This is a genomic window from Polynucleobacter hirudinilacicola (genome assembly GCF_002192535.1).
In the GTDB taxonomy this organism is placed as follows: domain Bacteria; phylum Pseudomonadota; class Gammaproteobacteria; order Burkholderiales; family Burkholderiaceae; genus Polynucleobacter; species Polynucleobacter hirudinilacicola.
In genome coordinates this window covers 398,244-455,914 of the sequence record NZ_NAIA01000001.1, presented here as the reverse complement: position 1 = coordinate 455,914, position 57,671 = coordinate 398,244, and the positions used below count along the sequence as shown (strand labels likewise).

57 protein-coding genes, 6 tRNA genes, 3 rRNA genes and 1 pseudogene (1 of these 67 only partly in view) are annotated in these 57,671 nt (G+C 46.6%); 8 read left to right on the top strand and 59 right to left on the bottom strand.

Going from position 1 to position 57,671, the window contains the following annotated elements:
• From B6A14_RS02360 to B6A14_RS02345, 4 genes are all read right to left on the bottom strand, one after another.
• A protein-coding gene (locus tag B6A14_RS02360) for a glutamate synthase subunit beta (RefSeq protein ID WP_087908826.1) crosses the window boundary here: on the bottom strand, nucleotides 1-1,444 show its 5' portion. The gene continues 20 nt to the left of window position 1, outside the view; the window shows 1,444 of its 1,464 coding nt (coding positions 1-1,444); it begins with the start codon at nucleotides 1,442-1,444; its stop codon lies beyond the left edge, outside the window.
• 38 nt (nucleotides 1,445-1,482) lie between these two features.
• On the bottom strand, nucleotides 1,483-6,228 hold the full coding sequence (locus B6A14_RS02355; RefSeq protein WP_087908825.1) for a glutamate synthase-related protein: 4,746 nt from the start codon (nucleotides 6,226-6,228) through the stop codon (nucleotides 1,483-1,485).
• A 184-nt stretch (nucleotides 6,229-6,412) separates the two neighbouring features.
• Nucleotides 6,413-7,117, bottom strand: coding sequence for a transposase (locus B6A14_RS02350; RefSeq protein ID WP_087908824.1), 705 nt, complete (start codon nucleotides 7,115-7,117; stop codon nucleotides 6,413-6,415).
• A gap of 12 nt (nucleotides 7,118-7,129) precedes the next feature.
• A complete protein-coding gene (locus B6A14_RS02345) occupies nucleotides 7,130-9,466 on the bottom strand; it encodes a penicillin-binding protein 1A (RefSeq protein WP_087908823.1) in 2,337 nt (778 codons plus the stop codon).
• 141 nt (nucleotides 9,467-9,607) lie between these two features.
• On the opposite strand from B6A14_RS02345, the gene B6A14_RS02340 reads away from it, so the two are divergent.
• Genes B6A14_RS02340 through aroB form a run of 4 tightly spaced genes read left to right on the top strand, consistent with a single transcriptional unit; the run spans nucleotide 9,608 to nucleotide 13,057 of the window.
• Nucleotides 9,608-10,300, top strand: a complete 693-nt coding sequence (locus B6A14_RS02340; protein ID WP_129560401.1) for a hypothetical protein — start codon at nucleotides 9,608-9,610, stop codon at nucleotides 10,298-10,300.
• 59 nt (nucleotides 10,301-10,359) lie between these two features.
• Entirely contained in the window at nucleotides 10,360-11,421 is a 1,062-nt protein-coding gene (locus B6A14_RS02335) for a secretin and TonB N-terminal domain-containing protein (RefSeq protein WP_236635621.1), read from the top strand.
• Between the two features lie 51 nt (nucleotides 11,422-11,472).
• Entirely contained in the window at nucleotides 11,473-11,958 is a 486-nt protein-coding gene (locus B6A14_RS02330; protein ID WP_236635634.1) for a shikimate kinase, read from the top strand.
• A 16-nt stretch (nucleotides 11,959-11,974) separates the two neighbouring features.
• Complete coding sequence (aroB, locus tag B6A14_RS02325) at nucleotides 11,975-13,057, top strand: 3-dehydroquinate synthase (protein WP_236635633.1); 1,083 nt, start codon at nucleotides 11,975-11,977, stop codon at nucleotides 13,055-13,057.
• Between the two features lie 4 nt (nucleotides 13,058-13,061).
• Here the strand turns inward: aroB and cyaY are convergent, their stop codons facing one another.
• Complete coding sequence (gene cyaY / locus B6A14_RS02320; RefSeq protein WP_087908819.1) at nucleotides 13,062-13,445, bottom strand: iron donor protein CyaY; 384 nt, start codon at nucleotides 13,443-13,445, stop codon at nucleotides 13,062-13,064.
• 47 nt (nucleotides 13,446-13,492) lie between these two features.
• On the opposite strand from cyaY, the gene lptM reads away from it, so the two are divergent.
• Both lptM and lysA read left to right on the top strand, forming a co-directional pair.
• Entirely contained in the window at nucleotides 13,493-13,684 is a 192-nt protein-coding gene (gene lptM, locus B6A14_RS02315) for an LPS translocon maturation chaperone LptM (RefSeq protein ID WP_087908818.1), read from the top strand.
• The gene (lysA, locus tag B6A14_RS02310) at nucleotides 13,684-14,982 is read left to right on the top strand and encodes a diaminopimelate decarboxylase (protein ID WP_087908817.1); all 1,299 of its coding nucleotides are present in this window, start codon (nucleotides 13,684-13,686) and stop codon (nucleotides 14,980-14,982) included. Before lptM ends, lysA begins: the two co-directional genes overlap by 1 nt.
• A gap of 70 nt (nucleotides 14,983-15,052) precedes the next feature.
• Here lysA and B6A14_RS02305 read toward each other — a convergent pair whose 3' ends face one another.
• Nucleotides 15,053-15,778, bottom strand: coding sequence for a c-type cytochrome (locus B6A14_RS02305; protein WP_087908816.1), 726 nt, complete (start codon nucleotides 15,776-15,778; stop codon nucleotides 15,053-15,055).
• A 115-nt stretch (nucleotides 15,779-15,893) separates the two neighbouring features.
• On the opposite strand from B6A14_RS02305, the gene yihA reads away from it, so the two are divergent.
• Both yihA and hemB read left to right on the top strand, forming a co-directional pair.
• Entirely contained in the window at nucleotides 15,894-16,559 is a 666-nt protein-coding gene (yihA, locus tag B6A14_RS02300) for a ribosome biogenesis GTP-binding protein YihA/YsxC (RefSeq protein ID WP_087908815.1), read from the top strand.
• A complete protein-coding gene (gene hemB / locus B6A14_RS02295) occupies nucleotides 16,537-17,571 on the top strand; it encodes a porphobilinogen synthase (protein ID WP_087908814.1) in 1,035 nt (344 codons plus the stop codon). The genes yihA and hemB overlap by 23 nt, the downstream gene beginning before the upstream one ends.
• Nucleotides 17,572-17,588: 17 nt before the next feature.
• Here hemB and dsbD read toward each other — a convergent pair whose 3' ends face one another.
• The 53 genes and pseudogenes from dsbD to B6A14_RS02030 form a co-directional block, all read right to left on the bottom strand.
• Nucleotides 17,589-19,262 carry a protein-disulfide reductase DsbD gene (gene dsbD / locus B6A14_RS02290; RefSeq protein ID WP_236635620.1) on the bottom strand — a complete coding sequence of 558 codons (1,674 nt, stop codon included), beginning with the start codon at nucleotides 19,260-19,262 and terminating at the stop codon, nucleotides 17,589-17,591.
• A 2-nt stretch (nucleotides 19,263-19,264) separates the two neighbouring features.
• A complete protein-coding gene (gene cutA / locus B6A14_RS02285; protein ID WP_087908812.1) occupies nucleotides 19,265-19,615 on the bottom strand; it encodes a divalent-cation tolerance protein CutA in 351 nt (116 codons plus the stop codon).
• A 67-nt stretch (nucleotides 19,616-19,682) separates the two neighbouring features.
• Entirely contained in the window at nucleotides 19,683-20,078 is a 396-nt protein-coding gene (rplQ, locus tag B6A14_RS02280) for a 50S ribosomal protein L17 (RefSeq protein WP_087908811.1), read from the bottom strand.
• 16 nt (nucleotides 20,079-20,094) lie between these two features.
• A complete protein-coding gene (locus B6A14_RS02275) occupies nucleotides 20,095-21,075 on the bottom strand; it encodes a DNA-directed RNA polymerase subunit alpha (RefSeq protein ID WP_071464451.1) in 981 nt (326 codons plus the stop codon).
• Nucleotides 21,076-21,098: 23 nt separating this feature from the next.
• Nucleotides 21,099-21,722, bottom strand: coding sequence for a 30S ribosomal protein S4 (gene rpsD, locus B6A14_RS02270; RefSeq protein ID WP_087908810.1), 624 nt, complete (start codon nucleotides 21,720-21,722; stop codon nucleotides 21,099-21,101).
• A 117-nt stretch (nucleotides 21,723-21,839) separates the two neighbouring features.
• Nucleotides 21,840-22,247: a 30S ribosomal protein S11 gene (rpsK, locus tag B6A14_RS02265; RefSeq protein ID WP_011901923.1), complete on the bottom strand. Its 408-nt coding sequence runs from the start codon at nucleotides 22,245-22,247 to the stop codon at nucleotides 21,840-21,842.
• 18 nt (nucleotides 22,248-22,265) lie between these two features.
• Nucleotides 22,266-22,631: a 30S ribosomal protein S13 gene (gene rpsM, locus B6A14_RS02260; RefSeq protein WP_068947707.1), complete on the bottom strand. Its 366-nt coding sequence runs from the start codon at nucleotides 22,629-22,631 to the stop codon at nucleotides 22,266-22,268.
• Nucleotides 22,632-22,655: 24 nt separating this feature from the next.
• Nucleotides 22,656-22,772 carry a 50S ribosomal protein L36 gene (rpmJ, locus tag B6A14_RS02255; protein ID WP_012357167.1) on the bottom strand — a complete coding sequence of 39 codons (117 nt, stop codon included), beginning with the start codon at nucleotides 22,770-22,772 and terminating at the stop codon, nucleotides 22,656-22,658.
• Between the two features lie 34 nt (nucleotides 22,773-22,806).
• Complete coding sequence (infA, locus tag B6A14_RS02250) at nucleotides 22,807-23,025, bottom strand: translation initiation factor IF-1 (RefSeq protein ID WP_068320132.1); 219 nt, start codon at nucleotides 23,023-23,025, stop codon at nucleotides 22,807-22,809.
• A gap of 4 nt (nucleotides 23,026-23,029) precedes the next feature.
• Nucleotides 23,030-24,367, bottom strand: a complete 1,338-nt coding sequence (secY, locus tag B6A14_RS02245; RefSeq protein WP_087908809.1) for a preprotein translocase subunit SecY — start codon at nucleotides 24,365-24,367, stop codon at nucleotides 23,030-23,032.
• A 17-nt stretch (nucleotides 24,368-24,384) separates the two neighbouring features.
• A complete protein-coding gene (rplO, locus tag B6A14_RS02240) occupies nucleotides 24,385-24,825 on the bottom strand; it encodes a 50S ribosomal protein L15 (protein ID WP_087908808.1) in 441 nt (146 codons plus the stop codon).
• A 24-nt stretch (nucleotides 24,826-24,849) separates the two neighbouring features.
• Nucleotides 24,850-25,038 (bottom strand): 50S ribosomal protein L30, encoded by a 189-nt coding sequence (gene rpmD, locus B6A14_RS02235; RefSeq protein WP_087908807.1) that lies wholly within the window; start codon nucleotides 25,036-25,038, stop codon nucleotides 24,850-24,852.
• A 24-nt stretch (nucleotides 25,039-25,062) separates the two neighbouring features.
• Nucleotides 25,063-25,581: a 30S ribosomal protein S5 gene (gene rpsE, locus B6A14_RS02230; protein ID WP_068947703.1), complete on the bottom strand. Its 519-nt coding sequence runs from the start codon at nucleotides 25,579-25,581 to the stop codon at nucleotides 25,063-25,065.
• 18 nt (nucleotides 25,582-25,599) lie between these two features.
• The gene (gene rplR / locus B6A14_RS02225; RefSeq protein WP_087908806.1) at nucleotides 25,600-25,953 is read right to left on the bottom strand and encodes a 50S ribosomal protein L18; all 354 of its coding nucleotides are present in this window, start codon (nucleotides 25,951-25,953) and stop codon (nucleotides 25,600-25,602) included.
• Nucleotides 25,954-25,966: 13 nt separating this feature from the next.
• Complete coding sequence (rplF, locus tag B6A14_RS02220) at nucleotides 25,967-26,500, bottom strand: 50S ribosomal protein L6 (protein ID WP_087908805.1); 534 nt, start codon at nucleotides 26,498-26,500, stop codon at nucleotides 25,967-25,969.
• A gap of 10 nt (nucleotides 26,501-26,510) precedes the next feature.
• Nucleotides 26,511-26,906 carry a 30S ribosomal protein S8 gene (gene rpsH / locus B6A14_RS02215; protein ID WP_068947700.1) on the bottom strand — a complete coding sequence of 132 codons (396 nt, stop codon included), beginning with the start codon at nucleotides 26,904-26,906 and terminating at the stop codon, nucleotides 26,511-26,513.
• Nucleotides 26,907-26,930: 24 nt separating this feature from the next.
• On the bottom strand, nucleotides 26,931-27,236 hold the full coding sequence (gene rpsN, locus B6A14_RS02210; RefSeq protein WP_071464445.1) for a 30S ribosomal protein S14: 306 nt from the start codon (nucleotides 27,234-27,236) through the stop codon (nucleotides 26,931-26,933).
• Nucleotides 27,237-27,245: 9 nt separating this feature from the next.
• Nucleotides 27,246-27,788 (bottom strand): 50S ribosomal protein L5, encoded by a 543-nt coding sequence (gene rplE, locus B6A14_RS02205; RefSeq protein WP_015420243.1) that lies wholly within the window; start codon nucleotides 27,786-27,788, stop codon nucleotides 27,246-27,248.
• Between the two features lie 16 nt (nucleotides 27,789-27,804).
• Entirely contained in the window at nucleotides 27,805-28,113 is a 309-nt protein-coding gene (rplX, locus tag B6A14_RS02200; RefSeq protein ID WP_068947698.1) for a 50S ribosomal protein L24, read from the bottom strand.
• A 9-nt stretch (nucleotides 28,114-28,122) separates the two neighbouring features.
• A complete protein-coding gene (gene rplN, locus B6A14_RS02195; RefSeq protein WP_087908804.1) occupies nucleotides 28,123-28,491 on the bottom strand; it encodes a 50S ribosomal protein L14 in 369 nt (122 codons plus the stop codon).
• 184 nt (nucleotides 28,492-28,675) lie between these two features.
• A complete protein-coding gene (gene rpsQ, locus B6A14_RS02190) occupies nucleotides 28,676-28,945 on the bottom strand; it encodes a 30S ribosomal protein S17 (protein ID WP_011901909.1) in 270 nt (89 codons plus the stop codon).
• Nucleotides 28,946-28,957: 12 nt separating this feature from the next.
• A complete protein-coding gene (rpmC, locus tag B6A14_RS02185) occupies nucleotides 28,958-29,152 on the bottom strand; it encodes a 50S ribosomal protein L29 (protein WP_087908803.1) in 195 nt (64 codons plus the stop codon).
• Between the two features lie 14 nt (nucleotides 29,153-29,166).
• Nucleotides 29,167-29,580 (bottom strand): 50S ribosomal protein L16, encoded by a 414-nt coding sequence (rplP, locus tag B6A14_RS02180; protein WP_071464443.1) that lies wholly within the window; start codon nucleotides 29,578-29,580, stop codon nucleotides 29,167-29,169.
• Between the two features lie 2 nt (nucleotides 29,581-29,582).
• Complete coding sequence (gene rpsC, locus B6A14_RS02175) at nucleotides 29,583-30,410, bottom strand: 30S ribosomal protein S3 (protein WP_087908802.1); 828 nt, start codon at nucleotides 30,408-30,410, stop codon at nucleotides 29,583-29,585.
• 8 nt (nucleotides 30,411-30,418) lie between these two features.
• Nucleotides 30,419-30,751 (bottom strand): 50S ribosomal protein L22, encoded by a 333-nt coding sequence (gene rplV / locus B6A14_RS02170; RefSeq protein WP_201721455.1) that lies wholly within the window; start codon nucleotides 30,749-30,751, stop codon nucleotides 30,419-30,421.
• Nucleotides 30,752-30,758: 7 nt separating this feature from the next.
• Complete coding sequence (gene rpsS, locus B6A14_RS02165) at nucleotides 30,759-31,037, bottom strand: 30S ribosomal protein S19 (protein WP_087908800.1); 279 nt, start codon at nucleotides 31,035-31,037, stop codon at nucleotides 30,759-30,761.
• Nucleotides 31,038-31,056: 19 nt separating this feature from the next.
• Complete coding sequence (gene rplB, locus B6A14_RS02160; protein ID WP_087908799.1) at nucleotides 31,057-31,887, bottom strand: 50S ribosomal protein L2; 831 nt, start codon at nucleotides 31,885-31,887, stop codon at nucleotides 31,057-31,059.
• A gap of 2 nt (nucleotides 31,888-31,889) precedes the next feature.
• Nucleotides 31,890-32,204, bottom strand: a complete 315-nt coding sequence (gene rplW / locus B6A14_RS02155) for a 50S ribosomal protein L23 (RefSeq protein ID WP_068947693.1) — start codon at nucleotides 32,202-32,204, stop codon at nucleotides 31,890-31,892.
• A complete protein-coding gene (gene rplD / locus B6A14_RS02150; RefSeq protein WP_087908798.1) occupies nucleotides 32,201-32,821 on the bottom strand; it encodes a 50S ribosomal protein L4 in 621 nt (206 codons plus the stop codon). The genes rplW and rplD overlap by 4 nt, the downstream gene beginning before the upstream one ends.
• A gap of 11 nt (nucleotides 32,822-32,832) precedes the next feature.
• Nucleotides 32,833-33,489 (bottom strand): 50S ribosomal protein L3, encoded by a 657-nt coding sequence (gene rplC / locus B6A14_RS02145; protein WP_087908909.1) that lies wholly within the window; start codon nucleotides 33,487-33,489, stop codon nucleotides 32,833-32,835.
• Between the two features lie 197 nt (nucleotides 33,490-33,686).
• The gene (gene rpsJ, locus B6A14_RS02140; RefSeq protein ID WP_011901899.1) at nucleotides 33,687-33,998 is read right to left on the bottom strand and encodes a 30S ribosomal protein S10; all 312 of its coding nucleotides are present in this window, start codon (nucleotides 33,996-33,998) and stop codon (nucleotides 33,687-33,689) included.
• 117 nt (nucleotides 33,999-34,115) lie between these two features.
• Nucleotides 34,116-35,306, bottom strand: coding sequence for an elongation factor Tu (tuf, locus tag B6A14_RS02135; RefSeq protein ID WP_087908789.1), 1,191 nt, complete (start codon nucleotides 35,304-35,306; stop codon nucleotides 34,116-34,118).
• A gap of 49 nt (nucleotides 35,307-35,355) precedes the next feature.
• Nucleotides 35,356-37,458, bottom strand: coding sequence for an elongation factor G (fusA, locus tag B6A14_RS02130; protein WP_087908797.1), 2,103 nt, complete (start codon nucleotides 37,456-37,458; stop codon nucleotides 35,356-35,358).
• 27 nt (nucleotides 37,459-37,485) lie between these two features.
• Nucleotides 37,486-37,956 (bottom strand): 30S ribosomal protein S7, encoded by a 471-nt coding sequence (rpsG, locus tag B6A14_RS02125; protein WP_068320103.1) that lies wholly within the window; start codon nucleotides 37,954-37,956, stop codon nucleotides 37,486-37,488.
• 160 nt (nucleotides 37,957-38,116) lie between these two features.
• Nucleotides 38,117-38,497: a 30S ribosomal protein S12 gene (rpsL, locus tag B6A14_RS02120; protein WP_068947691.1), complete on the bottom strand. Its 381-nt coding sequence runs from the start codon at nucleotides 38,495-38,497 to the stop codon at nucleotides 38,117-38,119.
• Between the two features lie 176 nt (nucleotides 38,498-38,673).
• Complete coding sequence (gene rpoC, locus B6A14_RS02115) at nucleotides 38,674-42,936, bottom strand: DNA-directed RNA polymerase subunit beta' (RefSeq protein WP_087908796.1); 4,263 nt, start codon at nucleotides 42,934-42,936, stop codon at nucleotides 38,674-38,676.
• Between the two features lies 1 nt (nucleotide 42,937).
• A complete protein-coding gene (gene rpoB / locus B6A14_RS02110; protein ID WP_087908795.1) occupies nucleotides 42,938-47,038 on the bottom strand; it encodes a DNA-directed RNA polymerase subunit beta in 4,101 nt (1,366 codons plus the stop codon).
• Between the two features lie 227 nt (nucleotides 47,039-47,265).
• On the bottom strand, nucleotides 47,266-47,643 hold the full coding sequence (gene rplL / locus B6A14_RS02105) for a 50S ribosomal protein L7/L12 (protein ID WP_087908794.1): 378 nt from the start codon (nucleotides 47,641-47,643) through the stop codon (nucleotides 47,266-47,268).
• A 135-nt stretch (nucleotides 47,644-47,778) separates the two neighbouring features.
• A pseudogene (rplJ, locus tag B6A14_RS02100) lies at nucleotides 47,779-48,327 on the bottom strand (50S ribosomal protein L10); the annotation flags it as partial.
• Nucleotides 48,328-48,563: 236 nt separating this feature from the next.
• Complete coding sequence (gene rplA, locus B6A14_RS02095) at nucleotides 48,564-49,265, bottom strand: 50S ribosomal protein L1 (RefSeq protein WP_087908792.1); 702 nt, start codon at nucleotides 49,263-49,265, stop codon at nucleotides 48,564-48,566.
• Nucleotides 49,266-49,267: 2 nt separating this feature from the next.
• Nucleotides 49,268-49,699, bottom strand: coding sequence for a 50S ribosomal protein L11 (gene rplK, locus B6A14_RS02090; RefSeq protein ID WP_011901890.1), 432 nt, complete (start codon nucleotides 49,697-49,699; stop codon nucleotides 49,268-49,270).
• 147 nt (nucleotides 49,700-49,846) lie between these two features.
• Nucleotides 49,847-50,419 (bottom strand): transcription termination/antitermination protein NusG, encoded by a 573-nt coding sequence (nusG, locus tag B6A14_RS02085; RefSeq protein ID WP_087908791.1) that lies wholly within the window; start codon nucleotides 50,417-50,419, stop codon nucleotides 49,847-49,849.
• 7 nt (nucleotides 50,420-50,426) lie between these two features.
• A complete protein-coding gene (gene secE / locus B6A14_RS02080) occupies nucleotides 50,427-50,804 on the bottom strand; it encodes a preprotein translocase subunit SecE (RefSeq protein ID WP_087908790.1) in 378 nt (125 codons plus the stop codon).
• A gap of 20 nt (nucleotides 50,805-50,824) precedes the next feature.
• Nucleotides 50,825-50,900 (bottom strand) — tRNA-Trp (locus tag B6A14_RS02075).
• Between the two features lie 15 nt (nucleotides 50,901-50,915).
• Nucleotides 50,916-52,106, bottom strand: coding sequence for an elongation factor Tu (gene tuf / locus B6A14_RS02070; protein ID WP_087908789.1), 1,191 nt, complete (start codon nucleotides 52,104-52,106; stop codon nucleotides 50,916-50,918).
• A gap of 64 nt (nucleotides 52,107-52,170) precedes the next feature.
• A tRNA-Thr gene (locus B6A14_RS02065) sits at nucleotides 52,171-52,245 on the bottom strand.
• Between the two features lie 20 nt (nucleotides 52,246-52,265).
• Nucleotides 52,266-52,339, bottom strand: a tRNA-Gly gene (locus tag B6A14_RS02060).
• Between the two features lie 5 nt (nucleotides 52,340-52,344).
• Nucleotides 52,345-52,429: transfer RNA gene (locus B6A14_RS02055), tRNA-Tyr, on the bottom strand.
• A gap of 105 nt (nucleotides 52,430-52,534) precedes the next feature.
• Nucleotides 52,535-52,648 (bottom strand): 5S ribosomal RNA (gene rrf, locus B6A14_RS02050).
• A 105-nt stretch (nucleotides 52,649-52,753) separates the two neighbouring features.
• A 23S ribosomal RNA gene (locus B6A14_RS02045) occupies nucleotides 52,754-55,627 on the bottom strand.
• A gap of 268 nt (nucleotides 55,628-55,895) precedes the next feature.
• A tRNA-Ala gene (locus B6A14_RS02040) sits at nucleotides 55,896-55,971 on the bottom strand.
• 30 nt (nucleotides 55,972-56,001) lie between these two features.
• Nucleotides 56,002-56,078 (bottom strand) — tRNA-Ile (locus tag B6A14_RS02035).
• A gap of 59 nt (nucleotides 56,079-56,137) precedes the next feature.
• Nucleotides 56,138-57,670: ribosomal RNA gene (locus B6A14_RS02030) — 16S ribosomal RNA — on the bottom strand.
• The 16S, 23S and 5S rRNA genes sit together here with 5 tRNA genes alongside, the layout of an rRNA operon.
• Between the last annotated feature and the right edge of the window lies 1 nt (nucleotide 57,671).

The window sequence follows — 57,671 nt, the reverse complement described above, 5'->3', positions numbered from 1 at the left end:
ACCCCATCAAATACTCGTCTACTGCCTGAGCGCATTGGCGCCCTTCACGAATTGCCCAAACCACCAAAGATTGTCCACGGCGCATATCACCAGCTGCAAAAACCTTTGAAACGTTAGTTTGATAAGCATTTTGGCCATCCACAGTTGCTTTGGCATTGCCACGCGCGTCTTTCTCAACGCCAAAAGCATTGAGCACTTGCTGAACTGGGGAAACAAATCCCATAGCCAAAAGTACTAAATCTGCCTTGATCTCAAATTCAGAATTTGGAACTTCAGCCATCTTGCCGTCTTTCCATTCCAAACGAACGCCAATTAACTTTTCTACTTTGCCATTTTTACCTTCAAAACGCTTCGTTCCAACCGACCAATCGCGATCGCAACCCTCTTCATGTGAAGAGGATGTGCGCAACTTGGTTGGCCAATAAGGCCATACCAAGGGCTTATTCTCTTCTTCAGGAGGTTGCGGCAGCAATTCAAACTGAGTAATTTTTGTGGCGCCATGGCGATTGGACGTTCCAACACAATCAGAACCGGTATCACCACCACCAATGACGACAACATGCTTATCAGTGGCGCGGATTTCATTTTTGAAATCGCCAGCATTCTCTTTGTTTTGTGGAATCAAAAACTCCAAGGCATAGTGCACACCAGCCAATTCGCGGCCAGGCACTGGTAGATCACGTGGCTGCTCTGCGCCGCCGGTAATGACTACTGCATCAAAGTCTTTCATCAACTGATCAGGGGAAACTGTTTTAGTGGAGTAATTTTTTACTTCCGCACCAATCGCTTCTTTACCAACGAAAACACCGGTTTCAAATTTCACGCCTTCAGCTTCCATCTGCTCTACGCGACGATCAATCAACCACTTTTCCATTTTGAAATCAGGAATGCCATAGCGTAGTAAGCCGCCAATGCGATCATTCTTTTCGAACACGGTGACGTCATGGCCAACGCGTGCTAGTTGCTGAGCAGCTGCCATACCTGCAGGGCCGCCGCCAACAACGGCTACTTTTTTACCAGTCTTAGTTTTAGATGGCTGAGGCTTCACCCAACCACTCTCCCAGCCTTTATCAATAATGGCATGCTCAATAGACTTAATGCCGACAGGAGCGCGGTTAATCCCTAGCGTGCAGGCTGCCTCGCAAGGAGCTGGACAAATACGGCCAGTAAATTCTGGGAAATTATTGGTAGATTGCAAAACGTCTAAAGCATTTTTCCAATCGTTATGAAACACCAAATCATTAAAGTCGGGAATGATGTTGTTCACTGGGCATCCGCTATTGCAGAATGGAATGCCACAATCCATGCAACGCGCGCCTTGAACTTTAGCTTCTTCGTCGGTTAAAGCAGCGACAAACTCTTTGTAATGATGGAGGCGTTTAACTGGCGCTTCGTAGGTTTCATCGACGCGCTCAAACTCCATAAATCCAGTGACCTTACCCATATCGAATCCTTAGTATCTTTTCTTAATATCCGTATTAATTAAGCAGCAACAGTTTTGTTTTGTGCCTTATCCCATAACTCACCTAGAGCACGTTTGTACTCAGTTGGGAGAACCTTGACAAAACGCGCACGAGAATTTTCCCAATCGGCTAAGAGAGCTTTAGCGCGCTCTGAACCGGTGTAACGGAAATGACGCTCAATTAAGCCCTTCAAGATTTGCTCGTCTGTTAAGCGTTCACCGCCATCTTTAACATCAACCGGGGCATGCCACTCAGACTTAGGCATCTTGGCAATTTGCTCTGCAGATGGCAATACTTTTTCTAGGCTTGCCATACTGGTATTACAACGTTTATCAAACATGCCATCTTCGTCGTAAACATAGGCAATACCACCACTCATACCAGCAGCAAAGTTGCGTCCAGTAGTACCAAGCACCACTACCGTTCCACCAGTCATATATTCACAACCGTGGTCGCCAGTGCCTTCAACAACGGTAGTAGCACCAGAATTACGTACTGCAAAACGTTCGCCAGCAACACCATTAAAGAATGCTTCACCAGCAATCGCACCATACAAAACAGTATTACCAACAATAATGTTCTTAGCAGTATCGCCACGGAACTCATGCGAAGCGCGGACAATTACACGTCCACCAGATAAGCCTTTACCGACGTAGTCATTGCCATCACCTACTAAGTCCAAGGTAATACCGCGGGACAAGAAAGCTGCAAAGCTTTGGCCCGCAGTGCCATTCAACTGAATATGGATAGTGTCGTCAGGTAAACCAGCATGACCATAACGTTGTGCTACCTCTCCAGAGAGCATTGCGCCAACAGTGCGGTTCACGTTTTTCACTGGAACAATGAACGAAACTTTCTCACCACTCTCTAAAGCGGGCGCACTCTTCTCGATCAAGATGTTGTCAAGCGCGCTTGTTAAACCGTGATCTTGTGTCAGCACTTGATAGCGTGGAACATCTGCAGCCACTTGAGGCTCAGCAAAGATCTTGCTGAAATCCAAACCATGCACCTTCCAGTTATCAATGCCTTTGCGGGTATCTAGCAAGTCAACACGGCCGATCAAGTCATCAAACTTCCGAATACCCAATTGCGCCATGATCTCGCGCGCTTCTTCAGCAATAAAGAAGAAGAAGTTCACAACATGCTCTGGCTTGCCAGAAAACTTCTTACGCAACTCCGGATCTTGAGTAGCAACACCAACTGGGCAAGTATTTAAATGACACTTACGCATCATGATGCAACCCTCGACCACCAATGGGGCTGTAGCAAAACCAAATTCGTCTGCGCCTAATAAAGCACCGATTACCACGTCGCGACCAGTTTTCATTTGACCGTCAGCCTGAACGCGAATACGGCTACGTAGGCCATTGAGAACTAAAGTTTGCTGAGTTTCAGCTAAACCCAATTCCCATGGTGAACCAGCATGTTTAATAGAAGATAGTGGTGAAGCGCCGGTACCGCCATCATGTCCGGCAATCACCACATGATCTGCTTTGGCCTTAGCAACACCAGCTGCAACCGTACCTACACCAACTTCAGACACCAGCTTGACAGAAACATCTGCTTTTGGATTGACATTCTTCAAATCGTGAATCAGCTGAGCAATATCTTCGATAGAGTAAATGTCATGGTGTGGAGGCGGAGAAATTAAACCAACGCCTGGTACAGAGAAGCGCAACTTACCAATGTAATCAGATACTTTGCCGCCTGGTAATTGACCGCCTTCACCTGGCTTAGCACCCTGCGCCATCTTGATCTGAATTTGATCTGCAGAACGTAAATACTCAGTTGTTACGCCGAAACGACCTGAAGCAACTTGTTTAATCTTCGAGCGTAATGAATCGCCGTCCAGCAATGGGATATTGGCTTCTACAACGTCGCTACCTAAAACGCTGGCGAGCGTTTCACCCTTCTTAATTGGAATACCTTTGAGTTCATTCACATAACGATTTGGATCCTCGCCACCCTCGCCAGTATTGGATTTGCCGCCGATACGGTTCATCGCAATTGCCAAGGTCGCATGTGCTTCAGTAGAAATCGAACCCAAAGACATCGCACCCGTTGCAAAACGTTTCACGATTTCTTTTGCAGACTCAACTTCATCCAATGGAATGGCTTTTGCAGGGTCAATCTTGAATTCAAATAAGCCGCGCAAAGTCATCTGACGCTTAGTTTGGTCATTGATGATGTTGGCGTACTCTTTATAAGTTTGATAGCCCTTCTCTGCACCAATACGAGTACTGTGCTGTAACTTCGCAATCGTATCTGGAGTCCACATGTGGTTCTCGCCTCGGATACGGAAGGCATATTCGCCACCAGCATCAAGCATATTGCTGAGAACTGGGTCATTACTGAACGCAGCAGCGTGCATACGCAAAGCTTCTTCAGCTACCTCAAAGACGCCAATACCACCTACGTTAGATGGGGTGCCCTTGAAATACTGATTGATGATTTCATGATTCAAACCAATCGCTTCAAAAATCTGTGAGCCGGTATAAGACATATAAGTAGAGATACCCATCTTGGACATCACTTTTTGTAAGCCCTTACCAACCGCTTTAACAAAGTTCTTAACTGCTTTTTCGCCAGATAAATCGCCCGACAAGCCTTTAGCCATATCGGTCAATGTTTCCATCGCGAGATATGGATGAATAGCTTCAGCACCGTAACCCGCCAAGAGTGCGAAGTGATGTGTTTCACGAGCGCTACCAGTCTCAACCACCAGGCCTACGCTAGTACGCAAACCTTTTTCAACTAAGTGCTGATGAATTGCTGAGGTGGCTAACAATGCAGGAATAGCAACATGCTTCTCATCCACCTGACGATCGCTCACGATCAAAATGTTGTAACCCGAACGTACTGCATCAGCAGCTTCTGCACATAATGATGCTAAGCGCGCTTCGATGCCAGCCTTGCCCCATGCTGCTGGATAGCAAATATCTAACTCATAAGAGCGGAACTTACCATTGGTGTAGTGGCCAATATGACGAATCTTAGTGATGTCATCAAAATCCAAAATGGGTTGGCTAACCTCCAAACGCATTGGAGGGTTGATATTGTTGGTGTCCAATAAATTGGGTTTTGGTCCAATGAATGACACCAACGACATCACCATGTTTTCGCGAATTGGATCAATCGGAGGATTGGTTACCTGCGCAAATAATTGCTTGAAGTAGTTATATAAAGGCTTATTCTTGTTCGATAGCACAGCCAATGGGCTGTCATTGCCCATGGAGCCAATAGCCTCTTCACCATTCATGGCCATTGGGGCCATAAGGTACTTAATGTCCTCTTGGGTGTAACCAAATGCTTGTTGGCGATCTAATAATTTAGCTGCTGGACGAATCGTTGTTTTTTCATCGACTAAGTCAGCTTTGCTAGCATCCACTTCATCTAGCTTCACGCGAACTGCATCAATCCAACTCTTGTATGGCTTGGCTTTTGACACGGCATTCTTGAGCTCAACATCATCAATGATGCGGCCTTGCTCCATATCAATCATGAACATCTTGCCTGGCTGTAGACGCCATTTTTGAACGATCTTGTTTTCCGGAATTGGCAATACACCAGCTTCAGAAGCCATGATGACCAAGTCATCATCGGTTACGTAATAGCGCGCTGGACGCAAACCATTGCGATCCAAAGTTGCGCCAATTTGACGACCATCAGTAAATGCCATTGCGGCTGGGCCATCCCATGGTTCCATCATGGCTGCGTGATATTCATAGAAAGCGCGACGATTGTCATCCATCAATGCATGCTGTTCCCATGCCTCAGGAATCATCATCATCATCGCCTGCGCTAATGGATAACCTGACATCACCAACAACTCTAAGCAGTTATCAAAGCAAGCGGTGTCAGATTGACCTGGATAAATCAATGGCCACAATTTTTGCAAGTCATCGCCTAATACTGGTGAGCTAATCGCGCCCTCACGTGCATTGACCCAATTGACGTTACCCTTAACGGTATTGATTTCACCGTTATGCGCAATCATGCGATATGGGTGAGCCAATTCCCATGCAGGGAAAGTATTAGTGGAAAAACGCTGATGAACTAGCGCAAGAGCGGATACGGTACGCTTATCTTGTAAATCTTGGTAATAGGCACCCACTTGGTTCGCCAACAGCAAACCCTTATAAACAATAGTGCGAGCAGACATTGATGCAACAAAATATTCTTTGCCGTGCTTTAAATGTAAATCTTGAATTGCATGACTCGCTGTTTTACGAATCACATACAACTTGCGCTCAAGCGCATCGGTTGTCATGATATCGCGGCCACGGCCAATGAAAATTTGACGAATGAATGGCTCTGTCATTTGCACGGTTGGAGACATTGGCAACTTCACGTCTACCGGCACATCTCTCCAGCCCAAAACAACTTGACCCTCTAAACGCACAGTACGCTCTAATTCTTGTTCGCAAGCTAAACGTGATGCATGTTCTTTTGGCAAGAAAATCATACCCACACCGTACTCACCAAATGGTGGCAATGTCACGCCTTGCTTGGCCATCTCTTCGCGATACAAGGTATCAGGAATCTGAATCAAAATTCCTGCGCCGTCACCCATTAAAGGATCGGCTCCTACCGCACCCCGGTGATCTAAGTTCTCAAGAATCTTTAAGCCTTGAGCAACGATCTCATGTGATTTCTTACCCTTGATGTGCGCAACAAATCCTACCCCGCAAGCATCATGTTCATTACGTGGGTCATAGAGACCTTGAGCAATTGGGCGTAGATCAGTATTGAATTGTGTAGTCATAGTATTTCCGAGGGGCGACAAAGGCCTGATAACTTTTGGAGGATCAAATATAGGGGAATACCCATATCGATGCAATAGAAATAAAATAAGTCTGTCCCATTTATTTAGGCGCCGCACCAAAATGAATTACTGAAATAGGGACAGAGTCAGGAATACTAACTCGGAAGTTTATGCCTAATACATCCTAAGCGCTTGAATTTATTGAATTAATTTTTCTAGGACGACCACGATGCCGAATTTTAGCCAAATCTGGGGTGTCCTTAAATACCTTCTTTGCGTAAATATCACTAACCCACGGCTTTGATCTAAGCAAAGACTCGGTAATTTGCCGGTCTTCCCAGTGGGGTGCGCCATCCCTCACAAACTCGGCCCATTTCATTTGCCTTTCAAAGGGGGTGTTTCCTAATTTCCAAAATTGCTGATGATCCACCAACCAAGACTCTGCCTTTCCTCCAATATGAATGGCAAAGCTAGTCCAACTGGAATCTTGGGGGCTTGATTCATGCCCTGCCCTAACGGGATTGAGTTCGATATAGCGTTGGCAACGTAAAAAATAATCTGGGTCAATTAAGGAGGAGCGATAACGTCCCTCCCAAATCGTTCCAGAGCGATGATGCTGTTGATTGAAATATTGGGCATAACGTCGGCCTAAAGACTGCATTGTTTTCGCAAGCGAATCTTCGTGTTGCGGGGTCATGAGTAAATGCACATGATTTGGCATTAAAGCAAAAGCATGGACTGAACATCCAAATTGTCTCGCTGCCTCTCGCAACCACTCTAAATAGATACGACGATCTTCGTCGCTAAAGAAAAGTGTTTCTCGATTATTGCCACGAACCATGACATGCATTGCTTGGCCAGGTATTACAGTGCGCGCTTGCCGGGCCATTTGGAATACGAACTACTGTAGTTCGCGTAAGCCGCCACTACGTGAAAATTCAGGAATAAACCAATCGCCATCTACCTGTGTCACGCCACTAGGAACTTCATGTGCTTCCTGTGGCACATCTTTCAACGCTACAGACATATAAGAAATCCACATCGGTAGTGCAAGGCCGCCACCAGTTTCACGATCGCCTAAGCTGGCTGGCTTATCAAAACCAATCCAAGCAACTGCAACAACTTTAGGGTTGTAACCAGCGAACCAAGCATCATGCGAATCATTAGTAGTACCTGTTTTACCGGCGATATCGTTACGACCTAATTTAGGTCTAGCGGAGGCCGCGGTGCCGGTTTTAGTTACCTCTTGCAGCATGCTGTCCATCACAAATGCAGTGCGCGCATCTAAAACTCGAGGAGCCCCATCGCCAACACGTGCAGGTTTAGCCTCAAACAAAATTTCTCCTTTGGACCCAACCATCTTGTCGATCAAAAAAGGATCTACACGATAGCCTCCATTTGCAAAGACGCTATAAGCTGAGGCCATCTGCAAGGGCGTAACTGAGCCAGCGCCCAAAGCCATGGTTAAGTAAGGCGGGTGTTTCTCAGGTTCAAAACCAAAACGCTGAATAAATTCTTGGGCATAGGAAGGACCAATCGCTCGAATAATTCGAACAGAAACCAAGTTCTTCGATTTGGCTAATGCATTGCGTAAGCGCATCATGCCCTCGTACTTGCCATCGTAGTTTTTTGGCTCCCAAGCCTGACTGCCGGTCTCCATACTGCCAATCGACAAAGGGGCATCATTCACCATCGTCGCTGGGGTATAGCCTTTTTCGATTGCAGCTGCATAAATAAAAGGTTTGAAGGAAGATCCTGGCTGGCGTAGTGCTTGAGTGACGTGATTGAATTGATTGCGACGGAAATCAAAGCCTCCAACCAAGGATAAGATCGCGCCCGTATCTGCGTTCATGGAAACAAACGCTGCCTCCACCTGAGGCAACTGCGCTAACTTCCACACACCACCATCAAACAGTAATCTCACCACTGCACCTGGGCGTAAACGTTTTTTAGGTTGTGTGCTATCAGTAATGGATGCTGAAGCTAATTTCATACCATCACCCTTCAAGGTAATCGTATCGCCAGTAGCAATCATGACCTGCATTTCTTTAGGCTTCACATCGAGAACAACGCCAGATTGCAAGTCATCTAATTGTGGATAAGCAAGTAAAGCCTCGTCAATCGCACGCTGACGTTTTATTTGGTCTTCTGGAAGATCAATAAAGCCCTCAGGCCCTCGATAGGCATGCCGTAAGTCATACTCAAAAATACCGCGACGCACAGCCTTATAGGCAGCATCTTGATCTGCTTTTAAGATCGTAGTGTAGACATCGACTCCCTGAGAGTAGATGGCCTCACCGTACTGAGCAAACAATAACTGGCGCACCATTTCTGCAGGAAAGTCAGCGCGAACTGCAAATTCATTACCAAGGCCACGAATATGCAACTCCTCAATCATTGCCTTTTGGTAGTTCTCTGAAGAGATATAACCAAGATCTCGCATACGCTGCAGGATATATTCTTGACGAATCTTTGCCCGACGAAAATTCGTTACTGGGTTGTAGGCCGATGGGGCTTTAGGTAAGCCAGCCAACATTGCAGATTCTGCAATTGTGATGTCTTTTAATTCTTTACCAAAATAAATCTGGGCAGCACTCGAAAAACCATAAGCTCTTTGACCCAAGAAAATTTGATTCATATAGATCTCGAGGATCTTGTCTTTTGTGAGTTGAGACTCAATTTCCCAAGCAAGTAAAACTTCATAAATTTTGCGACTGAACGTTTTCTCGTTGCTCAAGAAAAAATTTCGAGCAACCTGCATCGTAATGGTTGAAGCGCCCTGGGATAAATGCCCCCGAAGATTAGTTAGGGTGGCCCTCAAAATACCGACATAGTCAACGCCGCCGTGAGAGTAAAAGCGATCATCCTCAATTGCCAGAACGGCATTGCGCATGGTTTGTGGGATTTCATCCAAAGGAATCACTTTGCGCCGCTCTTCACCAAACTCACCAATCAATACCTTATCGGCTGTAAAAATACGCAAAGGTGTTTTTGGGTTGTAATCCGTTAAGGCAGAAATTTTTGGCAAATTGGGTTTAGCAACCAAAAAGGCATAGCCCATCAATAACATCACCACCAAGGCAAATACCACTCCCATAATCAACATGGCCTTCACCAGTGGATTACTAGAAGATTTACGTGGTGAGCCTGGCCCTACTCGGGAATACCGCGGACTTCTGTCGAATTGACGGACGGGTCGCTGATTTTGCGGCGGCTTGTCTTTTGGGGGGAGGGCCATAAGCTCAAATTATAGGGTGCTTAACTATTTTTCCTAAAAGCTCCAAAACCCTTGTTTTTGAGTCTTCCTCACCATCTTTGCTGACAAGAGCTTCAAGCCAGGCTGATGTCTATTCCCTATCCAAACTTGAACAATAGGGGCATGCCATCTCGCCATATTTCCCCCCAATCTTTTGATGCGATTCTGAGTGAGCTTGGAGATGATCCAGCCATTCCCGATCCTCATGGAATTCGTAAACCTAGCTCACCAAAGCACTCATCTCCGGTGCCACCACACCAGCCCAAAGAACGCATCGAACTAAAAAATTTCAGTAGCCCCGAGGCATTTAATCAACTCCGCCAGCTGGGAGGATTTGCCGTATTCGGGCTCTTTTTAATAGCTATCTGTATCGGGCTATTGATGGCATATGACTCTCTCAAGACGGGTTCAGAAGCCCTAAACCAAGAGTCTTATAAGCAGCTTACAGAGCTTAAAAAGGAGCTTGCTTTACTGCGCTCTGAGATAGAGCAGGATCAAGATGAGTTTTATGAGGCAATTGACTTATTAGAAGTGAGTATTCACTCTTTAAAAGAAAATAGGTCAATTACCAGGCTTATTTCCAATCCTCAAGCCCTACCTCATGAGCTTGAACTCCGTCGCTGGCGTTACCTGGGTACAAGTCGAATAGGAGATTCCCAACAAGCGTTTTTTCACACCGGTAAAAGTAATGTGATGTTTCAAAAAGGTGGACTGGTTTTGGGGGACTGGCGATTAACCCAGCTTGAGAAAGACGCCGCCACCCTTACCCACGCTCAAGGCAAAACTCTCAACCTCAAACCCTCTAAAACCGAATGAAGCAAAGCCCAAAATTCATGAAGGCAAAGATACAAAAATTCAGCCTTTACTTTGGCCTTTTGTTCATTTTTCTTGTCAACCCAATTCGTGCAAATCTCCCAGCACAAAACTTAATGGAAGCGCCCATTAGTTTGCAATTTACCGATATTGAGGTGACAGAGCTTTTACAGGTGCTTGCAAAACTTGCCAATACCAACTTTTTATTAAGCGAATCTATCAAGGGCAAATTGACGGTTGAACTCAATAACACTCCCTGGCAAACAGCTCTTCATTCGATTCTCGCAAGCAGAGGATTACGGCTACTTCGCAATGGTGATATTTACTGGATTGGTCCCCATGCAGAAATTGCTGCATTTCAAAAACATCGTCGGGAAGATGCAGCTCTACCCTTTGGTGGCGACCACATTAATAGTCCAAGACAAATACTGATTGAGGCCCGCATTGTGGAAGCTGATGAACGCTTTGCTCGCGAGCTAGGAGTGAAGCTTAGCTACCAGGCGAGCTCCTCTTTGGGCAACAACCCAGAAAAAAAGGTTTCAGGTAATTTTGATCTAGGCGGTGCAGGCTTAAGTGGATTTAATCCTGCAACACTGGCGGCAACTCTCATTTCTAGGAACGGTAGTCGGCTCATACAAGCGGAGTTGTCGGCCCTTGAGACCGATGGCCAAGGAAAAATTCTCTCTAATCCACGCATCATGACCGGAGATCAGGTGAAAGCCACTATCGAACAAGGCACGGAGCTTCCCTATCAAACCACCTCACAAAATGGCAGCAAATTGCAATTTCGGAAAGCGAACTTGCGTTTGGAGGTTTTGCCAAAAATTCATCCTGACGGAAGAATATCGATGCTAGTTGGCATTAACAAAGACACTATTGGCATGAAAACAGAGCAGGGATACGCCATCGACACCAAAAGCCTGAGTTCTGAGGTCACAGTTGAAAATGGCGGGACGGTGATTATCGGAGGCATCTTTCAAACAACTACTAGGGAAGATGAAGCTAAAGTCCCCTTGCTGGGAGATATTCCACTAATAGGCCACTTATTTCGTCATAAATCCAAATTACAAGACAAAACTGAACTACTTGTCTTCTTAACCCCTACCGTTCTGGACAAACCCTAATAAAATCGAAGTGTGAACTCTTCGACAAACAACATCTTTCTCATCGGCCTCATGGGCGCCGGAAAGTCGACCGTAGGAAAAGTGCTGGCCAAAAAATTAGGGCGCCGCTTTTTAGATGCCGACCATGTCATTGAAGAGCGTTGTGGTGTGAAAATTCCCGTCATCTTTGAGATGGAAGGTGAAGAAGGGTTTCGCAAACGAGAAGCTCAAGCCATTCAGGACATAACTGCTGAGCATGAAATTGTGCTGGCCACTGGTGGTGGTGCCATTTTGCTTGCGGGTAATCGTCAAGCGCTCAGTGAGCGTGGCACCGTGATTTACCTTCATGCAAATCCAAATGAACTTTGGCACCGCACTAAAGGCGGCGAAGGACGCCCCCTTCTTCGGAATGGTGACCCTAAAAAGATTCTAGAAAATTTATATGCTATTCGCGATCCCCTTTACCGCGAAATAGCAGATCATGTGATTGAAACTGGCAAGCCCAGCGTTAATCAGCTGGTCAATACCTTAATCATGCAACTTGAACTTTCCGCTTAAATACATTGGCACTATGATGAAAACACTTGAAGTTGATCTTGGTAACCGCAGCTATCCAATCCATATCGGCACTGACCTGATTGATCAGCCAAGCTTATTTAGTGCTTGTGAAAAAGCAAGTTCAATTTACATCGTTACCAATACTACGGTTGCACCACTTTATGCTGGCCGCCTGACTAAGACTTTAGAAGCCTTTGGTAAACCAGTTAGAACAATTACCCTACCTGATGGGGAGTCATACAAAGACTGGAAAAATCTTCAGCTGATTTTTGATGATCTTTTAAAGTTCGGCGCAGATCGTCAAACCATGTTGGTTGCTTTAGGCGGCGGTGTGATTGGTGATATGACGGGCTTTGCTGCTGCGAGCTTCATGCGCGGCATTCGCTTCATACAAGTCCCTACCACCTTGCTGGCGCAGGTTGACTCGTCCGTTGGTGGAAAGACTGGCATCAATCATCCCTTAGGGAAGAATATGATTGGAGCCTTTCATCAACCAGTTGCTGTCATTGCTGATCTGAATACACTCAAGACTTTACCTCCGAGGGAACTCTCTGCTGGTCTTGCTGAAGTTGTGAAACATGGCGCCATTGCCGATGCCAAATTCCTGGACTGGATTGAAGTCAATGCAGCTAGATTGCTAGCCTGCGATACTGATGCGATGGGGCATGCTGTACTGCGCTCATGTGAAATTAAATCTGCAGTTGTTTCTGCAGATGAAAGAGAAGGCGGTATTCGTGCAACCTTGAACTTTGGCCATACCTTTGGACATGCCATTGAGGCCGGGATGGGTTACGGAGAGTGGTTGCATGGTGAAGCTGTTGGCTGCGGCATGGTGATGGGCGCCGATTTATCTTGTCGCCTTAATCTGATTACTGAGGCTGAGTTAGAGCGCCTCACCACAATCATCAAATCTATGAACCTACCTATTGTTCCACCCAAATTTGGTGCAGAACGCTATATGGAACTCATGCAAGTGGATAAGAAAACAGAGGGCGGGCAGATTCGCTATGTCATCTTAGAAAAAATAGGCAAGGCTCAAATTAAGAGCGTGCCTGACACCCAGGTAATCGAAACCCTAACCGCCACTGGTGCAGCCTGAGGTTTTAAGTTTTAATCAGTCTAATCTTCACGGGCTGACCAGCCTGAGTACTAGCAAACTCAGTCAAATCATTTAAGAGCTCTCGGCCAGTTTTAGTATCGAGCCACAAAGGCTTGTTCATAGTTCCGGCCCAACGATAGTGATAGCCGCCAGACTTTGCTGCTACCCAAATCTCATGTAAAGGTGGTTGTGTATTGACCACAATGACGCTTTTATCACTAAAGCGGATATTGATCACATTGCCACCCTGGCGCTCTACATCCAAATCCAGATCTAATTCATCATCGGCAGCCTCTAAAGCCACCTCGATAGACTGCAATAGATTACTTCCCAACTGGTAAAACTGCTTGTCATCGATAGTTTCCACGCTCGAGTTATTTGGATTCATCCCGGAGTCCTGCATGCTATATTCAATCATTCGTTTTAGAGACATTCATGATAGCGATTCTCAATAGAGCCCTCGGTATTGCCCTCCTAATAGCCCTTGTTGGATGTGGGGTTAGGGGTCCTCTATACATGCCAAATGTACCAAATGTGCCTCCAGCACCCACAGAGCCAGAGCCTCAAGGTAGGCTCTATCCACCGCAAACTCCTGCTAGCACTAACAATTCATCATCGGCCAAGTAATGACAAGCAAAGCAATTCCACTTCCTCAATTATCTGGATTTACTGAGCGTGAAGGCGCATGGTATGCCGAAGAAATTCCGCTTGCAGATTTAGCAAAAGAATTTGGTACGCCACTGTATGTGTATAGCAAAAAAGCATTAACTGAAGCCTATCAAGCTTATGACAAAGCTTGCACTGATCAGCAAGGTAAACGCCGTGCCCGTGTGCATTACGCCATGAAAGCCAATAGCAATTTGGCTGTGATTGATTGCTTCAAAAAACTCGGCGCGGGATTTGACTTAGTAAGCGGCGGTGAACTAGCACGCGCATTAGCCATTGGTGCTGATCCAAAAAGTCTAGTGTTTGCTGGCGTTGGCAAATCTGCCACTGAAATTGCTAGCGCTCTTCAAGCTGGAGTTAAATGTATTAATGTTGAATCCATCGCCGAGCTTCACAACATTAATCGTGTTGCAAGCAAACTGAACTGCCGTGCGCCTATCTCTCTACGCGTCAATCCAGATGTCGATGCACAAACGCATCCGTATATTTCTACAGGCTTAAAAGGAAATAAATTTGGGATTGCGTATCACGAGGTTTTGAAAACCTATCGTGAAGCCAGTCAACTTCCTCAGATTGATGTGGTTGGGATTGACTGTCATATTGGTTCGCAAATTACGACTACTGCGCCCTACTTAGATGCTTTAGATAAAGTCTTGGACTTGGTTGAGAATCTCAAAAGAGAAGGTATTGTGATTCATCATCTTGATTTAGGTGGTGGCCTTGGAATCTCGTACAGCGATGAAACACCTCCAGACATTACCGAATTTACCAATACTCTTTTGAATCATGTGGCAAACCGCGGCTTTGCTCATTTAGATATTGTGCTTGAGCCAGGTAGATCTTTGGTTGGTAATGCTGGTGTTCTGCTCACAACAGTTGAATACCTCAAGCCCGGTGTAGAAAAAAACTTCTGCATTGTCGATGCTGCAATGACAGAGCTGATGCGTCCGGCCCTATACGAAGCACATCATGGCATTGTTGCCGCTCAAACCAAAGAGCTTAAGAGCTCAACCTATGACGTGGTTGGGCCTGTCTGTGAATCTGGTGATTGGCTGGGTAGAGATCGCATACTGTCTGTGGAGGAGGGCGATCTTCTGGCAATTCTTTCTGCTGGAGCATATGGTTTTGTGATGGCGTCAAACTACAACACCCGCCCAAAACCAGCAGAGATTATGGTTGACGGGAAAAATGCTTACGTTATTCGTGCTCGCGAAAAAACTGCAGACCTATTTGCAAGCGAAACAATCTTGCCAAATTAATTTTGCAGACATTGGCGCAAATAAAAACCCCGCTACATAAGCGGGGTTTTTATTTAAAGCTGAGTATTTTTTAATGCAGGCCAGCCATGTAATCAGCAACCGCTTTCATTTCTTGATCAGAAAGTTTGGCAGCAATCGCAGTCATTTGGCTGCTATTTTTACGAACACCTTCACGGAACGCAAGTAATTGAGCATTTGTATAGTCAGCCCATTGGCCGCCTAAGAGCGGGTATTGCGCAGGGATGCCAGCGCCTGTAGGGCTATGGCATGCAGCACAAGCTGGAACACCTTTAGCGGCAATACCACCGCGGTATATGCTTTGACCCAAGGCAATTGTTTCTTTGTTTTGTGCAACGCCTTGTGAAATTGGTTGCTTAGATAAATAGGCAGAAATGTTTTGCATGTCTTGTTCGGTCAATGCTGCAGACATACCCATCATGATTGGATTAGCACGAGCGCCTTCTTTAAAGTTTTTCAATTGCTTAGCTGTATAGGCTGCATGTTGTGCAGATAGCTTAGGCCATGAACTAACCGCGCTCTGCCCTTTAGGGCCATGACAAGTAATACAAGCGGTTACGCCACGGCTTGCATCTCCATTGGAGTAAAGAGCCTCACCAACAGCAAGATCAATCTTTGGCTTAGCTGGCGCAGCAGCCTTAGCTTCGGCTGCTGGGGCCATTGGAGCAGTATCGGCAGCAATAGCAGCCCCAGAAATACCGATCAGGGCGAAAATAGAGAAAAGCGCAAAACCAGCACGTAGGCCAGTTAATTTGGAGATTTTGGAGCTTTGACGCATTATGTTTACCTTGGCAAAAATTCCTAAAAGTGTTTGGGCCCTGCATTTACAACCTTTTTACCCAACACCGTGAGATATTTCATGATTTGGCGTGATTTTACAATAGCTTCAGGACATGTCTAAACTCTTTCAAGCCCGCTTCGCCACCACAGTCAATGATACCCATTGCCTACCTGCCACCCCACTGCGTGAGGTGGCCTTTGCAGGTCGCTCAAACGCCGGCAAATCCAGTGCCATTAACGTTCTATGCAATCAAAAAAGACTCGCTTTTGCCAGTAAAACGCCCGGACGTACCCAACATATCAACTATTTCGGGCTTTTCGCCAAGGATGAGCTTTTAGCCTATTTAGTGGACTTACCGGGCTACGGCTACGCGGCAGTAAACCATGAGACCAAATACCACTGGAATAGCCTGCTCAGTGACTATCTGCAGGAGCGTGAGCAATTGGTAGGCATGATCCTGATTGTGGATGCCAGACGCGGCATTACCGACCTAGACGAACAGATGATTCAATGGTTTGTGCCGACCGGCAAACCAATCCACATTTTGCTGAGCAAATGCGACAAACTGAATAAAAGTGAGTGCAAGCATGTCCTTGAGGCTGTCAGAAAGCAATTACAACAATACGACCTTGCACTACCTGATGGGGCTGGTGAGTCCGAGCAACTTACGGCACAATTATTTTCAAGTACAAAACGCATTGGCCTTGAAGAAGCAGATAATTTAATTATTAAATGGTTATTTGAAGCAGACACTCATGAACAAGAAATCACAAGCTAACTCTTTGCTCCATTTTCCATGGCACCGTCCTCGCCGCATGCGTCGCGATGACTGGTCGCGTCGCCTCATGCAAGAAAACACTGTTTCGGCAAGTGATCTCATTTATCCAGTGTTTCTCCTTGAGGGCCAAGGCAAATCAGAATCCGTTGCCTCTATGCCTGGCGTTAATCGTATTTCTTTAGATTTACTGTTTCCAGTTGCACAAGAATGTGTTGATTTAGGTATTCCTGTACTTGCTTTATTTCCCGTGATTGACTCGGCATTAAAAACACCAGATGGTAGAGAAGCCTTTAATCCAAAGGGTTTGGTTCCCAATGCAGTTTGTGAGCTCAAAAAACGCTTCCCTAATTTAGGCATCATGACTGATGTCGCACTTGATCCATACACAAGTCATGGCCAGGATGGTGTGCTCGATGATCAGGGTCGCATTCTCAATGATGAAACTACTGCGATCTTGGTTCAGCAAGCGATTGCTCAAGCAGAGGCAGGTGTCGATATCGTTGCACCATCAGACATGATGGATGGCCGCATCGGAAAAATTCGGGAAGCGCTCGAACAAAAGAAATTAATTCACACACGCATCATGGCGTATTCAGCTAAATATGCCTCTGCGTTTTATGGCCCCTTTAGAGATGCAGTAGGCTCAGCAAAGAACCTAGGTAAGGCAGACAAAAAAACTTATCAAATGGATTGTGCCAATGGCGACGAGGCTTTGCGGGAGGTTGCACTCGATATTAGCGAGGGTGCTGATATGGTGATGGTCAAACCTGGCATGCCTTATTTAGATATCGTGCGCCGGGTTAGAGAAGAGTTTGATTACCCCACTTACGCCTATCAAGTCAGCGGTGAATATGCCATGCTTAAAGCTGCCGCACAAAATGGTTGGCTTGATCATGATGCGGTGATGATGGAATCTTTGCTCGCATTTAAACGTGCTGGTGCAGATGGCATCCTCACTTACTTTTCACTTGAGGCGGCCCGCTTACTGAAAGCTAGTGCAATGGGAAAATAAGCTCAAGAAGTTACTGGTTACTTCTGATTGATTGCCTGCTTTAAACGCTCAACAAAACGCTGCGGCGGCATATAGCCAATCACTCGCTGAGCCTTGAGCTCTTCCGAATTTTGATTAAAAATCAAAATACCTGGCGGCCCAAATAAGCCAAAGCGCTTCAATAGCGCTTGATTATCCGAACTGTTCGAAGTTACATCCGCTTGGAGCAAAACAAATTGTTTTAATTCTTTACTGACTTCTGCATTAGCAAAAGTATTCAATTCCATCTCTTTGCAACTGATGCACCAATCAGCATAGAAATCAAGCATGACTAATTTTTGCTCTTGCTTTGCTTTGATCAACTGTGCATCTAATTCCGCTGGCGACTGAATCACCAAGAAAGATAGGTCGCCAACCTGATGTACTTTTTGCCCATTGATTGTTTTTTCACTGCCGCTAACTTGATCCGTTTTTTGAATTAAAGGAGATGCAATCCAGGCTGCAGTCGCCACTAGCAAAACACCTAAAGTCCGTTGAAGCCAGATCATCCAGATTCCAGTGGAAGGAATCAGAATCCGCGCCTCAACCGCAATAAAGAGGAGTGGCAGACCCATTCCTAAGGCCATCACGAACAGCAAGCCTGCGCCTAGACTCATGGAGCCTGTTTGTGCAATAAAGGCTAAAACTCCCGCTAGCGGGGCAGTAATGCAGGGGCTTGCTACCAAAGTAGAGATGCCCCCCAAAGCAAAGGCACCAAAGACGCTACCGCCCTTCTGGCGGCCTGCGAGCTTATCGACGTGTTGGTGCCAGGAATGAGGCAAACGAAGCTCATAGAGGCCAAATAAGCTGCCTGACAGGGCTAATAGCAGAAAGGCAAAGGCAACCAATGCAACCGGGCTTTGCAGGACTCTTTGAACGCTTCCGCCTAGGGCTGCCATCAAGGTTCCAGCTAATGCATAGATCAAGGCCATACCCAAAACATAAGAGAGGGCTAAAAGGCTCGCGCGCCCTTTAGAAATTGTTTTACCGCCTTGGGAGCCAAAGATGATGCTCGACAAAATTGGCAGCATTGGCAACACGCAAGGCGTGAATGCTAAAGCAAGGCCCAAAACAAAGAAGGCCATGAATAAATAAGCAGTAGAAGTGTTCGCTAAAAAGCGACCGATAGCATTGACGTCGTCTCGCTCACGCCATAAATCCCCTAGACTAAAGTCGCCTTGAGGCGGGCTTTGGGTTTTTTGTCCATCCAAAACTTCTGGCATCGGCGCAGCCTTCACACCGGGTCCAGCAAGTAAAAACTTCAGCGTCATGGGCGGGTAGCAAATACCAGCCTCAGCGCAACCTTGTAGAGTTACCTCTGCATGAATTGGCTTTCCGGTAACCGGTTTGATAGTCAATAAAACCATGAATGACTGCTTATAAACCTGCAGTTTTTTCTGAAAAGTTTCATCAAACTTTTCGATGCCCAATGGCAGTACAGGGCTTATTTTATATAGCTTAGAAGCCTCTATGCCGACATCAAATTTAAGTGATTCTTGATAGATGTAATAGCCCTTAGCAGGAGTAAATTCAACCTCAATCTGATTAGAATTGTCTAACCAAGTCGCCTCCACCCGAAATGCTTTTTCTGGCGGCAAGAAGTCTTGCGCAGCAAAAACTTGTGTAGATAACAGTACAAGTAATGCGATAAGCATTTTCAGAAAGGATGGCATTCTCATGGCTTTGAATTTACCTCAGCTTGCACCCACTCACCATATTGCTGCTCATATTCTTTTGGTGAAAAAGCCAAAATTTCTGGAAGATCATAAGGGTGGCTTTCTTTAATGAATGTACAAATCTCGTCCCATCGAAGTGCGATAGTTTTGGCAGATAGGAGCACCTCTTGCTCTTCGCAAACTTTTCCCTCCCAGCGATAGACTGAATACAGTCCTTCGCTCATCTGGACACAAGCCGCAAGATTGGTCTCTACCAAGGCTCTAGCCAAGGCTGTAGCAGCCTCCAGATTTGGGAGGCTAGTCACGACCACCAAGAGGTCATTGGCATTTTCAGTAGAGTTATGAGGCATGCTGTATTTATAACCCGTAAATGAAAAAAGCCAGACCGAAGCCTGGCTTTTTAAATAGCTAGGAAGCTTAAGCCTCTTCAGCTACAACTGCTGTTTCTTCAACTTCTGGGCGATCAACCAACTCTACCAACGCCATAGGTGCATTGTCGCCATGACGGAAGCCAAACTTCAAAATACGAAGGTAGCCACCTGGACGTGTTGCGTAACGTGGACCGAGCTCTGTGAAGAGTTTAGCCACGATATCACGATCACGAGTGCGATTGAATGCCAAGCGACGGTTTGCTAAGTTGTCTTTTTTACCCAAGGTAATCAAAGGCTCAACAACCATGCGCAATTCTTTTGCTTTTGGCAAAGTCGTTTTAATGACTTCGTGCTCCAAAAGAGAATTGGACATATTGCGCAGCATCGCCAAGCGATGTGAAGATGTTCTATTGAGTTTGCGTAAGCCGTTTCCGTGACGCATGATGCTTCCTTTCTAATTATTTCTCGAGGTTAGCTGGAGGCCAGCTTTCGAGTTTCATGCCAAGACTTAAGCCACGAGCAGCCAATACGTCTTTAATTTCATTCAAAGACTTACGACCCAAATTAGGCGTCTTCAACAATTCATTCTCTGTACGTTGAATCAAGTCACCGATGTAGTAAATGTTCTCAGCCTTCAAGCAGTTTGCAGAGCGCACTGTGAGTTCGAGATCATCTACTGGACGCATCAACATTGGATCAACCATTGAAGAGCGACTTGGTGCGAGATCACCAGAAACTTCACTGCTCTCAAGAGCTGCGAATACAACTAACTGATCAACCAAGATGCTAGCTGCCTGACGAATTGCTTCCTCAGGAGACAACACACCGTTTGTTTCGATAGTCATTACGAGACGATCGAGATCGGTACGTTGCTCAACACGAGCAGACTCAACTGCATAGCTAACACGGCTTACTGGACTAAATGAAGCGTCCAATACGATGCGGCCAATGATCTTGGTTGTTTCGTCGTTGTATTGACGTACGTTACCTGGAACATAGCCACGGCCTTTTTCAACCTTGATCTGCATATCTAACTTGCCACCAGCAGACAAATGAGCGATCACGTGATCAGGATTAATGATTTCTACATCGTGTGGTAAGTCGATATCTTTTGCAGTAACAACGCCTGGGCCTTCTTTACGCAAATTGATAGTGACTTCGTCACGGGACTGCAATTTAAATACGATACCTTTGAGGTTCAACAAGAGGTTTACTACGTCCTCTTGAACACCATCTAAAGTGGAATATTCATGAACTACACCTGCAATAGCTACTTCAGTTGGTGCATAACCAACCATCGAGGACAAGAGTACGCGACGTAATGCATTTCCGAGTGTGTGGCCATAGCCACGCTCGAACGGCTCCATAACAACCTTAGCTTGGTTGGCGGTAAGCGCTTCAACAGAAATAATTTTTGGCTTGAGCAAATTTGTTTGCATATTTTTTCCTTGAGAGTGCCTAATTAGCGTGAATACAATTCGACGATCAAACTTTCATTAATTTCACCGCTAATTTCTTCACGGTCAGGCACTTGCTTGAATGTTCCTTCCAGCTTAGCTGCGTCAACTGAAACCCAGCTGATAGCAGTCATTTGCTGAACCAAATTGAGTGATTCTGTAATACGCGCTTGCTTCTTCGCTTTTTCACGAATCGCAACTACATCACCAGGCTTAACCTGAATAGACGGGATGTTCACTGCGCTACCATTTAATGTGATGGCGCCGTGAGAAACCAGCTGACGTGCTTCTGCGCGTGTGGAACCAAAGCCCATGCGATAAACCACGTTGTCGAGACGTGACTCAAGCAACTGGAGCAATGTTTCACCAGTATTGCCCTTACGACGCTCAGCTTCTGCGAAGTAACGACGGAATTGACGCTCTAATACGCCATAGATACGTTTAACCTTTTGCTTTTCACGCAATTGATTACCGTAATCAGATGTTCTTGAGCCAGATGTACGACCATGTTGACCAGGCTTAGTATCTAACTTGCACTTGTCTGACAGGGCGCGACGTGCGCTCTTTAAAAATAAGTCGGTACCTTCCCGACGTGCTAATTTGGCCTTAGGCCCTAAGTAACGTGCCACGATGCTTTCCTTTCTTTGCCGCAGTCTTGCGACCGGCGGTGAGTTCACCCTTTAATTCAGATGAACAGTGGGCTTTTAATAAAAAACTACTAAAACTTGTACTGCCAACTTCCCAGCTTAGATACGACGACGCTTAGGAGGACGGCAACCATTGTGTGGAACTGGAGTAACGTCTTGAATCTCAGTGATCTTGATGCCCAGTGAGTTCAATGCACGAACTGCTGATTCACGACCTGGGCCTGGACCCTTGATCTGAACTTCCAAGTTCTTGATACCGCATTCAACGGCTGCTTTACCAGCAACTTCTGCAGCTACCTGAGCAGCAAAAGGTGTTGATTTACGTGAGCCCTTGAAGCCCTGGCCGCCAGAAGTTGCCCATGAAAGCGCATTTCCTTGACGATCAGTGATCGTAATAATGGTGTTGTTAAAAGAAGCATGAACGTGTGCGATGCCGTCAGCAACGTTCTTTTTAACCTTCTTACGAGCGCGCTGTGAAGCGGCGGAAGCGGATTGTTGTTTTGCCATGTCAATAAACTTTCTTGATTATTTCTTCAGTGCGATGCCGGACTTACGTGGGCCCTTACGGGTACGCGCATTTGTCTTGGTACGCTGTCCACGTACAGGCAAGCCCTTACGATGACGTACGCCTCGATAGCAACCTAAGTCCATCAAACGTTTGATGCTCATAGTTACTTCACGACGAAGGTCACCTTCGGTGATGAACTTACCTACTTCATCACGTAACTTTTCCAAGTCAGCGTCAGTAAGATCTTTCACTTTTTTGTCGATTGCAACACCTGTGGTCTGGCAAATTTTGCGTGCACGAGTTGTGCCAATGCCAAAAATTGCTGTTAAACCGATAACAGTATGTTGATGATTTGGGATGTTTACCCCAGCGATACGTGCCATGAGATTTCCTCTTAATTAACCAGATCAGCCTTGACGCTGCTTATGACGTGCGTCTGAAGAACAGATCACGCGCACAACACGTTTGCGCTTAATGATCTTGCAATTTCTGCAAATACACTTAACGGATGCTAAAACTTTCATAACTCACCTCTTAAAAATAGGTACTACTTAATCTTTACTTCGCTCGGAATATGATTCTGGCGCGCGTCAGGTCGTAAGGAGTCATCTCCACCGTCACCTTATCTCCCGGCAAAATACGGATGTAATGCATCCGCATCTTTCCGGAAATGTGCCCTAGAACCACATGTCCGTTTTCAAGCTTCACGCGAAACATCGCGTTAGGCAAATTCTCTACAACCTCACCCGCCATCTGAATTACATCGTCTTTAGACATTCAGTTAGGCGCCCATCTTAAAGTTGGCTTTTTTCATCAAAGAGCCGTACTGCTGCTGCATCACGAATGACTGAACTTGAGCCATGAAATCCATTGCAACAACAACAATAATCAACAATGAAGTACCGCCGAAATAGAACGGCACGTTGTACTTCAAGACTAAAAATTCTGGCAACAAGCAAACCAAAACCATATAAATCGCACCAGCCAATGTCAAACGTACCAAGATCTTGTCGATATAACGAGCTGTTTGATCGCCTGGACGAATGCCTGGAATAAATGCACCGCTCTTCTTTAAATTCTCAGCAGTATCGCGGCTGTTAAACACCAAAGCGGTATAGAAGAAGCAGAAGAAAATAATCGCTGCTGCGTACAAAATGGTGTACACAGGCTGACCTGGGGCTAAAGTCGCAGCCAAGTCCTTAATAATTCTGCTGAACATATTGGTCGGCTCGCCTGAAGTAAACCAGCCAGCAATCGTTGCAGGGAACAAAATAATAGAAGAAGCAAAAATTGGAGGAATAACGCCTGCCATATTTAACTTCAATGGAAAGTAAGAAGACTGCCCACCATAAATCTTATTACCAACTTGGCGCTTAGCGTAGTTCACTAAGATACGGCGCTGACCACGCTCTACAAACACCACAAAATAAGTCACTGCAACGCAAATCACAACGATCAACAGTGCAGAAATAATATTCATTGAACCAGTGCGCACTAACTCAAGCAAGCTTCCGATTGCAGAAGGAAGTCCGGATACGATGCCGCCGAAAATAATGATGGAAATACCATTGCCTAAACCACGCTCAGTGATTTGCTCACCAAGCCACATCAAGAACATCGTGCCAGTAACTAAAGTAACTACAGTGTTCAATTCAAACATCAAACCTGGGTTAATTACTAAACCTGGTTGAGCTTGCAAGGCAACAGAAATTCCCAATGCTTGGAAAGTAGCCAAGAGAACAGTTCCGTAGCGGGTGTACTGAGTAATCTTGCGTTGGCCTGCTTGGCCTTCTTTTTTCAAAGCCTCTAAAGAGGGCACAACAATGGTCATTAACTGCATGATGATCGATGCAGAAATATAAGGCATGATTCCCAAAGCAAATACAGTAAAGCGGGATAAAGCGCCGCCTGAGAATAAGTTAAACATTCCCAAAATACCGTCTTTTTGACCTGCAAATAACTGCGCCAATTGGTCTGGATCAATGCCAGGAACTGGAATGTGGGCACCCAAACGGAACACGAGCAAAGCCAACACCAAGAAGATCAAGCGCTGACGTAATTCGCCAAACTTGCCTCCTGCTGTTGCAGTACCTGCGTTAGTGGTAGGTGCTAATGCCATATTTACTAAACGATCTATTAAGCTGCTTCAAGCAATTTGCCGCCAGCCGCTTCAATAGCTGCTTTAGCACCGGCAGTGGCTGTAATGCCCTTGAGGGTTACAGCAATCTTGAGTTCACCTGTTTTAACAACCTTAACCGCATTGATTTGCTCACCTGCAAAGCCGTGGGCTTTCAATACCAATAGGTCTACTTCTGGCAAGTTGATTTTTGCTAAGTCGTTCAAAGTAATTTGGCCAACGTGACGACGTGTCAAAGATACGAAACCGCGTTTTGGTAGACGACGGTACATAGGCATCTGACCACCTTCGAATCCAACCTTGTGGAAACCGCCGGAACGAGATTTTTGACCTTTGTGACCACGGCCAGCAGTTTTACCAAGACCAGAACCAATGCCGCGACCTACGCGACGACGGTTTTTCTTGGAGCCCTCTGCGGGCTTGAGTGTATTGAGTTGCATATTCTTCGCCTATTTACTTGCTAGTTAGCTAACAACTTTAACTAGATAAGAAACTTTATTAATCATGCCGCGAACAGCTGGAGTGTCTTCCAACTCAGAAACTGAATTGATACGACCAAGGCCTAAGCCACGTACAGTTGCACGATGGCTTTCGCGTGTGCCGATCAAGCTGCGTACTAATTGCAGCTTGACTTTAGTGTTAGATGTTGTCATTTATAGATTCCTAATCTTTTGGTCTTAGCCGAGAATCTCTTCAACTGACTTACCGCGTTTAGCAGCAATCTCAGCAGGTGTACTCATCTTGCTCAAACCATCAATCGTTGCACGAACCAAGTTGTATGGGTTTGTAGAACCAAGTGACTTAGCAACAACGTTAGTTACACCCATTACGTCGAAAATCGCGCGCATTGGGCCGCCAGCAATAATTCCGGTACCGTCTTTAGCTGGAGAGATCAAAACGCGTGATGCGCCATGCTGACCAGTAACAGTGTGCTGCAAAGTACCTTTACGTAAGGAAACCTTGATCATCTTGCGACGAGCCTCATCCATTGCTTTTTGAACAGCAACTGGAACTTCTTTTGATTTGCCTTTACCCATGCCGATGCGGCCATCACCATCGCCAACTACAGTGAGTGCAGCGAAGCCGAGAATACGACCACCCTTAACTACTTTAGTTACACGATTAACAGCGATCATCTTCTCGCGAAGACCATCATCACGCTCTTCGTTTTGCATCTTAGTTTGCATTTTTGCCATGTTTTTTCCTAAACCCTATTAGAACTTCAGGCCGGCTTCACGCGCAGCTTCAGCTAAGGCCTTAATACGGCCGTGGTAACGATGACCGGAACGATCAAAAGCAACATCAACAATGCCTGCCTTAACAGCACGCTCAGCAACTAACTTGCCGATTTGTTTTGCAGCTTCAGCGTTGCCGCCGTTTTTGATCGCCTGGCGCAAATCTTTTTCCATTGTTGAAGCGGCTGCTACAACCTTGGTTCCGCATGGGCTATAAACCTGAGCAGAAATATGTGAATTGCTACGGATAACTGTTAAGCGATTTGCCAATGCTTCGGCAATGCGAATACGAGTCTGCCGAGCACGTCTTTGTCTGGATTCGTCTTTATTCATTTTCTAATCTCGCTTACTTCTTCTTAGTTTCTTTCAGATGCACAACCTCATCCACGTAGCGAACACCCTTGCCTTTGTATGGCTCTGGTGAACGGTATGCGCGAACTTCAGCTGCGACCTGGCCAACTTGCTGCTTGTTGGAACCTTTAATAATGATTTCGGTTTGAGATGGGGTCTCAGCTTTTACGCCCTTTGGCAGGTTGTAAATAATGTCGTGTGAGAAACCCAACTGCAATTTCAGTGTTTCGCCTTGGGCTTGAGCACGATAACCAACGCCTACCAAGCTGAGCTTCCGCTCAAACCCAGAAGTAACGCCAACAACCATGTTATTTACCAAAGCACGGGCTGTACCTGACTGAGCACCAGCTTCTGGTGTGTCGTTATTTAAAACTACTGTCAATACGCCGTCTGCTTGTTTCAAACCAACAGAAGGATGCAAATTATGTGTCAAAGTACCCAATGGGCCTTTAACAGTAATGTTTGCACCGTTGATGCTGATTTCAGCGCCTTTAGGAACTGTAATGGGTGATTTACCTACGCGGGACATATTTCGCTCCTTAAGCTACGTAGCAAATAACTTCGCCGCCCACGCCTGTTGCACGTGCTTTACGGTCTGTCATTACGCCTTGAGGGGTTGAAATAATTGCTATGCCCAAGCCATTCATTACTTCTGGAATGTCATGACGGCCTTTATAGATACGCAGACTTGGTGTGGATACACGGTCGATACGCTCGATAACAGGACGGCCTGCATAGTATTTGAGATCAATGTGGAGCACTGGCTTAGCTGCTTCACCTTTGATTTCAAAACTTTCGATATAGCCTTCATCTTGCAAAACTTTTGCAATAGCTACTTTAACTTTTGACGACGGCATTGTGACTAGTGGTTTCTGCACTGCTTGCGCATTGCGGATCCGGGTCAACATGTCGGCGATTGGATCGCTGATACTCATGAGTTCTCCTAATTCTTTCGCCGCTTACCAGCTGGCCTTGGTTAAACCGGGGATTTCGCCACGGAAGGCGATTTCACGAATCTTGCTACGAGCCAAACCGAACTTACGGAATGTGCCGCGTGGGCGACCGGTTAATGAACAACGATTTCTTTGACGAATCGGGCTTGCGTTACGTGGAAGTGCCTGTAGCTTCAAGCGAGCTTCATAGCGCTCTTCATCGCTGCGGGATTGATCAGCGATGATCGCTTTGAGTTCAGCACGCTTGGCAGCGTACTTCTCTACAGTTTTTGCGCGCTTATTCTCGCGCTCAATCAGGGATAGTTTTGCCACGTTAGCCTCTTAATTGCGGAAAGGGAATTTGAATGCTGCCAACAAAGCTTTTGCTTCTTCGTCGGTTTTAGCAGTCGTCGTAATACTGATATTGAGACCACGGAGGGCATCAATCTTGTCGTATTCAATTTCAGGGAAAATGATCTGTTCTTTAACGCCGATGTTGTAGTTACCACGGCCGTCAAATGCTTTACCGGAGATTCCACGGAAGTCACGAACGCGTGGCAATGCAACAGTAACGAAACGATCCAAGAATTCGTACATGCGCTGACCGCGCAATGTCACCATAGCGCCGATTGGGTAGCCTTGACGAATTTTGAAACCAGCAATCGCTTTTTTAGCCTTAGTTACAACTGGCTTTTGGCCTGCAACTTTAGTTAAATCACCAACTGCATTTTCGATAATTTTCTTGTCGTTCACTGCATCACCCAAGCCCATGTTCAGGGTTACTTTGGTAATACGTGGAACTTCCATTACTGACTTGTAACCAAACTTGGCGATCAAATCAGCAACAACTTTAGCTTGATAGTGCTCTTGAAAACGTGTGCTCATAATTTCTCCGTGCCCCTTATGCGCTTAATGTTGCGCCAGTGGTTTTGAGGAAACGCTGTTTTTTACCGTCAACGAGTTTGATACCAACACGTGATGGTTTGCCGTTACCGTCAACCAAAGCCACATTAGAAATGTGAACAGGCATCGTCTTGTCAATCATGCCGCCGGTTACACCAGCAGCTGGGTTTGGCTTAACGCTCTTTTTATAAATATTCACGCCTTCGATGACTAACTTCTCATCGAGAACGGCTGTAACAGTTCCTTGCTTGCCCTTATCGCGACCAGTCAAGAGAACTACGGAATCACCTTTACGAATCTTTTTCATATCAGCCTCTTAAATAACTTCGGGGGCGAGAGAAACGATCTTCATGAACTTCTCAGTACGCAATTCGCGTGTAACTGGTCCGAAGATACGTGTGCCAATTGGCTCTAACTTAGCGTTGAGCAATACCGCAGCGTTTGCATCGAACTTAATCAATGAACCATCTGGACGGCGAACACCCTTAGCTGTTCTAACAACAACAGCGTTATAAATATCACCTTTTTTTACACGGCCACGTGGAGCAGCGGACTTTACAGTCACTTTGATGACATCACCGATACTGGCGTAACGACGCTTAGAGCCGCCCAATACCTTGATGCACAAAACTTCACTGGCGCCTGTGTTATCGGCGACCTGCAATCTACTTTCGGTTTGTATCATTTCTAATCCCCAACTTATTGGCCAAAGGCAAACAGTCTTGGTTCCGTCTATGGGCTTTAACGAGAGCTAAAACCCGGAATTAATGAAAAACACTGCTTCTCCAATAAAACCAGAGAAGCCTTCTATTCTACTACGTAAAACAGGGATTTGGGAAGAATCTTCGCCAAAATCCCTTAAAAATACCTTAAATACCCTTTGAAGCCTCTACCAAACGGGTCACAACCCAAGATTTAGTACGTGAAATTGGCTTAGATTCAGCAATTTCAACGGTATCACCCATCTTGTATGTGCCAGCTTCGTCATGAGCGTGGTACTTTTTGGATTGGCCAACGTACTTACCAATCACCGGATGCTTCACTTGACGCTCAACCAACACCGTCACAGTTTTTTGCATTTTGTCGCTAACAACGCGGCCCACAAGGGTGCGGCGCAAGGGTTTAGATAATTCTGTCATATCCCTTTTTCCTTATTTCTGTGCAGTCTTTTGGGAAATAAAAGTCTTCACACGAGCGATGTCGCGCTTAGTTTTACCCAATTGGCTGGTATTAGTGAGTTGCTGAGTGCCTTTTTGCATACGGAGCTTAAAGTTAGTCTTTAAGAGCTCTGTCAATTCTGCATTCAAGCCAGTCAGATCTTTAGCTGCTAATTCTTTATTTTTCATAATCTCTATCCCGATCAACCTAAGTGGCGAATCACGAATGTGGTCTGCAAAGGCAACTTAGCGGCAGCAAGCTTGAAAGCTTCGCGCGCCAAAGTCTCATCCACACCATCCATCTCGTAAAGCACTTTGCCTGGTTGAATTTCAGCTACGTAGTACTCTGGGTTACCTTTACCGTTACCCATACGTACTTCAGCAGGTTTTTGTGAAATTGGCTTATCTGGGAAAATACGAATCCAGATACGACCACCACGTTTAATGTGACGGGTCATTGCGCGACGTGCTGACTCGATTTGACGAGCAGTCAGACGGCCACGGCCAACGGCCTTCAATCCAAAGTCACCAAAGGCTACAGAACTACCGCGTGTTGCCACGCCAGTGTTACGGCCTTTTTGTTCCTTACGATACTTACGACGCTTTGGTTGTAGCATGCTTACTCTCCTGACTTCTGCGTATCTGCGGCAGGTGCTTCAACCTTACGCACACGCTTTACTGCTGGTTTAGCAGCAACTAATGGCTTGTCAGTGCCAGCAGCTGGTTTACGAGCAGCTGTTTTACTTGGAGCACGACGAGTTTTCTTTTCTTCGGCAGCTGGTTCAGCAGATGGAGCGGCTACTTGAGCTTCTGCACCACGACCCAATGTGTCGCCTTTGTATACCCAAACTTTTACACCGATGATGCCGTATGTTGTTTCAGCTTCTGATGTTGCGTAATCAATATCAGCCTTCAATGTATGAAGTGGAACACGACCTTCGCGATACCATTCGCGACGAGCAATTTCTGCACCATTCAAACGACCAGAAGACATGATCTTGATACCTTGTGCGCCAAGACGCATTGCGCTTTGCATTGCACGCTTCATTGCTCGACGGAACATGATACGTTTTTCAAGCTGCTGAGTAATAGAGTCAGCAATCAATTGCGCGTCAACTTCTGGCTTGCGAATTTCTTCAATGTTCACGTGAACTGGAACACCCATACGCTTTTGTAATTCGCGACGGAGAACTTCAATATCTTCGCCTTTTTTACCGATGACAACGCCTGGACGTGAGCTATAGATAGTGATGCGTGCGTTCTTAGCGGGACGCTCGATCACAACTTTGCTAACAGATGCATTCTTCAACTTCTTCTTCAAATAGCTGCGGACATCTACGTCCTCTTTCAGCATCTTTGCGAAGTCAGTATTGTTTGCATACCAACGTGATGTCCAATTCTTCGTTACCGCGAGTCGGAATCCGGTGGGGTTTATCTTTTGGCCCATATCTTTCCTTAGTTACTCAAGGTCACGCTAATGTGACAAGTTTGTTTTTCGATTTGATTGCCACGACCCTTAGCGCGTGCAGTGAAGCGCTTCAAGGATGTTGCTTTATCAACGATTACCGCTGATACCTTGAGCTCATCAATGTCGGCACCTTTATTGTGTTCAGCATTTGCAATCGCTGATTCAACTACTTTTTTCACAATGAAGGCAGCTTTCTTGGGGCTGAAATTCAAAATGTTTAATGCGCGAGCAATCGGCAAACCACGAATTTGGTCAGCGACCAAACGTGTCTTTTGCGCTGAAATGCGGGCGCTGCGGTGAATAGCTTTAACTTCCATCATCATCCCCTTACTTCTTCACAACTTTCTTGTCAGCAGCGTGACCTTTGAAAGTACGGGTCAAGGCAAATTCGCCTAACTTATGACCCACCATGTTTTCTGATACATAAACCGGAACGTGTTGACGACCGTTGTGTACAGCAATTGTCAGACCAATAAAGTCTGGAAGAATTGTTGAACGGCGTGACCAAGTTTTGATCGGCTTTTTGTCTTTGTTGGCTTGTGCAACTTCAACTTTTTTTACTAAGCTGGCGTCGCAGAATGGGCCTTTTTTAGCTGAACGTGTCATATCTATTTATCCTTATCGCTTAACGTTTTTGACGACGTTGAACGATCATCGAAGTTGTGCGCTTATTGCGACGTGTGCGATAACCTTTGGTTGGAGTGCCCCATGGAGATACAGGTACACGGCCTTCACCAGTTCTACCTTCACCACCACCGTGTGGGTGATCTACTGGATTCATTGCCACACCGCGAACGGTTGGGCGAATACCACGCCAGCGATTTGCACCTGCTTTACCAATTTGACGCAAGCTGTGCTCTTCATTACCAACTTCACCAATAGTGGCGCGGCACTCAATCAGAACACGGCGAACTTCACCAGAGCGCAAACGCACTTGAGCGTATACGCCTTCACGAGCTAGCAATACTGCTGAACCACCAGCAGAGCGCGCTACTTGAGCGCCTTTACCTGGGAGGATTTCAACACAGTGAATAGTGCTACCAACTGGAATATTGCGAATCGGCAAATTATTACCAGATTTGATTGGCGCTTCTGAACCATTCATGATTGCTTGGCCAACAGTCATGCCTTTAGCAGCAGGAATGTAGCGACGCTCACCATCAGCAAACACGATCAATGCAATATTTGCACTGCGGTTTGGATCGTATTCCAAGCGTTCAACTTTTGCTGGAATGCCATCTTTGTCATTGCGTTTGAAATCAACAACACGATAGTGATGCTTATGACCACCACCTTTATGACGGGTAGTGATGTGACCATTATTGTTACGACCCGCTTTTTGGAATTGTGGCTCTACCAACGCTGCAAAAGGCTTACCTTTATGCAGGTCAGGATTTACCACCTTGACCATTGAGCGACGACCTGGTGAGGTCGGTTTTGTCTTCATCAAAGGCATGATTAATTCGCCTCCGCTTCAAAGTTAATTTCTTGGCCTGGCTTCAAATTCACATAGGCCTTCTTAGTGTGGTCACGACGACCTTCAAAACGGCCATAGCGCTTAGGCTTACCCTTTTGATTCACGATTTGAACTGAGTCAACTTGCACTTTGAAGAGCAATTCAACTGCTTGTTTTACATCGCTCTTGTTTGCATCGCGAGCAACTTGGAAAACTACTTGTTCGTTTTTCTCTGCAACCATAGTGGCTTTTTCAGAGATAACAGGACCAAGCAGAACCTTCATTAGGTTGTGATCGTTTTTACGGACTTGGCTCATTTCAGCAACTCCTCAATTTTTGCGATCGCTGCTTTGCTTACCAATACCTTTTTGTATTGAACCAAAGCTAATGGATCAGCGTGCTGTGGCTCAACCACGGCAACTTTATGTAAGTTACGTGATGCCAAGTACAAATTCTCGCTAACCTGATCAACGATGATCAAGACTGAATCCAAGCCCATTGCTTTAACTTTGTCAGCTAAAACTTTGGTCTTTGGAGCATCAAGATTAAATTGATCAACTACATTCAAACGACCTTCGCGAGCTAATTGAGACAAAATTGATCTCATACCAGCGCGGTACATTTTCTTGTTTACTTTTTGGCTGAAATTCTCTTCAGGAGAATTTGGGAATATACGACCGCCTCCACGCCACAGCGGGGAAGAGCTCATACCAGCACGTGCACGACCAGTACCTTTTTGACGCCAAGGTTTTTTGGTTGTGTGCTTAACTTGCTCACGGTCTTTTTGTGCACGGTTACCGCTACGTGCATTTGCTTGGTAAGCCACTACAACTTGGTGTACCAATGCTTCGTTATATTCGCGTTCGAATACTTCTGGTGAGGCTTGTACGCCTGCACCTAAAGTACCGTTGTCTTGGAGAAGCTTAAGTTCCATATTCGCTCTCCTTATTTCTTCTTCAACGGTGTCTTCACCGCTGGAGTAACAATAACTTTACCGCCTGGGGCACCTGGAATGGCGCCTTTAACCATGATGAGATTACGTTCTGCATCAATGCGTGCGATGACTAAATTTTGTACGGTACGTGTAACGTCACCAAGGTGGCCAGTCATACGCTTACCTGGGAAAACACGACCTGGATCTTGTGCCATACCGATGGAGCCTGGTACGTTATGCGAACGTGAGTTACCGTGGGATGCGCGGCCAGAAGCGAAGTGATAACGCTTGATGGTACCTGCGTAGCCTTTACCGATAGAAACACCTTGCACGTCCACTTTTTGACCAGCAGTAAATGCAGCTTCAGCAGGAATTACTTGTCCTGGTGTCATTTCTGCGATTTTTGCTGCATCTAATTGGAATTCGTTGAGACCGTTACCAGCCATCACTCCTGCTTTAGCGAAGTGACCAGCCATTGCTTTGGTAACGCGAGTAGCTCTACGTGTGCCATGTGCCAACTGGATAGCATCATAGCCATCAGTTGCCTGGGTCTTGATTTGAGCGACTCTGTTGTCACTCACGTCAATTACGGTTACAGGGATAGAGTCCCCTTCGTCCGTAAATAGACGGGTCATGCCGACCTTGCGGCCGATTAAGCCTAAGCTCATATTCATGCTCCACGCCGACTTCGATTGGTCGGCAAAATTAATTTAAGTGATTTACAAGTAAAAGTACTTCTAAATCAATAACTTACAACGTTTCTAATGCTGATAAAGCCTAAAATTCCACCCAAATAATTGAGCGAAGCCTTAGATTCTATCCCGAAAGTCCAGTCTTGGCAATAGCAAAGACTGGAAAAACTACATTACTGCAGCTTAATTTCGACGTCCACACCTGCTGGGAGGTCTAATTTCATCAAAGCATCTACAGTTTTCTCAGTAGGATCAACAATATCCATCAAACGCAGATGGGTACGGATCTCTAATTGATCACGAGATGTCTTGTTCACGTGTGGTGAACGCAAGATATCAAAGCGCTCAATACGGGTTGGCAAAGGTACTGGACCCTTAACAACCGCACCAGTACGCTTAGCTGTATCAACGATTTCAGCTGCAGACTGGTCAATCAAACGGTAATCAAATGCTTTAAGGCGAATACGAATTTTTTGGTTTTGCATATTAATTCCAAAGAGCGGTGTGGTGCTGCCACGTTATACATCTAAAGAGCACGGTGACATCAGCAGCACTGATGTCACCGGTTAGCAAACCGCTAAATATTATTTACTTCTACTTCCTTAAGCCAAAATCTTTGCAACCACGCCGGCGCCAACAGTACGGCCACCTTCACGGATCGCAAAACGTAAACCTTCTTCCATCGCGATTGGCGCGATGAGTTTTACGGTAATCGTGACGTTATCACCAGGCATTACCATTTCTTTGTCTTTTGGCAACTCAATAGAACCTGTTACGTCCGTTGTACGGAAGTAAAACTGGGGACGATAGTTGTTAAAGAATGGAGTATGACGACCACCTTCATCTTTACCCAAGATGTAAACCTCGGCTGTAAAGTGCGTATGTGGGGTGATTGAGCCTGGCTTAGCCAATACTTGGCCGCGCTCAACTTCTTCACGTTTTGTACCGCGTAACAAGATACCAACGTTATCGCCTGCTTGACCTTGGTCGAGCAATTTGCGGAACATTTCAACACCAGTACAAGTAGTTTTCAATGTTGGTTTGATACCGATAATTTCGATCTCTTCACCAACCTTAACGATACCGCGCTCGATACGGCCTGTTACAACAGTACCGCGACCAGAGATGGAGAACACATCTTCTACTGGCATCAAGAACGCACCATCAATGGCACGCTCTGGAGTTGGGATGTAAGTATCTAAAGCTTCAGCCAATTTCATGATGGCTTCTTTACCCAATGGGCCTTCGTCGCCTTCAAGAGCTAACTTAGCAGAACCTTGGATGATAGGTGTGTCATCGCCTGGGAAGTCATATTTAGACAGAAGTTCACGCACTTCCATTTCAACTAACTCGAGCAATTCAGCATCATCAACCATGTCGCACTTGTTCAAGAAAACGACGATGTAAGGAACGCCAACTTGGCGTGCCAAGAGGATGTGCTCACGAGTTTGTGGCATTGGGCCGTCAGCTGCAGAGCAAACCAAAATAGCGCCGTCCATCTGAGCAGCACCAGTAATCATGTTCTTAACGTAGTCAGCATGTCCTGGGCAATCCACGTGAGCATAGTGACGATTGGCTGTCTCATACTCAACGTGCGCTGTATTAATCGTAATACCGCGGGCTTTTTCTTCTGGAGCAGCATCGATCTGATCGTATGCTTTTGCTTCGCCACCGAATGCTTTTGAGAGCACGGTTGCAATTGCTGCTGTCAGTGTGGTTTTACCGTGGTCAACGTGACCGATGGTGCCTACGTTTACGTGCGGTTTTGTCCGCTCGAATTTTTCTTTTGCCATTTTTGTCTGCCTTCTTAGCTAGTCAATATTCAAAATTAATGTGGATAAATTACTTCGCTTTAGCAGCCATAACTGCTTCAGCAACGTTCTTAGGTGCTTCGGAATAATGCTTAAATTCCATGGTGTAGGTAGCGCGACCTTGGGTCAACGAGCGCAAGCCAGTTGAATAACCAAACATCTCTGCCAATGGCACTTCAGCGCGAACGATCTTGCCGCCCCCTGGAATGTCATCCATACCTTGCAAAATACCGCGACGTGATGAGAGGTCACCCATTACGTTACCCATGAAATCTTCTGGTGTTTCTACTTCAACAGCCATCATTGGTTCAAGCAACACTGGTGATGCTTTACGCATACCGTCTTTGAACGCCATTGAGCCCGCCATCTTAAATGCGTTCTCGTTAGAGTCAACATCATGGTATGAACCGAAGAACAATGTTGCTTTGATATCTACAACTGGATAGCCAGCCAAAATACCGGAATTCAATGTTTCGATAATTCCTTTTTCTACTGCAGGAATGTATTCGCGTGGAACTACACCGCCCTTAATAGCGTCAACGAATTCAAAACCTTTACCTGGGGCTTGTGGCTCAAGCTTGAGAACCACGTGACCATACTGACCACGACCACCAGACTGCTTAACAAACTTACCTTCGATTTCTTCGCAAACTTTACGAATCGTTTCACGATAAGCAACTTGTGGCTTACCAACAGTTGCTTCTACGCTGAACTCGCGCTTCATACGGTCAACCAAAATTTCCAAGTGGAGCTCACCCATTCCAGAAATAATGGTTTGGCCTGATTCTTCATCAGTCTTCACACGGAAAGAAGGATCTTCTTGTGCCAAGCGATTCAAAGCAAGACCCATTTTTTCTTGGTCAGCTTTTGTCTTTGGCTCAACAGCTTGTGAAATCACTGGCTCTGGGAATACCATGCGCTCCAAAATCACGATGCTGTCTGGATCACACAAAGTTTCGCCAGTTGTTGCATCTTTAAGACCAACAGCTGCAGCAATATCACCTGCATAAACTTCTTTAATTTCTTCACGTTGGTTTGCATGCATCTGCAATAAACGACCAACACGCTCTTTCTTACCCTTAATTGGGTTATAGATGGTGTCGCCAGACTTCATTACGCCTGAGTAAACGCGGAAGAAGATGAGCTGACCAACAAATGGGTCAGTCATGATCTTGAATGCCAATGCAGAAAACTTCGCACTGTCAGATGCTTCACGAGTAGCAGGTGAACCGTCTTCCAATTCGCATGGAACTGGTGGCACGTCTAATGGGGAAGGCAGCAACTCAACTACTGCATCCAACATCGCCTGAACGCCTTTGTTTTTGAAAGCGGTTCCGCACAACATTGGAACGATTTCATTAGCAATAGTACGTTGACGCAATGCGCCTTTAATTTCTTCTTCGGTCAAGCCCTCGCCGCCGAGATACTTTTCCATTAACTCTTCTGAACTCTCTGCAGCAGCTTCGAGCATCTTCTCGCGCCACTCTTCAGCAGAAGCTTGCAATTCAGCAGGAATGTCTTCGTAGGTGAACTTAGTGCCTTGTGAAGCCTCATCCCAGTAGATGGCCTTCATCTTCACCAAGTCAACAACGCCTTTGAAGTTTTCTTCTGCGCCAATTGGAATCTGGATCAAGATTGGGTTTGCCTTGAGACGAGTCTTCATTTGGTCATAGACCTTGAAGAAATTCGCACCAGTGCGGTCCATCTTATTCACAAAAGCCAAACGGGGAACTTGATACTTGTTAGCTTGACGCCAAACTGTTTCTGACTGTGGCTGTACTCCACCTACCGCACAGTAAACCATGCAAGCGCCATCCAAAACGCGCATTGAGCGCTCAACTTCAATCGTGAAGTCTACGTGTCCTGGGGTATCAATAATGTTGATACGGTGCTCAGGCATTGTTCCTGCCATACCCTTCCAGAACGTGGTAGTAGCAGCAGAAGTAATCGTGATACCACGCTCTTGCTCTTGCTCCATCCAGTCCATGGTAGCCGCGCCATCATGCACTTCACCGATTTTGTGATTAACACCGGTGTAGAACAAAACGCGTTCTGTAGTAGTTGTCTTGCCTGCGTCAATATGCGCAGAAATACCAATATTGCGGTATTTATCGATGGGGGTTTTACGTGCCACTGTTGGTGCCTTTTCTTAACTATTGGATTAGAAGCGGAAATGTGAGAAAGCTTTATTAGCTTCTGCCATACGGTGAACTTCTTCACGCTTCTTCATTGCGCCGCCACGACCTTCAGCAGCTTCTAATAATTCGTTGGCTAAACGTTGAGCCATCGATTTTTCGCCGCGCTTCTTAGCGGCTTCGCGCAACCAGCGCATTGCCAAAGCGGAACGACGTGATGGACGAACTTCAACTGGAACTTGATAGTTGGCACCACCAACACGACGGCTCTTAACTTCAACCATTGGCTTAACGTTGCCCATGGCTGTTGAAAAAATTTCGAGTGGTTCTTTATTTGCTTTTTTCTCGATGTGATCAAAGGCACCGTAAACGATACGCTCTGCAACCGATTTCTTGCCGTCCAACATCAGGACGTTCATGAATTTAGCTACTTCTACATTACCGAATTTTGGATCCGGCAAAATTTCCCGTTTGGGAACTTCACGACGACGTGGCATAACTACTCCTTCAGTTCAGTTAGGGGTGGCTCACATGAATCACCCGCTCCAGTTGCCCTACTATTTAGAAAAACTTCTAAACGGAACAACCACTTACTTGTCTTTTGAGTCTGACAAACAACGACTTACTACAAAAAAACTACAGCTTAACTCTTAAAAATTAAGCAGCTTTCTTAGCGCGCTTAGCACCGTACTTAGAACGGGCTTGCTTACGATCTTTAACGCCTTGTAGGTCCAAAGAACCGCGAACGATGTGATAACGCACACCTGGCAAGTCCTTTACACGACCACCGCGGATCAACACGACTGAGTGCTCCTGGAGGTTATGGCCTTCACCACCAATGTATGAAATCACTTCAAAACCATTGGTTAAGCGAACTTTAGCTACTTTACGAAGCGCAGAGTTAGGCTTTTTAGGAGTGGTTGTGTACACGCGTGTACACACACCACGGCGCTGCGGGCTGTTTTGCAACGCAGGGCTCTTGCTTTTAACGGTAAGCCTTGTTCTTGGCTTGCGTAATAATTGATTAATTGTTGGCATAAAATAGCTCGGTTAGTACTTCTTTGTTGCTTTCTTCAAGAAAATCAATGACTTAGAGAATTTCTAGGTCAAAAAGACCCTCTTCTGAATCAGTAGAACTCAGCATTCTAGCTTGGCCAGCCTTTTCCGTCAACCTCGAAGGAAAAAACTGGCCATTTCTGGCCAGAATTACCAAATTAGCTTGGATCAGCCTCCCCAGTAGGAGTAACGACTTCAGCCTCAATTTCTACAGGCATATTGGCCATTGCTTCCTCTTCGGCGGCAATCATTTGAGCGCGATCACGCTCGAATTGCTCCCTGACCTTACGTGCGCGGCGATAAGACAAGCCGGTACCAGCAGGGATCAAGCGACCAATAATGACGTTTTCCTTGAGGCCACGGAGTGTATCGGTCTTGCCCATAATTGCGGCTTCGGTCAATACACGGGTGGTTTCTTGGAAAGAAGCCGCTGAAATAAAGCTGTCGGTCGACAAGGATGCCTTAGTAATACCTAGCAATACGTTGTCGAACTGAGCTGGGTGCTTACCTTGGGCAATCACAGCATCGTTAGCGTCATACAACTTAGAACGCTCAACTTGTTCACCAGTGATGAATGATGTATCGCCTGGATCAGTTACCTGAACACGACGCAACATCTGACGCACGATGACTTCAATGTGCTTGTCATTAATCTTCACACCCTGGAGACGATATACGTCCTGAACTTCGTCAACGATGTAGATAGCCAACTCTTCGATACCTTTAAGAGTCAAGATGTCATGTGGATCTGCAGGGCCTTCCACAATCATCTCGCCCTTGTTCACAACTTGACCGTCATGAACGAGAACTTGCTTCTCTTTCGGAATCAAGAATTCATTAGCTTCGCCGTCCATATCGGTGATAACCAAACGCTGTTTACCTTTGGTTTCTTTACCGAAGGAAACTGTTCCAGTAACTTTCGCCAATACTGCTGCATCTTTTGGTGAACGTGCTTCGAACAATTCTGCAACGCGTGGCAAACCACCGGTAATGTCGCGGGTCTTCTGTGATTCAATTGGAATACGCGCCAATACTTCACCAACTTCAACTTTCTGGCCATCTTTAACAGTAATCAAGGCGCCCACTTGGAGGCCAATGTTTACTGGATGATCAGTACCGGCGATCATGACTTCATTACCCTTTTCATCAACCAAGTTGATCATTGGGCGAACGCCTTTGCTTGCTGCAGAACGACGCTTGCCGTCAATAACTACCAAAGTAGAAAGACCGGTAACTTCGTCAACCTGCTTAGCAACAGTTACACCTTCTTCAACGTTGTCGAAACGGGCAACACCTGCGTACTCAGAAATAATCGGGCGTGTTAATGGATCCCAGGTCGCCAAGCTTGCGCCGGCCTTGACTGCTGCATCTTCTTTTAACAAGAGAGTTGCGCCGTAAGGCACTTTATGACGCTCGCGCTCGCGACCATTCTCGTCAACGATCAAGGCTTCGCCAGAACGTGAAATCACGATCTGCTCACCCTTCGCGTTCTTCACAACACGCATCGTGCCGGAGAACTTCAAGGCACCGTTAGACTTGGCTTCAATATTGCTTGCAACCAAAGCACGTGACGCTGCACCACCGATGTGGAAGGTACGCATAGTCAACTGTGTGCCTGGCTCACCGATCGACTGAGCAGCGATAACGCCTACTGCCTCGCCAACGTTTACCAAACCACCGCGACCTAGATCACGTCCGTAGCACTTAGCGCACAAGCCGAAGCGAGTTAAGCAAGACAATACTGTGCGAACTTTAACTTCGTCAATACCCAATGCCACGATTTGATCAACATGATCTTCATCGAGCAAGGTGTCATTCGGAACGATGACTTCTTGTGTGTCAGGATGAACGATGTCACCGATGCATACACGACCCAAAATACGATCACGCAATGCTTCGATAATTTCGCCGCCTTCAACAAGCGCTTTCATTGTTACGCCAGAAGTTGCGCCGCAATCTTCTTCAATCACCACGAGGTCCTGAGTAACGTCGCACAAACGACGTGTCAAGTAACCAGAGTTTGCTGTCTTCAGGGCGGTATCAGCCAGACCCTTACGAGCACCGTGGGTTGAGATGAAGTACTGCAATACGTTCAAACCTTCACGGAAGTTGGCAGTAATTGGGGTTTCAATGATGGAGCCATCTGGCTTAGCCATCAAACCACGCATACCAGCCAACTGACGAATCTGCGCTGCAGATCCACGTGCACCAGAATCCGCCATCATGTAAATGGAGTTAAAGGATTCTTGACGAACAGTCTTACCGTTGCGGTCGAGTACGTCAACGTGTGACAACTCATCCATCATCGCCTTACCAACTTGGTCACCAGCAGCACCCCAAATATCAACCACGTTGTTATAACGCTCTTGATTGGTTACAAGACCTGACATGAACTGCTTGTCATACTCTTTAACCTTGGCAGAAGCCTCGGTGATAATGCGCTCTTTAGAAGTTGGGATCAACATATCGTCAATCGCAACAGAGATACCAGCATTGGTTGCCAAACGGAAACCAGACTGCAAGAGACGGTCAGCAAAAATCACTGTTTCACGCAAACCGCACTTACGGAATGAAGTGTTGATCAAGCGTGAGATTTCTTTTTTCTTCAAAGGCTTGTTGATTTCCTCGAAAGACATGCCCTTAGGCAAAATTTCAGACAAGATTGCACGGCCAACTGATGTTTGATAGATCTTGGTCTTCTGGACAAAACGCGCATCACCTTCTGCCTTCTTATCCACGATCTCATACTCAGTAATACGCACAGCAACACGAGAAGCCAATTCAACTTGACCTGCTTCGTATGCACGCACTACTTCAGTAATGTTAGCGAAAACCATGCCCTCGCCCTTACCGTTGATCTTGTCGCGTGTAGCGTAGTACAGACCCAACACCACGTCCTGTGAAGGAACGATTGATGGCTCGCCGTTAGCTGGGAACAATACGTTGTTCGAAGCCAACATCAAGGTACGTGCTTCCATTTGCGCTTCGAGCGACAAAGGAACGTGAACCGCCATTTGGTCACCGTCAAAGTCCGCGTTAAATGCCGCGCAGACTAATGGGTGCAATTGGATTGCTTTACCTTCAATCAGCATTGGCTCGAAAGCCTGGATACCGAGACGGTGCAATGTAGGCGCACGGTTTAGCATGATTGGGTGTTCACGAATCACTTCTTCGAGAATGTCCCAAACGATTGGAGTCTGGCTTTCAACTTCTTTCTTCGCAGCCTTAATAGTGGTTGCAATTCCCAAAGTCTCAAGCTTATTGAAAATAAATGGCTTGAACAATTCCAAAGCCATCAGTTTTGGTAAGCCACACTGATGCAATTTCAATGTCGGACCAACCACGATGACTGAACGACCAGAGTAGTCAACACGTTTACCCAACAAGTTTTGACGGAAACGACCGCTCTTACCTTTGATCATCTCAGCCAAGGACTTGAGAGGACGCTTGTTAGCGCCAGTCATAGCCTTACCACGACGACCGTTGTCGAGTAATGAGTCAACCGCTTCTTGCAACATCCGTTTTTCGTTACGAACGATGATCTCTGGTGCGCGCAACTCTAACAAACGCTTCAAGCGGTTATTACGGTTGATCACACGACGATAGAGGTCGTTCAAATCGGAGGTAGCAAAGCGACCGCCATCCAATGGCACCAATGGGCGCAATTCAGGTGGCAATACTGGTAATACTTCCATGATCATCCAGTCAGGCTTGATACCTGAAGTCTGGAACGCCTCGAGCACTTTTAAGCGCTTAGCGTATTTCTTGATCTTGGCATCGCTACCAGTTGCTTTTAAGTCTGCACGAATAGTTTCTACTTCACGATCGATATCAATCGAACGCAAGAGATCACGAATGCCTTCTGCGCCCATGATGGCGGTGAATGCACCGTCACCATACTCTTCGGTCTTCGCAATGTATTCATCTTCAGACATGATCTGACCGCGCTTCATTGCGCCTTCAGGAGTCATGCCGGGATCAACCACTACATATGCTTCAAAGTAGAGAACGCGCTCGATATCACGCAATGTCATATCGAGAACCATGCCCAAACGGGATGGTAGGGACTTCAAGAACCAAATGTGCGCTACAGGGGCTGCCAACTCAATGTGACCCATGCGCTCACGACGCACCTTAGCGAGAGTAACTTCAACACCGCACTTCTCGCAGATTACGCCACGGAACTTTAAGCGTTTGTACTTACCGCATAAGCACTCGTAGTCTTTGGTTGGTCCAAAAATTTTGGCGCAGAACAAACCATCACGCTCGGGCTTAAAAGTCCGATAGTTGATGGTTTCTGGTTTGCGTACTTCGCCAAAAGACCATGAGCGAATTTTCTCAGGAGATGCGAGACCAATTTTGATGACATCAAACTGTTCTTCGCCCTGCGTTTGCTTAAATAAATCGAGCAATGCTTTCATATCAGTTGCGCTCCATGTCAATGTCAATACCCAACGAACGGATTTCTTTTACCAGCACGTTGAAGGATTCGGGCATGCCAGCATCAATCGTGTGCTCGCCCTTGACGATGTTTTCGTAAACCTTGGTACGGCCTGCGACGTCATCGGACTTCACTGTCAGCATTTCCTGCAAGACATATGAAGCACCGTATGCTTCGAGGGCCCAAACTTCCATCTCACCAAAGCGCTGACCACCAAACTGGGCTTTACCACCCAATGGCTGTTGCGTTACTAATGAGTAAGGTCCGGTTGAACGTGCATGCATCTTGTCGTCGACCAAATGGTGGAGTTTCAAGACATGCATTACACCAACAGTTACTGGACGCTCAAATTGATCGCCAGTACGGCCGTCGCACAAAATCATTTGCTGACGTGAAGGAGTCATCTTCAAAGATGTCGCAACATCTTGTGGATAAGCCAACTCGAGCATGCGTCCGATTTCTGCTTCAGTGGCGCCGTCAAACACTGGTGTTGCAAATGGCAAGCCTTGGCGAAGATTCTCAGCCAAAACAGTAATTTGCTCATCAGTGAAATTGTCGATATCTTCGATACGACCGGTTTCGTTATAAAGCTGCTTGAAGAACTTACGTAATTCAGTTTGCTTAGCGTGTTCGCGAACCATCTCGTCGATACGCTTACCAATACCTTGGGCAGCCCAACCTAAGTGGGTTTCCAAGATCTGGCCAACGTTCATACGGGAAGGAACACCCAATGGGTTCAAAACGATGTCTACAGGGCGTCCGTCAGCCATAAATGGCATGTCTTCTGCAGGGGCGATTTTAGAAACCACGCCCTTGTTACCGTGACGACCAGCCATCTTGTCACCAGGCTGTAAGCGACGCTTAACAGCCAAGTACACCTTCACCATCTTCGTTACGCCAGGCTGTAAATCATCGCCCTGGGTAAGCTTGGTACGCTTCTCTTCAAAAGCCTCATCAAACTGCTTACGCTTCGCTTCAATAGAAGATTTAATTGCCTCAACTTGAGAAGCAACATCATCATCTGATGGACGAATATCAAACCAATGGTATTTATCCAAATCAGCAAGGTAATCCTTGTCGATCTTGGTGCCTTTAGCTAATTTCTTAGGGCCGCCGTTAGCAACTTTGCCAACCAACAGTTTTTCTAAACGCATGAAGGCATCGCCCTCAACAATGCGCAACTGGTCGTTTAAGTCCAAACGATAGCGTTGTAATTCTTCTTGAATGATGGACTGTGCACGGGCATCGCGCTCAATACCTTCACGGGTGAAGACTTGAACATCAATAACGGTACCAATCATTCCTGAAGGAACGCGCAAAGAAGTATCTTTAACGTCAGAGGCTTTTTCACCGAAAATCGCACGGAGGAGCTTCTCTTCAGGAGTGAGAGTAGTCTCGCCCTTTGGAGTTACCTTACCAACCAATACGTCGCCAGCTTCAACTTCAGCACCAATGTAAACGATACCGCTCTCATCCAAGCGGGAGAGTTGTGACTCTGCCAAATTGGAAATATCGCGAGTAATTTCTTCTGAGCCAAGCTTGGTATCACGTGCAACAACCGACAACTCTTCAATATGAATAGAGGTGTAACGGTCATCAGCAACAACTTTTTCAGAGATCAAGATTGAATCTTCGAAGTTGTAACCGTTCCATGGCATAAACGCCACAGTCATGTTTTGACCCAAGGCCAATTCGCCCAAATCGGTAGATGCGCCGTCAGCAACTACGTCGCCGCGCGCTACACGATCGCCAACCTTCACGATTGGTCGTTGATTGATATTGGTATTTTGGTTTGAACGGGTGTACTTGATGAGGTTATAAATATCCACACCAACTTCACCGGCTGCAGTTTCATCATCGTTTACACGAATAACAACACGGTTTGCATCAACGTAATCCACGATACCGCCGCGATTAGCTAATACAACAGTGCCAGAGTCAACTGCAACAATGCGCTCTAAACCTGTACCAACCAATGGCTTATCTGGACGCAAGCAAGGAACTGCTTGACGCTGCATGTTCGCACCCATCAAGGCGCGGTTCGCATCATCGTGCTCTAAGAATGGAACGAGTGAAGCAGCAGCAGAAACGATCTGGCTAGGAGCAACGTCGATGAAATCGATGCGCTCTGGGCTAACCATCATAGTCTCACCAGCTTGACGAGCAGAAACTAATTCGTCAGCCAATTTACCGTTTTTGTCGATCGTTGCATTCGCCTGAGCAATCACATACTTGGCTTCTTCAATCGCAGAGAGGTAAACCACTTCATCGCTTACCTTGCTATTAGAAACCTTGCGATATGGAGTCTCGAGGAATCCATGCTCATTCAAACGTGCAAATAGCGCGAGTGAGTTGATCAAACCAATGTTTGGTCCTTCTGGAGTTTCGATTGGGCAAACACGTCCATAGTGGGTTGGATGCACGTCGCGTACTTCGAAGCCTGCGCGCTCGCGGGTCAAACCACCAGGTCCCAATGCAGAAATACGACGCTTGTGCGTAATCTCTGAAAGTGGGTTGGTTTGGTCCATAAACTGGGACAACTGTGAGGAACCGAAGAACTCACGAATAGCAGAAGAGATTGGCTTGCTGTTAATCAAGTCATGCGGCATGAGGTTTTCTGTTTCGGCTTGACCGAGACGTTCTTTAACCGCACGCTCAACACGTGACAAACCAGCACGGAATTGGTTTTCAGCCAATTCGCCAACGCAACGTACACGACGATTACCTAAGTGATCGATATCGTCTACTTCGCCTTTGCCGTTACGTAAATCTACGAGAGACTTAATGGTGTCGAGAATATCTTCATTCGACAGAACCATTGGACCTTCCATTTCTGGGCGGTTCAAACGGCTATTGACCTTCATACGGCCAACACGAGATAAATCGTAAGTATCTTCGCTATAGAACAAGCGCTGGAACAAGGCTTCAACAGCATCTTCTGTTGGAGGCTCACCAGGACGCATCATGCGGTAGATAGCGATACGTGCTGCTGTTTGATCAGCAGTTTCATCAGTACGCAATGTCTGAGAAATGTATGCGCCAGAATCTAAATCATTGGTGTAGATGGTTTCCAACTGCTTGATTCCAGCATCGCGCAATGTAGCCAATAACTCTTCGGTGATTTCATCATTAGCGTAAGCCAAGATTTCACCAGAATCTGGATCAACAATATTGCGTGCAACCACACGACCAACCAAATAGTCATCTGGCACAGCGATCGTTTTTGTCTTAGCAGCTTCGAGTTCACGAATATGCTTTGCATTGATACGCTTGTCTTTTTGAATGACTACTACACCATTCTTATCGAGCACATCAAAGTTGGCCAATTGGCCGCGCAAACGCTCTGGAACAAATTCCATTGAGGCGCCATTAGCGGTCAACGCAAAATGATCAAAATTGAAGAAATTCGCAAGAATCTGCTCGTTATTTAGACCAATTGCTTTGAGCAAAATGGTGACAGGCATCTTACGACGACGGTCAACACGGAAATACAGAATATCTTTTGGATCAAACTCGAAATCGAGCCATGAGCCACGGTAAGGAATGATACGTGCTGAGAACAGCAACTTACCTGAGCTATGTGTCTTACCCTTATCGTGTTCAAAGAACACGCCTGGGGAACGGTGCAACTGAGAAACGATCACGCGCTCAGTACCGTTGATTACAAAAGAGCCGTTTTCTGTCATGAGTGGAATTTCACCCATGTAGACTTCGCTCTCTTTTACTTCTTTAACCTTGGTCGGCGCTTCGCGATCATAAATAATCAAGCGAACTTTTGCGCGTAAGGCAGAGTGGTATGTGTAACCACGTTGTTGACATTCTTTAACGTCAAATGGTGGCTGCGATAACTGGTAAGACACGTATTCCATACGTGCATAGCCGTTGTTAGACACAATTGGGAATGCTGATGTAAAGGCAGCTTGAAGTCCCTCAGTAAGACGAGACATTGCTGGCTTTTCAGCCTGTAAAAATTTAGCGTAGGATTCCAGCTGCGTTGCGATCAGGTACGGAACCTGATGGTTATTTACTCGCTTAGCAAAGCTTTTACGGACTCGCTTGCGTTCGGTGAAGCTATAGTTCATTTCATCTCCGAATTCAGCGACTGTACAAAGATTTGGCGATTGGCCACTACCAATCACTGGCGGACAACACTAAATCGTATAGATCTAGTGTCCGACCAAACTTGCATTCTGCAGTCGTATCAGAAGGCAAACCCGATTTCAATCAGAAATGAAATCGGGTTTGACCACTAATGGTCAAACCCAACGTAGCTAACGCCCCTTTTTGAGAAGCGCTAGCAAAGTTTGTATTACTTGAGTTCTGCTTTAGCGCCAGCTTCTTCAAGCTTCTTCTTGGCTTCTTCAGCAGTTTTCTTGTCAACAGCTTCTTTGATTGGCTTCGGTGCACCGTCAACCAAGTCCTTAGCTTCTTTCAAGCCAAGACCAGTAATTTCGCGAACTGCCTTAATTACTGAAACCTTGTTTGCGCCAGCTTCGAGCAAGTTAACAGTGAATTCTGTCTGCTCTTCAGCAGCAGCACCGCCGCCGCCTGCACCAGCAGGACCAGCAACAGCCATCGCTGCAGCTGAAACGCCAAACTTCTCTTCGAACGCTTTAACCAAGTCGTTCAAATCCATAACAGACATGCTACCTACTGCATCAATGATTTCTTCTTTAGTAATCGCCATTTTTAGCTCCTAATACTTAAATAGTTAATCTGTCGCTTATTCAGCGGCAGGGGTTTCGTTTGCTTCTGTTCCAGCTTCTGGGGCTGCGGCTGCAGGCTCAGCAGCTGCTTCTGGAGCGGCGGCTTCAGCAACGACTGCTGCTGGTGCTGCTGCTTCAACTGCAGGTGCTGCCACTTCGGCTACAGGAGCAGGTGCTCCAGCTGCCTTTTGTGCTGCTACTGCGCCCAATACGCGAGCCATCGCTGATACCGGTGCCAACATCACACCTAGTAACTGTGATAACAACTCGTCGCGGCTTGGAATTGTTGCAAGGGCTTTTACGCCTGCAACGTCTAACAACTTGCCGTTGTATAAGCCAGCAGTAATGACTAACTTGTCTTGAGTCTTAGCAAAGGCCTGCAATACTTTTGCCGAAGCAATCGGATCAGCAGAAATGCCATAAATCAAGGGGCCAACCATCGAATCAGCAAGAGGCTCAAACTGTGTGCCTTGTGCAGCACGGCGTGCCAATGTGTTCTTCAAAACGCGAAGATATACACCTTGGTCACGTGCGCTAGCACGTAGCTTTGTCAACTGCTCTACTGGAATACCACGGTATTCAGCGAGCACGACAGTTTGGGCTCCAGCCAATTGAGCGCCGACATCAGCAACAATCGCTTTTTTGTCTTGTACATTCAAAGGCACGGTTTAACTCCATAAAAACCAACTGTTTCCAGTTGGGGTTACACACCAGCGTCTGATCATTTGTTCACAAAGACTCTTGTGAAAATCTTTTCAGGGTCGCCATCTGCGCTGGCTATTACTTTCGTAACGATTAAGAATTAACTCTTTACAAGCAACTAATTCACCAACGGTCTTTGATGTTCGACTCCCACTCAAAGAGCAAGAGTCGACCCAAAGTTCTTTTTGTTGCAAGCTACTTATTGAGCTGCCTGTAACGATGCTTGGTCTACACGAACGCCTGCACCCATGGTGCTGCTTACGGCAACCTTCTTTAAATAAATTCCCTTAGATGCAGGTGGCTTTGCTTTATTCAAAGCCTCGAGCAATGCGAGCAAGTTTGACTTCAATGCAGTTGGCTCGAATGAACGACGACCAATGCTTGCATGCACGATACCGGCTTTGTCCACACGGAATTGCACTTGACCAGCTTTTGCATTCTTCACTGCAGTAGCAACGTCAGGAGTCACAGTTCCGACTTTTGGATTCGGCATCAAACCACGTGGGCCTAATACTTGACCTAAAGTACCCACAATTTTCATTGTGTCCGGGGATGCGATCAAAATATCAAAATCAATTTTGCCGCCTTTAATTTGTTCAGCAAGATCTTCCATGCCAACGATTTCTGCACCAGCAGCTTTGGCTTGCTCAGCCTTCTCGCCTTGTGCAAAAACAGCAACACGAACATGCTTACCTGTACCAGCTGGGAGCACTACTGCGCCACGCACAACTTGGTCAGATTTCTTAGCATCAATACCCAACTGAACAGCAACGTCAATAGACTCATCAAACTTAGCAGTTGCACACTCTTTAACGAGGTTCAATGCATCGTCCAATGAATAGAATTTATTGCGATCAACCTTAGATTGAATTGCTTTTACGCGTTTAGATAACTTAGTCATGATTAGAGACCCTCCACAGTGATGCCCATGGAACGGGCGCTACCAGCGATTGTTCTAACAGCTGCGTCCATATCGGCTGCTGTCAAATCTGGCATTTTTGCTTTAGCAATTTCTTCTGCTTGAGCACGTGTAATTTTTCCTACCTTATCGGTATGGGGACGTGGTGATCCTTTTTCGATCTTTGCAGCCTTCTTAATCATGATGGTTGCTGGAGGAGTCTTCATGATGAATGTGAAGCTCTTATCAGCAAACGCTGTAATCACGACTGGAATTGGCAGGCCAGGTTCCATGCTCTGAGTTTGAGCATTAAATGCCTTACAGAATTCCATAATGTTAAGACCGCGCTGACCCAATGCTGGACCTACGGGTGGTGATGGATTTGCTTTACCTGCAGGGATCTGCAGCTTGATAAAGCCAATAATCTTCTTTGCCATGTGTGCTCCTTAAAGCGCGCCCAACCTCATTAGGAAAGACCGCCGTTGAGTAAACGCTTCGCTAGTTTTTGGCTTTCTAGCTCCGCTCCTCGGTTATTGCTAACCCCTTAAACTACTGCACTGCAAAACAGGACTAAGTCCTTGTTTTTACATCTTTTCTACCTGACCGAACTCCAGCTCAACTGGGGTACCGCGGCCAAATATTGTAACAGAAACGCGTAATCTTGACTTCTCATAGTTCACTTCCTCAACGTTTCCGTTGAAGTCTGTAAAGGGACCTTCTTTAACGCGGACCATTTCACCAACCTCAAATAGAGTCTTAGGCTTAGGTTTATCAACCCCAGCCTGCATTTGATCCATGATTTTGGTAACTTCTGCTGTAGAAATCGGGCTTGGACGGTTGCGAACACCGCCTACGAAACCGGTCACTTTTGGGGTATTTTTCACCAAATGCCAGCTCTCATCGGTCATTTCCATCTCAATCAGGACATATCCCGGGAAGAAACGACGCTCAGTTACTGATTTTGTGCCGGATTTAATCTCCACAACCTCTTCGGAAGGGACCAAAATACGGCCAAATTTCTCGGGCATGCCAGAACGTGCAATACGCTCTTCAAGGCCTTTTTTGACGCTCTTTTCCATGCCGGAATAGGCGTGAATAACGTACCAGCGCATATTGCCAGTAGCTTGTGGATTTGCGGCTACTTCAGAATCAATCATTTTTTACTCACTTCCAGCCTAAAAAGACTGAAAAAACTAGCCATTCAATCAATTTGTCTGCAATCCATAAAAACAAGGACATGATCACAACAAAGCCAAATACGACTAGAGTCATTTGGGTAGTCTCTTTACGAGTCGGCCAAACAACCTTTTTTACTTCATACCAAGAATCTTTCGCATAGGCGATAAAGCGACGCCCATCCGGTGAAATGGCCACAATCAAAACTGCAGCAGCAATGCCTCCAAACAAAACACCCAAGCGCACCCATAAAGATTGATCGATGAGCGTGTAGTAAAGAACTAACGCAGCAACGACGATTAAAGCAGCGAGTCCTGAGACCCAGCCGCTCTTTTCTTCAGATTGACTTACAGTTTGTTGAGACATATTGCTTTCAGTTCAAATCGTGGCAGGGGCGGAGGGCATCGAACCCCCAACCTTTGGTTTTGGAGACCAACGCTCTGCCAATTGAGCTACACCCCTTTATTAAAAAACTACTTAAGCCAAAATCTTTGCAACCACGCCGGCGCCAACAGTACGGCCACCTTCACGGATCGCAAAACGTAAACCTTCTTCCATCGCGATTGGCGCGATGAGTTTTACGGTAATCGTGACGTTATCACCAGGCATTACCATTTCTTTGTCTTTTGGCAACTCAATAGAACCTGTTACGTCCGTTGTACGGAAGTAAAACTGGGGACGATAGTTGTTAAAGAATGGAGTATGACGACCACCTTCATCTTTACCCAAGATATAAACCTCGGCTGTAAAGTGCGTATGTGGGGTGATTGAACCTGGCTTAGCCAATACTTGGCCGCGCTCAACTTCTTCACGTTTTGTACCGCGTAACAAGATACCAACGTTATCGCCTGCTTGACCTTGGTCGAGCAATTTGCGGAACATTTCAACACCAGTACAAGTAGTTTTCAATGTTGGTTTGATACCGATAATTTCGATCTCTTCACCAACCTTAACGATACCGCGCTCGATACGGCCTGTTACAACAGTACCGCGACCAGAGATGGAGAACACATCTTCTACTGGCATCAAGAACGCACCATCAATGGCACGCTCTGGAGTTGGGATGTAAGTATCTAAAGCTTCAGCCAATTTCATGATGGCTTCTTTACCCAATGGGCCTTCGTCGCCTTCAAGAGCTAACTTAGCAGAACCTTGGATGATAGGTGTGTCATCGCCTGGGAAGTCATATTTAGACAGAAGTTCACGCACTTCCATTTCAACTAACTCGAGCAATTCAGCATCATCAACCATGTCGCACTTGTTCAAGAAAACGACGATGTAAGGAACGCCAACTTGGCGTGCCAAGAGGATGTGCTCACGAGTTTGTGGCATTGGGCCGTCAGCTGCAGAGCAAACCAAAATAGCGCCGTCCATCTGAGCAGCACCAGTAATCATGTTCTTAACGTAGTCAGCATGTCCTGGGCAATCCACGTGAGCATAGTGACGATTGGCTGTCTCATACTCAACGTGCGCTGTATTAATCGTAATACCGCGGGCTTTTTCTTCTGGAGCAGCATCGATCTGATCGTATGCTTTTGCTTCGCCACCGAATGCTTTTGAGAGCACGGTTGCAATTGCTGCTGTCAGTGTGGTTTTACCGTGGTCAACGTGACCGATGGTGCCTACGTTTACGTGCGGTTTTGTCCGCTCGAATTTTTCTTTTGCCATTTTTATCTGCCTTTAGTTAACTCTTAAACCAAACACGAAATACACAATTAATAAAACGAAACCTTGGTGCCCATGGGCAGGATCGAACTGCCGACCTCTCCCTTACCAAGGGAGTGCTCTACCACTGAGCCACATGGGCCAATCTTTTGCTACAAATTCTGGAGCGGGATAAGAGAATCGAACTCTTGACCGAAGATTGGAAATCTGCTGTTTTACCATTAAACTAATCCCGCACATCTGGTGGAGGGGGTAGGATTCGAACCTACGTAGGCGTAGCCAACAGATTTACAGTCTGCCTCCTTTAGCCGCTCGGACACCCCTCCGCGAACCCAATATTCTGACTCCAAACGGAGTTTCTGTCAATCTCTCTAAGCGCTTTGCACAAGTAAAAACGCCCAGACCTAAAAGGGTCTGGGCGTCGCATTGGTGCCCGGCAGTTACCTACTTTCACACGGGTAATCCGCACTATCATCGGCGTAGAATCGTTTCACTGTCCTGTTCGGGATGGGAAGGAGTGGTTCCAATTCGCTATGGTCACCGGGCGTAGAGGGTCGAGTTGCTGATAAATCAACAACTCTATTTGAGTAAGCATGTAATAAGGATGCAGATTAAATCTGGCAAACATCCAACACAATAGTGCTGGTTATAGGATCAAGCCTAACGGGCAATTAGTATCGGTTAGCTTAATGCATTACTGCACTTCCACACCCGACCTATCAACGTTGTGGTCTTCAACGACCCTTTATGTAGGTTAAACCTACGGGAGATCTCATCTTCAGGCAAGTTTCCCGCTTAGATGCTTTCAGCGGTTATCTCTTCCATTCATAGCTACCCTGCGATGCTTCTGGCGAAACAACAGGTACACCAGCGGAATGTCCACTCCGGTCCTCTCGTACTAGGAGCAGCCCCCGTCAAATCTCCAACGCCCATGGCAGATAGGGACCAAACTGTCTCACGACGTTTTAAACCCAGCTCACGTACCTCTTTAAATGGCGAACAGCCATACCCTTGGGACCGGCTACAGCCCCAGGATGAGATGAGCCGACATCGAGGTGCCAAACACCGCCGTCGATATGAACTCTTGGGCGGTATCAGCCTGTTATCCCCAGAGTACCTTTTATCCGTTGAGCGATGGCCCTTCCATACAGAACCACCGGATCACTATGACCTGCTTTCGCACCTGCTCGACTTGTCGGTCTCGCAGTTAAGCACGCTTTTGCCATTGCACTTTAGGTACGATGTCCGACCGTACCAAGCGTACCTTCGTACTCCTCCGTTACACTTTGGGAGGAGACCGCCCCAGTCAAACTGCCTACCATGCACTGTTCCCGACCCGGATAACGGGCCAAGGTTAGAACCTCAAATAAATCAGGGTGGTATTTCAAGGTTGGCTCCAACAGAACTAGCATCCTGTTATCAACGCCTCCCACCTATCCTACACAGACCGATTCAAAGTCCAATGCAAAGCTACAGTAAAGGTTCATGGGGTCTTTCCGTCTAGCCACGGGTAGATTGCATCATCACAAACATTTCAACTTCGCTGAGTCTCAGGAGGAGACAGTGTGGCCATCGTTACGCCATTCGTGCAGGTCGGAACTTACCCGACAAGGAATTTCGCTACCTTAGGACCGTTATAGTTACGGCCGCCGTTTACTGGGACTTCAATCAAGAGCTTGCACCCCATCATTTAATCTTCCAGCACCGGGCAGGCGTCACACCCTATACGTCCACTTTCGTGTTTGCAGAGTGCTGTGTTTTTATTAAACAGTCGCAGCCACCTTTTTATTGCAACCCTTTCGTCCTCCCGTTGTTCACGGTCAAACTACAAGGGCGCACCTTATCCCGAAGTTACGGTGCAAATTTGCCGAGTTCCTTCTCCTGAGTTCTCTCAAGCGCCTTAGAATACTCATCTCGCCCACCTGTGTCGGTTTGCGGTACGGTCTTGTTAGACTGAAGCTTAGAGGCTTTTCTTGGAACCACTTCCAATTGCTTCGCGAATAAATTCGCTCGTCTCACGCCCTTGAATTACGCTACCGGATTTACCTAATAGCCATCTCCAACGCAAGAACCGGGACATCCAACACCCGGACAACTTTCCGCGATCCGTCCCCCCATCGCATCTAACAATGGTCAAGGAATATTAACCTTGTTCCCATCAGCTACGCATCTCTGCCTCGCCTTAGGGGCCGACTCACCCTGTTCCGATGAACGTTGAACAGGAAACCTTGGGCTTACGGCGAGGGGGCTTTTCACCCCCTTTATCGCTACTCATGTCAGCATTCGCACTTCTGATACCTCCAGCATCCTTTACAAGACACCTTCACAGGCTTACAGAACGCTCTCCTACCATCACATTGCTGTGATCCGCAGCTTCGGTTATATGCTTAGCCCCGTTACATCTTCCGCGCAGGACGACTCGATCAGTGAGCTATTACGCTTTCTTTAAAGGATGGCTGCTTCTAAGCCAACCTCCTGACTGTTTTAGCCTTCCCACTTCGTTTCCCACTTAGCATATATTAGGGACCTTAGCTGGCGGTCTGGGTTGTTTCCCTCTTGACACCGGACGTTAGCACCCGATGTCTGTCTCCCGTGCTTGCACTTGTAGGTATTCGGAGTTTGCTATGGCGCAGTAATCCGCAATGGACCCCACTACCATGACAGTGCTCTACCCCCTACAGTGATACACGAGGCACTACCTAAATAGTTTTCGGAGAGAACCAGCTATTTCCAGTTTTGTTTAGCCTTTCACCCCTATCCACAGCTCATCCCCTAACTTTTCAACGTTAGTGGGTTCGGTCCTCCAGTACGTGTTACCGCACCTTCAACCTGGCCATGGATAGATCAACTGGTTTCGGGTCTACACCCAGCAACTAGCGCCCTATTCGGACTCGCTTTCGCTACGCCTTCCCTATTCGGTTAAGCTTGCTACTGAATGTAAGTCGCTGACCCATTATACAAAAGGTACGCAGTCACCCCTTACGAGGCTCCTACTGTTTGTATGCACACAATTTCAGGATCTATTTCACTCCCCTCCCGGGGTTCTTTTCGCCTTTCCCTCACGGTACTTGTTCACTATCGGTCGATTACGAGTATTTAGCCTTGGAGGATGGTCCCCCCATATTCAGACAGGATTTCTCGTGTCCCGCCCTACTTGTCTCTAGCCTAGTACCACTCAATAATTTTCACATACGGGACTATCACCCTTTATTGTTGGACTTTCCATTCCATTCTGTTAATTACTGAGCTATCACTAGAAGGCTCTTCCCATTTCGCTCGCCACTACTTTGGGAATCTCGGTTGATGTCTTTTCCTCTTGCTACTTAGATGTTTCAGTTCACAAGGTTCGCTTCTCATACCCTATGTATTCAGGTATGGATACCACAAAAGTGGTGGGTTTCCCCATTCAGAAATCCCCGGATCAAAGCTTATTTACCAGCTCCCCGGGGCTTATCGCAGGTTATAACGTCTTTCGTCGCCTGTAATCGCCAAGGCATCCATCATGTGCACTTATTCACTTGATCCTATAACGAGCACCATTGCTAGTAACCGTTACAGGTTTTACTTCTACTTCTGACATGTTTGCCGTAATCCAAACTGTAAGTACTTTGTTAAGAACTTGGTAAAACTCGTTTGTATTACTGATTGATGATTCAATCTTTACCCTTATTACATTGTCAAATGTCCTCTCAAAGAAACATTTGACACTTTGCTTACTCAAATTTTTAAAGAACAGCCATAAATGGCAAAACTAAACGATTAAATGTTCGCTTAGTTTTGACATTTAGATGTTGGTGGAGGATGACGGGATCGAACCGACGACCCCCTGCTTGCAAAGCAGGTGCTCTCCCAGCTGAGCTAATCCCCCAACGTCCACTAAGTCCATATCAACGCTGATTGGTGGGTCTGGTAGGACTTGAACCTACGACCCCTGCGTTATCAACACAGTGCTCTAACCAGCTGAGCTACAGACCCGTGGCTTTTATTGTCAACCGATAAGTGTGGGCACTATAGCTCCAGCATCTTTTCTCTAGAAAGGAGGTGATCCAGCCGCACCTTCCGATACGGCTACCTTGTTACGACTTTACCCCAGTCATGAACCCTGCCGTGGCAGTCGCCCTCCTTGCGGTTAGGCTAACGGCTTCTGGCAAAACCCACTCCCATGGTATGACGGGCGGTGTGTACAAGACCCGGGAACGTATTCACCGCGACATTCTGATCCGCGATTACTAGCGATTCCAGCTTCACGTAGTCGAGTTGCAGACTACGATCCGGACTACGATGCATTTTCTGAGATTAGCTCCCCCTCGCGGGTTGGCAACCCTCTGTATGCACCATTGTATGACGTGTGAAGCCCTACCCATAAGGGCCATGAGGACTTGACGTCATCCCCACCTTCCTCCGGTTTGTCACCGGCAGTCTCTTTAGAGTGCTCTTGCGTAGCAACTAAAGACAAGGGTTGCGCTCGTTGCGGGACTTAACCCAACATCTCACGACACGAGCTGACGACAGCCATGCAGCACCTGTGTTCACTTTCTCTTACGAGCACCTAATGTATCTCTACTTCGTTAGTGACATGTCAAGGGTAGGTAAGGTTTTTCGCGTTGCATCGAATTAATCCACATCATCCACCGCTTGTGCGGGTCCCCGTCAATTCCTTTGAGTTTTAATCTTGCGACCGTACTCCCCAGGCGGCTGACTTCACGCGTTAGCTACGTTACTCAGGATGTAAATCCCGAACAACTAGTCAGCATCGTTTAGGGCGTGGACTACCAGGGTATCTAATCCTGTTTGCTCCCCACGCTTTCGTGCATGAGCGTCAGTGTTATCCCAGGGGGCTGCCTTCGCCATTGGTATTCCTCCACATATCTACGCATTTCACTGCTACACGTGGAATTCTACCCCCCTCTGACACACTCTAGCTATACAGTCACAGGCGCCATTCCCAGGTTAAGCCCGGGGATTTCACGCCTGTCTTGTATAACCGCCTGCGCACGCTTTACGCCCAGTAATTCCGATTAACGCTCGCACCCTACGTATTACCGCGGCTGCTGGCACGTAGTTAGCCGGTGCTTATTCTTCAGGTACCGTCATTCCCGGACTGTGTTAGAGCCGGTGTTTCTTCCCTGACAAAAGAGCTTTACAACCCGAAGGCCTTCTTCACTCACGCGGCATTGCTGGATCAGGGTTGCCCCCATTGTCCAAAATTCCCCACTGCTGCCTCCCGTAGGAGTCTGGGCCGTGTCTCAGTCCCAGTGTGGCTGATCGTCCTCTCAGACCAGCTACTGATCGTCGCCTTGGTGGGCTTTTACCCCACCAACAAGCTAATCAGGCATCGGCCGCTCTAATCGCGCGAGGTCTTTCGATCCCCCGCTTTCCCCCTCAGGGCGTATGCGGTATTAGCACAGCTTTCGCTGCGTTATCCCCCACGATAAGGTACGTTCCGATGTATTACTCACCCGTTCGCCACTCGCCACCAGGTGCAAGCACCCGTGCTGCCGTTCGACTTGCATGTGTAAGGCATGCCGCCAGCGTTCAATCTGAGCCAGGATCAAACTCTTCAGTTCA

Coding starts and splice junctions, on each gene's coding strand:
- rpsM (WP_068947707.1), bottom strand. CDS start 22,631: ATGGCACGTATCGCTGGGGTAAACATCCCAAATCATCAACATACTGTT.
- rplD (WP_087908798.1), bottom strand. CDS start 32,821: ATGGAACTTAAGCTTCTCCAAGACAACGGTACTTTAGGTGCAGGCGTA.
- nusG (WP_087908791.1), bottom strand. CDS start 50,419: ATGATTGATTCTGAAGTAGCCGCAAATCCACAAGCTACTGGCAATATG.
- rpoB (WP_087908795.1), bottom strand. CDS start 47,038: ATGAACTATAGCTTCACCGAACGCAAGCGAGTCCGTAAAAGCTTTGCT.
- rpsS (WP_087908800.1), bottom strand. CDS start 31,037: ATGACACGTTCAGCTAAAAAAGGCCCATTCTGCGACGCCAGCTTAGTA.
- secY (WP_087908809.1), bottom strand. CDS start 24,367: ATGGCATTAGCACCTACCACTAACGCAGGTACTGCAACAGCAGGAGGC.
- rpmD (WP_087908807.1), bottom strand. CDS start 25,038: ATGACAACATCTAACACTAAAGTCAAGCTGCAATTAGTACGCAGCTTG.
- B6A14_RS02275 (WP_071464451.1), bottom strand. CDS start 21,075: ATGCAAACAAATTTGCTCAAGCCAAAAATTATTTCTGTTGAAGCGCTT.
- tuf (WP_087908789.1), bottom strand. CDS start 52,106: ATGGCAAAAGAAAAATTCGAGCGGACAAAACCGCACGTAAACGTAGGC.
- B6A14_RS02340 (WP_129560401.1), top strand. CDS start 9,608: ATGCCATCTCGCCATATTTCCCCCCAATCTTTTGATGCGATTCTGAGT.
- B6A14_RS02305 (WP_087908816.1), bottom strand. CDS start 15,778: ATGCGTCAAAGCTCCAAAATCTCCAAATTAACTGGCCTACGTGCTGGT.
- rpsQ (WP_011901909.1), bottom strand. CDS start 28,945: ATGACAGAATTATCTAAACCCTTGCGCCGCACCCTTGTGGGCCGCGTT.
- rplC (WP_087908909.1), bottom strand. CDS start 33,489: ATGAGCTTAGGCTTAATCGGCCGCAAGGTCGGCATGACCCGTCTATTT.
- dsbD (WP_236635620.1), bottom strand. CDS start 19,262: ATGCCATCCTTTCTGAAAATGCTTATCGCATTACTTGTACTGTTATCT.
- tuf (WP_087908789.1), bottom strand. CDS start 35,306: ATGGCAAAAGAAAAATTCGAGCGGACAAAACCGCACGTAAACGTAGGC.
- rplN (WP_087908804.1), bottom strand. CDS start 28,491: ATGATACAAACCGAAAGTAGATTGCAGGTCGCCGATAACACAGGCGCC.
- rplF (WP_087908805.1), bottom strand. CDS start 26,500: ATGTCCCGCGTAGGTAAATCACCCATTACAGTTCCTAAAGGCGCTGAA.
- B6A14_RS02355 (WP_087908825.1), bottom strand. CDS start 6,228: ATGACTACACAATTCAATACTGATCTACGCCCAATTGCTCAAGGTCTC.
- rplK (WP_011901890.1), bottom strand. CDS start 49,699: ATGGCAAAGAAGATTATTGGCTTTATCAAGCTGCAGATCCCTGCAGGT.
- rplW (WP_068947693.1), bottom strand. CDS start 32,204: ATGAGCCAAGTCCGTAAAAACGATCACAACCTAATGAAGGTTCTGCTT.
- rplL (WP_087908794.1), bottom strand. CDS start 47,643: ATGGCGATTACTAAAGAAGAAATCATTGATGCAGTAGGTAGCATGTCT.
- rplQ (WP_087908811.1), bottom strand. CDS start 20,078: ATGCGTCACGGAAACGGCTTACGCAAACTCAATAGAACATCTTCACAT.
- cutA (WP_087908812.1), bottom strand. CDS start 19,615: ATGCCTCATAACTCTACTGAAAATGCCAATGACCTCTTGGTGGTCGTG.
- rplP (WP_071464443.1), bottom strand. CDS start 29,580: ATGCTACAACCAAAGCGTCGTAAGTATCGTAAGGAACAAAAAGGCCGT.
- B6A14_RS02345 (WP_087908823.1), bottom strand. CDS start 9,466: ATGGCCCTCCCCCCAAAAGACAAGCCGCCGCAAAATCAGCGACCCGTC.
- infA (WP_068320132.1), bottom strand. CDS start 23,025: ATGTCTAAAGACGATGTAATTCAGATGGCGGGTGAGGTTGTAGAGAAT.
- secE (WP_087908790.1), bottom strand. CDS start 50,804: ATGTCTCAACAAACTGTAAGTCAATCTGAAGAAAAGAGCGGCTGGGTC.
- rpmC (WP_087908803.1), bottom strand. CDS start 29,152: ATGAAAAATAAAGAATTAGCAGCTAAAGATCTGACTGGCTTGAATGCA.
- rplB (WP_087908799.1), bottom strand. CDS start 31,887: ATGCCTTTGATGAAGACAAAACCGACCTCACCAGGTCGTCGCTCAATG.
- rpsK (WP_011901923.1), bottom strand. CDS start 22,247: ATGGCAAAACAACAATCCGCTTCCGCCGCTTCACAGCGCGCTCGTAAG.
- B6A14_RS02330 (WP_236635634.1), top strand. CDS start 11,473: ATGGGCGCCGGAAAGTCGACCGTAGGAAAAGTGCTGGCCAAAAAATTA.
- aroB (WP_236635633.1), top strand. CDS start 11,975: ATGAAAACACTTGAAGTTGATCTTGGTAACCGCAGCTATCCAATCCAT.
- B6A14_RS02350 (WP_087908824.1), bottom strand. CDS start 7,117: ATGGCCCGGCAAGCGCGCACTGTAATACCTGGCCAAGCAATGCATGTC.
- rpsG (WP_068320103.1), bottom strand. CDS start 37,956: ATGCCACGTCGTCGTGAAGTTCCCAAACGGGAAATTTTGCCGGATCCA.
- rplA (WP_087908792.1), bottom strand. CDS start 49,265: ATGACTAAGTTATCTAAACGCGTAAAAGCAATTCAATCTAAGGTTGAT.
- yihA (WP_087908815.1), top strand. CDS start 15,894: ATGTCTAAACTCTTTCAAGCCCGCTTCGCCACCACAGTCAATGATACC.
- rplV (WP_201721455.1), bottom strand. CDS start 30,751: ATGATGGAAGTTAAAGCTATTCACCGCAGCGCCCGCATTTCAGCGCAA.
- hemB (WP_087908814.1), top strand. CDS start 16,537: ATGAACAAGAAATCACAAGCTAACTCTTTGCTCCATTTTCCATGGCAC.
- rpsH (WP_068947700.1), bottom strand. CDS start 26,906: ATGAGTATCAGCGATCCAATCGCCGACATGTTGACCCGGATCCGCAAT.
- rpmJ (WP_012357167.1), bottom strand. CDS start 22,772: ATGAAAGTTTTAGCATCCGTTAAGTGTATTTGCAGAAATTGCAAGATC.
- rpsC (WP_087908802.1), bottom strand. CDS start 30,410: ATGGGCCAAAAGATAAACCCCACCGGATTCCGACTCGCGGTAACGAAG.
- rpsJ (WP_011901899.1), bottom strand. CDS start 33,998: ATGCAAAACCAAAAAATTCGTATTCGCCTTAAAGCATTTGATTACCGT.
- rpsE (WP_068947703.1), bottom strand. CDS start 25,581: ATGGCAAAAATGCAAACTAAGATGCAAAACGAAGAGCGTGATGATGGT.
- rplE (WP_015420243.1), bottom strand. CDS start 27,788: ATGAGCACACGTTTTCAAGAGCACTATCAAGCTAAAGTTGTTGCTGAT.
- rpoC (WP_087908796.1), bottom strand. CDS start 42,936: ATGAAAGCATTGCTCGATTTATTTAAGCAAACGCAGGGCGAAGAACAG.
- rpsL (WP_068947691.1), bottom strand. CDS start 38,497: ATGCCAACAATTAATCAATTATTACGCAAGCCAAGAACAAGGCTTACC.
- cyaY (WP_087908819.1), bottom strand. CDS start 13,445: ATGAATCCAAATAACTCGAGCGTGGAAACTATCGATGACAAGCAGTTT.
- lptM (WP_087908818.1), top strand. CDS start 13,493: ATGATAGCGATTCTCAATAGAGCCCTCGGTATTGCCCTCCTAATAGCC.
- rplO (WP_087908808.1), bottom strand. CDS start 24,825: ATGCAACTCAATACACTCAAGCCCGCAGAGGGCTCCAAGAAAAACCGT.
- rplR (WP_087908806.1), bottom strand. CDS start 25,953: ATGAATAAAGACGAATCCAGACAAAGACGTGCTCGGCAGACTCGTATT.
- rplX (WP_068947698.1), bottom strand. CDS start 28,113: ATGAAAAAGATTCGTAAAGGTGATTCCGTAGTTCTCTTGACTGGTCGC.
- lysA (WP_087908817.1), top strand. CDS start 13,684: ATGACAAGCAAAGCAATTCCACTTCCTCAATTATCTGGATTTACTGAG.